We start from the raw sequence: 57,671 nt of genomic DNA on the forward strand, positions 1-57,671 counted from the left end.
GCTTCCTGTAAAGCCAACTCATAGAGCTCCATCTTCTCTTCATTTTCCTTCTCCAACATCTCCATGAGTTCTAAATCTTCTTCGTAACTGGAATGATACAGGTCTTCCAGACGGTCTTCAGTGTGTGTCATAATAGAGAGTTTAAGAAAAAAATAAGGCAACGCCTTATTCTCCGCACAAGAAGTCAATCAGTTCATTGACGAAATCCGTGTCTTGCTCGATCAATAGTCCATTTGTTTCCATAGTAGAGAGTTTGTGAAAAAGATAAAAAAGAAAAGCACCGTAAGGTGCTCAACTTTGTCAGGCTTGCACTCCTGACATACTGTGTCGATCCCTCGGCTCTACGGTGGGAAGTAGTACAGTGGATCACTATACGGTGACAAGTCGGGCAAAGGCCATGTGTCCTATAACCTGACTTAACAGGAAACTCAAGCCCTGAACACTTGCGAGGCTTTGAGTTTAGAATAACAATAACATAGCACTCACTATGCATGTGCATAGTGCAGCAAGCGCTACACAACGCATGCGTCAGCATGTTTGTGTTAGTGCTTGTGCGCTTGCACTTACTGCACATCTCTTGACCTGCCACTCTCTCTCTCTCTGCCTCTCCTCTCTCTTGACCTGCCCTCTGCCCAAACCCTCACATAAAAATAATCTCCACCATTAAGCATGCTTTCCCCTCTCCCTCACTCATGCCCCCCCTGCCCGGTCGCCACTACCACTTGCTCAAAGGGGCTATACGAGCTTTCAAACACAATTTTTAATATTTTTTTTCTGAGTTCAATATTTTTATATATATTTGTACAATAAATTAAACACGACAAAAGTTATGGAAGACTGGAGAGATTTTGTAAGCAACGAGTATATCAATGAGGTCCGTGAGGTCAGTGCCAGGGATCAGGAGGTGTTGATGCCGATGATAGTAGGGATATTGAAGAACCGTGTAGGGGAGAATGCCAGGATAAGCAACAGGGAGATTGTGGCGGTAATACGAGGTAGGGGATACAAGACGGACACGAGCAAGGTAAGGTTACTGATAAGGTTGATCAGAATATCGGGACAGGTGAGGAATCTGTGTGGGAGCACTAATGGTTACTGGGTAGCGGGGAGTTTGGGGGAGATGAAGCGGTACATGGACAGTAATCTGAGGCCACGGTGGAGGAAGGTACTGGTTTTGTACATGGCTATGAAGACGCAGTTGGAGGATATGGGAGGCAAGGGCGATGAGGTGTTGATGTTGAGTGAGTGGGAGGATATGACTTGATTATTTTTCTTTTAAATTAAAATATATGGAAGACATTAAATCATATTGGGCATGGGTAGAGTTACCGGATGGCAATAAGGAACTCTGTTGGGTAACCAAGGAAGAAGTGCAAAAGGCATATAAGGCAAAGGAATATAAAAGGACTGATATCGAGATACCAGAGTTTAGGTTCATTCGATGGGCAACAACATTTGACTTATGACACCAGAAGAATTTTTTAGAAATTATGTTAGGATAAATGATCTTCCGCCAAATGAACAGCAGGTAAAAGAATTCTTATGGTTTTTAAAATTACGTGAGGTACAAAGGAAGACTGGAAAGAATATTTTATTTTTGAAACACCGTGGGAGTATTCCAAATTAAAGTAGACTTGATTATCTTTTTCAAAAATTCAAATATTATGGAATCACAAAAAGACGACACAGGAAATTTTTATTGGATAAAGTGTTGGGATGTCAAAGAAGGAATTTTCCGCAGGAGAAGGTACTATTACACGATTATGCATTCCAACGGCAACAAACTGGGCACCAGCCAGGGTATCGACAACCGGAAGGACAGGGATGAAGTGGTGAGAGGCATTATGCAGAAGGGGATCCATATGGTCCAATGGGTGGATTCTCAAGGATTGGAGATTGCAAGGGATTTTAAGGTTGGTTAGTCCAATCTTATCATAATGGTGGTTTAAAGTTGGCGGGGCATTCACTTATGACGGATGTCCCGTTTTTTTTCTGAACTTTAAAACTAAAATATTATGGAAATTAAATTCACAAAGCCACAAATAAAATTATTGAAACAACGTGCGACAGTAGTTAAGACTAAAACAGGAATATATTATTATCTTCCATATTGGTATAAAGAAACAAATAAGGAGAATGTTCTCGATAAAATTTCATTCGAACATTTACCGGTTGATTTACAATCTGCTATTCGTACCCAAAGAAATCCAATCCGGAAACGATGAAAAAACAGGTAGTTTTGTGTTCCAAATTAGACGCATGGGAATGCAAGTTATGTATCTTTTCGGAAAAGATTACCACTGAGAAGGTCGGTGAACTTATATACATCTGTCACAAGAACCGTATGAAATTTTCCGAAGAGAAGTGCGTCGATTTGGTAACCAATGATCAGTTGATAAAAAGAATTGAAAAAGAAAAAGAAAAAACAAAAATAAAATCATGAAAAAACTATCATTATTATTCGCATTACTTGTTGGGATCATTCTATTGATGGGATTGAAACCGATCAATAAAATCCAATGGATGACTCTGGATGACGGATTGTACTATGCCGAATATGATTCACCGGTAAAGTCTATCACAGGCGATTCTAAAATCAATATTTTGAAGATCAATCCGGCCACATATAAACTTAACCTGTTCACTGAAAAAGAAAATGGATGGGTCAGAAGGACGGCGCCGCAATGGGCCGGTTATAAAAACCAGGTCGCCATCATTAATGCAGGCATGTTTATGGGTGACCGGCGTAGTTGCGGTTACATGAAGAACTTTGGTGAAATAAATAATTCACATGTCAGTGAGAACAATTGTGTATTGGCCTTTAATCCGATGGGAAAAGATATTCCAACCGTTCAGATAATAGATCGTCAATGCCAAGAATGGAATGCCTTACGATACCGGTATCAATGTTTCGACCAGTCAATACGGATGGTTGACTGTAACCAGGTTAATGTTTGGAAAGATGTGGACAAGATGTGGAGTGTGGTAACTATTGCGATGGACAAAGATGGGAATGTATTATTCATTTTCTGCCGGTCACCATACCGGATGCATGACTTTATAGATATCCTATTGAATGCACCGATAGATCTGTACAACATGATGTACCTGGAAGGTGGGCCTCTTGCATCGTTTTACTTGAACTGCAATGGCAAACAGGTGAAAGGTATCGGTAGTTATGAAAGCGATTTTTATGAAAGCAACGGAAACAATCATTTTTGGACAATTCCTAATGTAATAGGGATAGAAAGGATTGTGAAATGAAAGTAATTATAACAGACATTTCTGAAGGAGATGCTTACTATAGTGTCAGAAGTAAAATCATAGGTAAATCCGGAACGATGACTAATATTGATCAATGGGATAATGGATGGACTGGATGTGACTTTACATTTTCAAGATTAACAAAAGAAATAAAAGATTTCTGTACAGACGGAAAAGTATCATTTTTTGAAATCAAATATAAAACAAAAAAGTAACATTTATGGAAGACTATCAGATCATTGACATCGCCAAGGTTTGTCACGAGGCAAACAAGGCATTCTGTGAAACATTGGGAGACCATTCGCAAAAACCGTGGAGTGACGCACCAAACTGGCAAAAAGAAAGTGCCATTATCGATGTGAAAGCAAAACTATCCAATCCAGATATGACGTCGGAACAATCTCATGAAAGTTGGATGAAGACCAAACTGGATGCTGGGTGGAAATGGGGACCGGAAAAGGATGCGATAAAAAAAGAACATCCGTGTCTGGTGCCTTATCATCAGTTGCCACGTACCCAGCAACTCAAGGACCATCTTTTCCAAGCCATCGTAACAGCCCTGTCATAATAATAAAATACGCCCCGGTTATCCGGGGTTATTTTTTTTATAAATTTAAAACTTTAAACTTATGGAAAAACAACTTGCATTCTTTAAAGAAACAAAAACCTATTCACCGGACCGGTTACCTATGCATATGTGGGCACAGGAAGACATACCTGGAAACAAATTCATGACCAAAGGCAAACAGTCCATGTCCAGTTTGGAACTGCTGAGCATTATCATCAACTCCGGATGTAAAGGAGAAAATGCTATTGACATCGCCCGGGCATTGCTGCATAAATTCGACAATTCATTTGACAATATCGCCACGGCAAGTATAAAACAACTCTGCCAGGTCAAAGGCATAGGTCCCAAGAAAGCCCTGCAGATACAAAGCGCTTTGGAGATCGGTAATCGCCGGCGCCAGGATGGTAGTCTACAGAGAGAGAAAGTGGTTTGTTCAAAAGACATCTATGATCTATACCGGCACCTGTTCGTCGACGCAGTCTATGAAACTTTCTGGACTGTAATCGTTAACCGTGCCAATAAAATCATCAAAACCGTCCAAGTTTCCGATGGGGGCATATCGGGAACTACTTGTGATCCGAAAAGGATTTTCAAGATGGCATTGGATTGCAATGGAAGCAGTGTATTTTTAATGCATAACCACCCAAGCCAATCAATCGTTCCATCTGACGCTGATATTCAATTAACTAAAAAAATGGTAAATGCTGGTAAACTTCTTGACCTTCCTATAACGGATCATTTGATATTTGGGGGAAATTCATATTATTCATTTGCGGATGAAAATAGAATCTGAATAAAAAAATATTATTATTGTTTATGTATAATAATAGTATTATCTTTATTCAAAATCAAAATCATATGCAACGAATGTTTTATACCAATGGACAAATTTTAGGAAACAATATAATATTTCTTAATGAAGTTTCAAAAAAACGTAAAAATTACACAAGAGCATTATTTAAATGTCATTGTGGAAAGGTTTTTGAATCCGATATTTCTCCAATAAAATCATTAAATACAAAATCTTGTGGTTGTTTAAATACTTCTGATGTTAGATCAAAAAGAGAGACAACACATGGTTACTATGGACATACCGTTTATCGAAAATGGATATCAATGAAGGAAAGATGTTATAGAGTAAAGGCATTTAATTATCATAAATATGGTGGTAGGGGGATACAAGTATGTGAAGAATGGAAAGATGATTTCCTTTCTTACTACAATTATGTTATAAATCTTGATGGATATAATGAAGATTTATTGAAACAAAACAAACTCTCTATTGACAGGAAAGACAACAATGGTAATTATGAACCGGGAAATTTACGAATAACAGATTGGCATATGCAAAGTGTTAATCAAAGAATACAAAACAATAATACATCGGGAAATGCTGGTGTTTCATTTGATAAACATTTGAGAAAATGGATAAGTAGAATAACAGTCTATAATAAAAGAATTTATTTGGGAGTATTCGAAAAGAAACAAGATGCAATAAATAAACGTCTTAAATATATTAAGGATAATAACTTAAATGAATATCTTTAAAAGTTCAGCGAAAGAAAAAATAAATGAACTTTTTGTTGCAAAGAAAAAATTAATGATTATATTTGTATCGGTAAAAGTTTTCTCAAAGGACACGACAATTCCTACGGGACTTTTCAATTAACTTTTTAACTTTTTAACTTATGCAGTTGCAGATCTCAAAACCAGTGAGAAGGAAAGTCTACCCTCAATCAAATCAGTTAGACGAACAGATGGACATGGCCCGGTATAAATGCCGTATCTTTCATGTGTATTCTATACCATGCCATAGTCTCTACAACGACCTGGCAGATTATCAAAAGATAGTAGCCAAGAAAAGTCCCAGTATCGCATTTGTCAAACCACTGGAATCCGGTAATTTTGAATGTATCGTCTATATATTCCAAGACCAGGTCCATCGCGATCAGTTCCTGGAAGAAAACAAAGATTACAACAAACTTTATAAATTAACAAAAGAAAGGAAAATTCTATGAAACTTGACAGTATTGAACTGATCAATGACGGTTTCGGCGGGGTGAAAATCACCGGCGTCGAAGCGGTTAACAAAGGAGGGGTCACCGTGTTGATACCTTGCACAAAGAAATACCCATTGCCATTGCCTTATGAATTGGTCCAGGCCATGAAAAAGCTCCGCAAGTACCTGCTGGAACTTAACAACTACTGGATTAATTCTTATAATGAACACATTCATAACGGCGAAGTGGTAGACCGTATCCTGTCCGGACTGACCGACAATGAACGTGAGAATTATCTCCGTGCCAAGACACTCTGGGAATCCACTACCTTGCAGAAGATATACAAGCGCAAGAACGGGTATATCCTATCGGGCAAGATGGAATCCATTACCTCGCGGTTTTATAGCGTCACAACGCCCCTGATCGACCCTGACGATGGGTATGAAAACTTCGGCAAGATGCAGACCGGTATTGACTATTGTTTTACCCAAGTCGCCAAGTTTGTCGATGACAAGCAGCTTAAACTCATGGATGCCATCCAGTATGCCGGTCAATTGTTTGGCAGTGATTCCGATGAGACTGAAAGGGTGAAAAATATGTCACCCAAGAGCCGTACTGAATTCATGGTACAGACCCTGGAAAGCAAAGGTTATATCGTAATGGGACAGGACGATATACAGGTCATTGAAAATCAACAGACAATAGAGGAAGAAGAACTGGTAATGGTTGAAGGAACTGGCGTGAAATTCAAAAGAGGAAAAAGGAATGAAACTGCAGAGAACTGATCAGATAGACTTTAACGAAGAACTGCATTGTTATACAATGAAAGACGGGGGTAGAATACTTACTCCCGTCTCTTCAGTGTTGGACACATTGGAAGTACCGTTTGACCGGGAAGGCAAATCGGCAGGGATGGCAAAACGGGAGATCCTGGCAAAGTATGATCTGACTGAAATGCCAGTCAATGACAAAGACCTGTTCTTTACCGTAGAAGGTGAAATCAACATTCGTGCCCAAGCATTGCGTGATGAATGGGATGGGATCGGTAAGGAAAGTATGGATTTTGGCAACTGGATAGACCAGTCTATTTGCGATTCCCTGGCAGGTATCGTTCCGTCGACGGAACTTATTAATGTTGTGAATCAGATCAATAGCGAACATTCCCATTATTTTCAGGAGTTCACCCAATTTATGGTGTTTAGTGATTATTATGGTATCTGTGGAACCATGGATAGGTTAAGTCTGAGAGGATCCAGAACCAACGTGGTGGACATTACCGATTACAAGACAGGACTCAATAAAGGAATGACTTATGACAACCTTAAAGAAAAAGACGGAGAGAGGAAATATTACAACAAATTCTATCTTGAACCGTTATCGCATATCGAGGCATGCAGTTATGCACGATATACATTGCAACTTTCGGCATATGCTTTCCTTTTGCAAAGTATGTATCCTGAAATTAAAATCGGTAGGCTGAAGATTTGCTTTGTTCATCGTGTAGATTTAAGTATGGGAATTGGTGAACCCAAGTATTTCTATTCGTATGAAAACATCCCGGTGATTTATTTGCAGAATGATATCCAGGCATTATTTGAACGGATAAAGGTCTCCAAAGAAATGATGGGTGTACAATAAAATTATTAATCTTTAAAAAACAAATTATTATGCCTGAAGAAATGAATAAAGGAAATGGTGAGTGTATTTTTGGATCAATGGCAAATCATTTTAACCTATTGAATGGTGAATTTAATGATAAACTTGAATTCCTTTCCAAAAAAATGGATAGAATTAGTCCAAACATTCCCGGAGAATTAAAATCTGATTCGAATGAAAAAGTAAAACAACCGGAAACTTTCGTTGAAATTATGAATGTTTCTCTTAAAATTTACGAAATTCTTCTTTCAAAATTAAATGAAATTAATGAAAGAATGGAAAAGTTAACTTAAAGGATTTATTTTAAGTATCTTTACAGCCGTTATCTCTTTAACGGCTTTTTTTTATGCCAGGAATATTCAGACTCAATCGCGAGAACACCATTGTTCTCACCCCGGAAGCAAAGGATCTCTGTCCCATCCTTTCCAAACTTAATAATGAAAACTTCCTTTATGTCGTGTTGGCCTACGATACATTGGACTCACCGTATCGTAACATGCCATTGGAAGACCGTAAGCGTATCGGACGTAACCGTATCTGGGGACAGGATGCTTTGATACCGGAAGACAATTCGCAAATCCAGGATGCCATCATGGAAATGCAAAGTATCTGTTATGATCCTTACCAGGAAAATCGTGATATTCTATTGCAGAAACTATTTTTATTGAATGGAGAATTATTAGGAGCGACAACGGCCAGTATTAAACCTCTTCTGGATGCTGTACGGACAGTGGAGGAAAGGATAGAAGAGATAGATGAAAAAATGGAAAAAGAAATAGACATGATTACCTTACGGGGTGGTAAGACTCTTTCTTTTATTGAAATGTTCATCCGTAACCGGGAGAAGTTCACCGAGAAAATGAAGTCGTATGGTATCGGCAACGGATAGGACTGAATACAGTTATGTTCCGATCATCAAGAATATCGGTTTCAATCCCAAACCTATTGCCGGGAAGATCCCTATTTATGCTGACAGTTTAAGTAATCCCAAGTGTCTGGGCACCCGGGCATGGGAAGAATTCTGGCTGGAACAGATATACTATTGCCTTAATGGGTATGACACTGGTGGCATACACCTTCCGGGAAGATACTATTATTATCTCAATTATGATATCATCAAGGGACTGCATGGAAGTGTATACCCTGATTTTGTCGATGTACATTACCAATTGGCCTTATTAGTAGAGGAAGTAAAAAGAGAAGGGAAGGCCGGTATCATTATTCCAAAGGCACGTCGTAAAGGATTATCTGTATTTGGCGATAACCTTTGTAGTTGGGGCAGCCGGTTTATACCCGATTACCGGATGGGTGTCGCCGGTGGACTGGAACGATATGTTAAAGGATTTCGTCTTAAACTTTTTTCCTCATTCAACAATGTCCCGCCGGAACTTAAATTGAGCATCTTAAAGAAAAACGACGATGAACTTAAGATTGGATGGGAAGAAAAGAACAATTCCGGTGGATTTGATGAGATTGTAATAGCCCTTTCACAGTTTGCCACGTTAAACGAACAGGCCACTAAACTCGAAGGGGAATTTTTTCATGATTGTGTCATGGAAGAGTCCGGACAATTTGAATTACTGGATGAAGCCTATGAAAGTATTAAACCGGCATTGGAACTTGGTGAACGCACATTGGGCACGTTCTATTTTTTTGGCACCGGCGGTAATATGCTCAAAGGTAGTAAAGCCTTCAAAGACATTTGGCATAACAGTGAGTCGTATAACTTGGTGCGTTTTTTTATTCCCGGTAACCGGTTTCACCATCCATATTATGGCGGAGCTCGTGAGATCGACGGTCAACTGGCGGAGAAGATTGACGAGATCAAAGAAATGTCACCAGGATTGCATCCGGAACAATATCTGGGTTGCGAAGCGGTCAGTCAGGCCAAGGAAAGTATTCTGGAAGAACGGCGCCGCAGATCCAAGAACCCGGACAAGAAAGTATTGATCGATTGGAATAAGAAATATCCTCTGACGGTAGAAGAAGTCTTTACCTCGAGTGGAAGCAATAAATTCAATACCGACCTGCTTTATACCCAGATGTACCAGATACAAGAAGTAGAACAGAAATGGAAGGAATATTGCCTGGATATTGTAAAAGACAAGGAAGGTATGTATGTTCTGCCATTACAGGTAGAGGCACGGCCAAGAGGGAAAAAAGACAAAGACTGGGAGTGTGTCGAGATCCTGGAACATCCCAAACCTAATATTAAAGACCTCGACATTGAGGGAGTGGATGGTTACAATGAAGACAAGACAACTACATCACAATCTCTGGGTGGGATCGTCGTACTGCGTCGGTACAACGTCTATCGCAATGCACAATGGGGATCAAAAATATTGCCGATCTGTCATTATTTGAAACGTCCGCCACGTAAAGAACAACATTGGGAAATGGCACTTAAAGTCGCTATTTATTACAACACCATAAAGAACTGCATTATCTCTGCAGAAAGTGATATGGTTATCGATTATTTTAAAAAGAACCACGGGAAGAAATACCTGTCGCCGCGACCCAAAGCCTTTGACGCACCCGAAGGACAACAGCAACACGACTTCGGTGTCAAGATGACCCAGTATTCCAAACCACGTATGTTATCGCTCATGCAGTCATGGGTGGAAGATAATGCTGATGTTATTTTTTTCCTGGACCTGTTACTGAACCTGATCGCCTATGATGAAGAGAATATCGGCACGGACTGGGACGATGCCGATGCGGTAGGATATGCCTTGATGCGGATTGTCGATATGAAACACGATCCCAAGGATCGTGACGTCGATGACACAAAATTATCCGACCTTCCGGAGTACCGTGAAAAGGACGGCATTCTTATGGACATTACAAGCCAGCCAGAGAATACTTGGGAAGGCCCCCATCCTAATTTATGGAAAGGTGAAAAAGACACCCGACCAAGTAAACAAATTATGTCAGATTTGGACTGACATATAAAAATATTTCTTTATTTTTTGTCTATTGTAATAAATTGTTTCTACCTTTAAGGCAAATTTACAGAAACAATGGTTGGGAATTTTCCTGAAGTAGACATTCCTGATTCGCTGAAAACTGATCTTTGGGCAAAGCAATTCATTGATGCAGCAGTTTCTTTCTATGAGACCTCTTCAAAACTTCGCAACCAGACACTCCAGGGACTCTATGATTCCCATAACGGTATTATCAAAGAAGTCGATAAGAAATTTATCGTCGAGAAGTACGGTGCCAAGTCCGTCGTACCATACACCGATTTTAAACTGGGCCGTACCAAGATAAAACTTTTGCTCGGCGAATACCTGCTTACCGACTTTGATCCAATCGTGTCGTCAGTGAATCCGGAAGCCATTTCTCAAAAAGTGGAGAAAGCCAAACCCATCCGGGGCGCCATGTTTGTCAAGGAAGAACTTGCCAGGATAGAACAGATTACCGGACTTAAACCTTTGGGTGGGGTGAAGATACCTAACCCTACTGATCCTGACTTGTTTACAAAATTATATCCCAAGACCAAGAATGAGGTTATCATGCAGACCATACTGGATGGTGAACTGGCCGACGGGAAAATAAAACTTATCGGATACAATTCTTTGGGAGATGTTATTATCACATCGGAATGTCATGCACGAATTGGTAAAGATACTAATGGGAAAGAAGTTATTGAACTCATTAATCCCAAACAACGCATTTTTCAGGAAAGTCCCAATGATCCTTTCAATGAAAAGACTCCATTCAGTGGCCATGTCGATTATCTGTATCCCAAAGATATCCTGCAGAAATTCAACTTAAAAGAGGAAGACAAGGTACGACTTAAATCCGCCATGTCGGATCCGGGACATGAAGATCGCAAAGCATGGCATGAAATTAATGGAATACAAACTGTCCCGGTATATTTCATCCAGTGGAAAACCGTAACACCGGAATACATCAAAGTATCCCCATCTCGCAAAGGAGGTCCCGATTATTTAATTGATATATCTGAAGATGAATATAACAAAGGCAAAGACAAATTCAAGACTATAATCAAGTATCGGGAAAAACTTTGGGGTGGGGTCCGTATCGGACAAACCATTTATACCGACATTAAAAAAGTCGATAACCAGATACAGACCCGTAATTTTTTAGGCAAATACCGCAGTGAATATGATTATGTCTCTTTTCTGTTTGGCACCATCGACGGAGTGCGTATGTCCCTGCAGGAACTCACCAATGGATTGTCCCAGATCTATAATATAGTCATGTATCAGATCGTCCGGGAAATCCGTAAAATGAAAGGCAAGGTCTTCACTTATGACGAGTCCCTGCGTCCCAAACTGAAAACCATGAAAAGTGTCCTGTATGACCTGGAAGAGCATTCAGTCATACGGTTCTCTTCGTCAAGTGAACAAAACTACGGGGCTGTCGACGTGGACAATGCAGTTCAAGTGATACGTGAACTCGATCTTGGTTTGTCGCAGAGTTTCAAGATATTACTGGAAGTAAAGTACAACATTGAAAATACCATTGACAAAATCACCGGCATTAATGAAAACCGCGAAGGGATGGGCAAAGCGTCCCAGACCGCTACCGGAGCTAATCAAAGTATAGAACAGTCCAGGTCCATCACCAAGGACTTGTTTTTTTGTCATAACCTGTTCATGCAGGAATTACTCCGTAAACTGTTGGAAAAACGCAAGACCAACTGGGAATGGATCGACAGTATGTCCGGATCTATATTACTGGGCGAAATGTATTCTCAACATCTTAAGATCACCAGAGATATTACCAATGACGATTATGGAGTTGTCTTATCCGATGGACGCAAAGAACAAGAGATACGCCAGAAAGCGGAACGGTATTTCGATGCCGAGATTAATTCCGGTAATCTTCGTACCAAAGATGTTATTGCTTTCTCCAAGACTCGTAACCTCAATGCAGGACTGCAAGTGTTGGAAGATGCATGGGTGGCCATACAGAAAGTAGCGCAATTGCAACTGCAGTCCAAAGAAAAGATCGCACAGCAAAGTCTTGCCGCACAACGTCAGATGTCCATAGAAGACCGGGAAGACTGGCAAGCACATGAAACGGATCTTGCCAGGATGAAACTTGGTGAAGCACAAATGAAACTTGCAGCTCAGGGTGTTATGAAAGACAACGCCAACGAGACCAACGAGAATATATCTCAACAGAATAATGAATCTCTCTAATTTTTTTTAATCATGGCAAAGACAAAAACAGATCCTCCAGAAGAAAAAGTGCTGACCGGTTATGAAGGTACCGGCAAACCTGACACTTTCCAGGATATCGGGGATGATATCACATTACCTGGATCACCGGCAGAAGAAAAACCTGTCGAAGAAGAGAAACCTATCGAAGAAGAAAAGAAAGAGGAGATAAAACTTCCTCCTGAAGAAGCACCTAACAATGATGAAGAACTTGCTTTCTTAAAAGAAAAGAAAGTTGAGGAACCTGCAGAAAAAGAGAGAGAAAAGGAAGAAGAAAAACCTGTAGAAGAAAAAGACATTTTCGATGTTACCGATTTGGAAAAAGAACTGGAGACAGAGAAAACTCAAAAAGAAGAAGCAGTAAAATATGACTGGAAAACGGCGGCAAAGAAAAACCTCGACATAGAACTGGCGGAAAATGATCCTGACAAGTTTTTCTCCGCAGTAAAAACCAAGATAGAAGAGTCTGCACAGAAAATCATCCCTGACACATCCAAGTATTCCGAAGATGCCCGTATGGTCGTGGACTATCTGGAAGCCGGCGGTAAATTCGATGACTTGCTGAATCCTCTTGGTGAACTGGACAAATATATTGTCGACACCGACCCGGACGATATGGTAAGGGATTACTTTACCGTCTATGAAGGACTGAAGGAAGATGAGGCAGATGCCAAGATCGAAGAACTGCATGACGATGACAAGTTCGACACCAAATTGCAGGAAGTCAAAAAACTCTTATTTACTCACCGGGCACAGAAAGCCAGTGATATCATCCAGGCGTCCAGCAACAAAATAGCCAATCAGCTCAAAGAAGCGGAGACACGTATTACCAATGAACGTGCCGAAATGGTTAAGGTCGTGGACGGTCTGCAGGATTTTATGGGAATGAAATTGCCGGATAAGGCAAAGGACTATATAAAAACAGAAATCTCTAATGGCAAACTCTCCGAACGTAACAACAATGCCAGGACGCAAGTCTATGCACGGTTGTTTGAAATGTTTGGCAGTCAGATCATAGATCAGTACTCCAAAAAGATAAGCGAGGAAGCCAGAAAATCTTTTAACACAGCCAAAGAACAGGAGTTGGGAAAGTTGCACAACATACCTCCCAAAGCCGGGGCTGAATCTGCACAGGAACATAGGGCCAGTGAAGACGTCAATCCGTTGGCAGCATTCATTAACATTGACAAAGATGCGATTGAAATGGAATAAATGAAACAATTCATTAATGTCAAAACTTAAAAACAATGAAAATAAAAATTTTAGAGGGGACCTGGAATGATGAATGTACGACCCAGTTGAACCTCACCAACGCCAACATGCTCAATCCGGATGCGGGATATGATAAAGTCATAACCTATGCCGAACAGCGTCAGTTGATGACTTTCCTGACTGCCGGTGCAACCAACGGAGCATTTACGGTATCACGCACAACGGATGCGTACAAGACCAGAATCCCTATGATCCCTGAAGGGGAACTTATTGACGGCAAAGCATGGAAATATTCCATTATGGGCCGTATCCAGAAAGCATGTGAAATCCTCGGCGATGCCGTCGTAGGCGCTATCTCTGCCGGCGACACTTATACCGGTGGGTATTTCACATTGAAACTACGCGATTCTTACCTGCAACCGGACATGAATGCTTTGTTCTGGAATGGTAAAATGGCCAAGGTATTCGGACAACCCCGCAAGGCCCCCGGATATTACCTTTATACGTTCCAGACTTTCCCCGGTGATACTTTCACATGGGCGTCGTGGATTGCACCACAGGTAGGACAGAAGACCTTATGGGGTGGTTACTCCATGCACGGTGAACGTTCCTTACGTGGTTATGGCAGGGCTCACTATCCTGATACGTTTATCAACCATACTACTATCCAGCGTAAAGGTATTGCCATTACAGGCGATGCCAATGCCAATAAGGTATTGTGGTATATGACCGGAGAAGGCGTCAATTCGTCCAAAGGATGGATCTATTGGCTGGAAGCACAGGCCAGGGCACAGTTCCTTATGGAAGATGAATTCGAAAAATGGTTCGGAAAATCAACCATGAAGGATGCCGACGGTAATCTAATGAGCACACCTTCCATGATCGATGTGGAGACTGGTATGCCGATATGGGCCGGTGACGGTTATATCGAACAGATCAAAGGCGCTAATGACGTAGAAGCCTCCGGCGCCGATGGCGAAGCGGTATGGGATGACTTTGCGGATCTGATCAGCGAGGTGAAGAAAAAGACTGTTGCTGTTGCAGGACAGTTGTTCTATTGTGTGACCGGTGCCGATGGTATGGCCAACGTCCATAAACAAAATGCACTCCATGGTAAGAATTATTATAATATTACCATGAACGTACCTCAGACCGACAAACCCGGTGGAGCCGATCTGCCGATGGGATTCAACTTTAACCGGATGAATGTCCGTGGTGCCCAGATCGTGTTCGTGGAAAACCCGATGTTTGACCGTGATGATATGTTCCCTCGCAGACTTACCAATGGCAAACTGGCCCAGAGTGGTACTTATTATCTTATGGACAACTCCAAAGGCGAAACTGGCAAACCCAACGTAGAGATACGTGCCCGTGGACGTCAGGGTGTCAACCGTAATATGGTGTATTACTATTTCAACGGAATGACCGGTGAAGGTACCCCACAAGGAACCGTCGATGGTAAGGAATTCCAGATGTTGAAAGAAAATATGCTGGTCATTTACAACACAAAATCACACGGGATCATCTCTCCTCCCGCTACTGCATAGTTAATAATCACAAAGGGGCAGGACAATTCCTGTCCCTTTTTAAAATTTAAAACAAAATGGAAACTTTTATCTCTCTTTCAGAACGCATAAACATGCCTTATATAGAGTATGGTGATGCACAGATCAAAATCAAAGTAGTAAACTTAAAAGAAGTTGTTCAAAAAGAATTGGACAAAAGACAAAAAGAAGATATGACCAATATCGTCGAAATACGTCCGATCAAAATTGACAAGTATAAAGAAACCCGGGTATCCCTTTCTTTTTCCCGGGATGAACGTACCGGTATCTATTACGGTATTCCCATCGGAACTCATTTGGACGGAAATATTAAGTGGCGCAAGGTTATCCTTACTGACCGTAATGTATTCAACCTTAACCATCCTCTGGAAGCACAGATGTGGTATGTGGCCCGGTTTAACCCATTTGTCGAGGGCAGTCCTTTCCATGGTATGGAACCTGTCTTCCGGGTTTATGATCCTGAAATGGAAGCCAAAAAAGATATTGTAAAAGCCACTGCACTGGGATTGGCCATCACCAGAGTCAAGACAATGAGGACTGCCGAGCTGATCGGTTTCGCCCGTTATCTGGCATTGCCTATACCGGAAGAAGTATCGGACAAGTTGGTCCGTGCCGAAATCATGCGTTTTGTTATGATGAACCCGGTAGAATTCAACCATAAATTCGACGATGAGAATCGTCAGATTGCAGAAATTTTCTATTCAGCCAATTCGCTCGGATTGGTCATTTTTGACATAGAGCATGGTTATTCCTACAAAGGAACCTTTTTAGGATCCAACGAATTAGATTCTATTAGGTTTTTAATGAAAGATACATTAACTTTGACGTCGATATCTTCTGTCTTAAAACAAACGGACACCGATGCTGAAAAGTTAAAGTCCAAAGAACAGAACGACGAAGACGATCTCTCTGACAAGGTTAAACCTAAAAAGTAACAGTCATGAATATCGTCCAGATCGTAAATAAGACGGATTTTTACCTCGATTCCGAACGCAGTCCCCGGTTTGAACCTAAACAACGTATCAAGGCAGTCAATTCCGCTATCAATGATATTTTGCTTAACCGGTACGATAATATCAAAAAAGGTCCCAAAGAAAAAGAATACGCTTTCCAGACTGCCCAGAGATTACGTGACGAACTGTATACACTGGTGAGGTACCAGGCGAGTATCGCAGCTACCGGGACGGATCTTATTGCCAAGGCGAATTTTCCGACGGATTATATGTTCCTGCTTTTACTGGAAGCAAGTATTTCCGGACAGATCATTAACACCATTCCTTTAACGTATGACGAATTGAATGTGGTGCAGTTAAATCCGTACTATCGACCGTCGATAACCTGGCCACAGAGGATATATCGTATTGAGTCCAATGAAGGTATTAAAGTGGTTTATGGCAGTGTGGGCCGATTGATCAGCGCCAATATGTATTACATCAAGAAACCCGCAACAGTGTCACTTGGAACGGAAGTAAATGATAATACCGTTCATTTTAATACCGGCGATACAATCATTGCTTACGTGGCATCTTCTCTTGCCATAGTAGTTGAAGGAACAGCAAGCATCCTTTTGGATGAAGAAGAATCCTATGTAATAGGAACCAATGGAGAAACCGATTCATGGCTTGATTCAGGAATCGTATATCAAAATCCAGTTGAGACAGATCTGCCAGAAACACTGCATGAGGAGATATGTCGCATTGCAGCCAAGATATTGTCGGGTAACGTGGAGAACTATAATCGTGAAATGAGTCTTGACAAAGATATAAAACAACAATAATAAGGGGGCTCAGCCCTAATGTTCAACATTTATTAATTTAACAAACAACAAACAATGGAAACAACAATGATTCGCAAAGCGGTGCTCAACACGGTAGCCGCCGCAGGTGCAAACGTAAAAGACGATGTCGCCGTCGGGCCATACCCGGGATCGTGCATTATCTGTGCCGACAACACGGCAAACCCACTATTGAATATCCTCCCTCCTATTTTCAAGGGAACCTGTGTAGCAGGATGGAAACAGGCATCGGCTGTAGAAGTACGTCAGATTGTCATCGGTGGTGGACTGGTAGAAACTATCGTAGCTTCAACCCGGTACAAGATTACCATATGGAATGGTGACACTTATGAAGGGCAGAAACAGGAGAATTATAACTATGCTTATACTACTCCGGCTGTATTGAGTGGTGTTGCCGCAACTGACCGGTTAACGGTTTTCACACAACTGGTTAATAAGATCAATGCACACACTACCAATAAGGTGACAGCATACCTGGCCTATAAAGTAGCTTTTACGACCGGTTCGACGGCATTGCCTGTAGTGGGAGAAACGGTAACCCAACAGACATCCAATGTCACGGCAAAGATTGCCCGGGTCGATGTGACCAGTGGTAATTACACTGCTACAAGTGCCGCCGGAACTATCTGGCTTTATGACTTCAGCGCTCTCGCCTCATGGAACTCCGGTTCCAAAACCATTACAGGCGGAACATCGACTTCTGTTATGACTACTAATGCCGTATTAACATCTGGTGCAGGTATTGTTATCCTGGATGACGCAAATTATTACTATGCACGTCCCAATAGCAAACGCGGTCCCAGTTACGTTGAATTGACCGACGGATGGACCGTTGCCACGCTGGAAAGTATCTATGATAAAACGGCAGGTACTATTGCTGCAGGAACAGCAGGACCTTATCTGCTTGTAGGAAGAGCCCCGGTTATTTCGCAAGGTATCGGTTCCAGACTTTCATTGGATTCTCCCGTATTTGCCGCAGATAAGGTAAGTCTTGTAACGGGTGAAGCAGGGATGATTACCAATGAAGCATTCAATGTCGCCAAGACATATACTACTTACATTATGTCGGTAAATAACAATCCCAGCGATACGAACATTACAGGATACACCAAAGGTGCGCCTGTTTATTATGTCTTGTATGCGGATGAGTCAGGGCAGGGAACAGAACTGGCCGATTTTGAAACAGCTTTGGAAGCCGCACTCAGTGTTACCTTTGTGTAGTGATTTTTTTGGTTAATTACCGGGACCTCCGGGTCCCGGGTTTTTCAAATACTTCTTAACTTTTAAAAATTACTACCATGAGTGATAAAATTCAAAAATTCCCAGGTGAGGACTTGAACCTTGAAAAACTTTACAAGATCACAGATGCAGTCGATTTGGAAATAACTTCACTTAACGAAGAGTCTGCATGGTTGGGAGCACAGAATAAAAGTGTTTTGGACCATATACGAAAACTCGTGGCAATCGTTAAGGCGACTCCGACAGGCGCTACCGGTGGTACAGGACTTACCGGTGTTACCGGTGCTACAGGTGCTACTGGTGCTACAGGAGCGACTGGATTAACCGGTGTGACCGGCGGGACTGGTGCGACAGGCGCAACAGGTGTTGTCGGCGGAACTGGAGCAACAGGCGCCACAGGATTAAGTGTGACAGGCGCTACCGGAGAGACTGGTAGTGTCGGTGCAACAGGGGCAACCGGAGCGACAGGTGAAACAGGTATTGGCAATACGGGTGGAACGGGTATCGGAGCAACAGGTGGTATCGGTGCAACAGGAGAAACTGGTGAAACTGGTGCAACCGGACTAACTGGTGGAACCGGGTCGACCGGAAGTACCGGACAAACAGGTGCGACTGGTGGTGTCATTGCCGTAGATGATTCTTATCAATGTGGTGTTACCGGTGTTGCCGGCAGTACACTTACTCTTACCGTTACCGGATCAACCGGTGGTGACCTTTGTGCCTGGTCCGTGCTTTATGCAGGAACTGGTGCTGTTACCGGTGTTTCTTCTGTCCCAGGTATTGACGAAGTCGTGTTCACTTTCAGTGGAGCGCCTACCAATGCCATCATTAGTTATGCGGTTTTCCGTCTATAAATCAGGTGAACTAAAGGAGAAACATAACAGTTTCTCTTTGTTCATTTAAAAAACTATGATAATGGCGACAGAAAAAAAATACGGTCAGGACCTTCATTTGGAAGGTAGGTATAAAATAAAAGATGCAACTGACCTGCAGATTAAAACTCTTGACGAAGAACCTACCTGGCTGGAAGCTACAAAAAGTAGTGTTCTTTCCCATATCCGCAAACTTGTTATTCTTGCCAAGGCAATGAATTTAGGTACATCAGCCGTAGGAACTATTGTCGGACAGACAGGGGCTACCGGGGCAACAGGACTTACAGGTACCACAGGTATAAGTGGTGCCGTTGTAACAGGTCTTATCGGCGCAACCGGTGGTACCAGTACGACAGGGGCTACAGGTATGACAGGTATTACCAGTGATACTGGTGGCACAGGTGTTACTGGTAGTACCAGTACAACCGGTGTTACCGGACCTACAGGACAGACAGGTATCGGCGTAACAGGAGAAACTGGTGGTATCGGAGATACCGGTGCTACTGGATTGACCGGTACCACAGGATATACTCTGGTTACTGGTGTAGTCGGAGCAGTTGGATTGACAGGATCAACAGGAAAAACAGGACTTACCGGTGCGGCAGGGATTGTATTGGCAGAAGATGCCAAGACTACCAGTCTGGAAGAAAACATTGACGGATTGTCGTCTTGCATAACCCTTGCCAATGATCTTAAGGTAAAACTCAATGCACATTATACCGATGCAGGTGTTACAGGTGAAGAACATATTGCTCTTGACGGAATCGTGACTACCAATAATGCTACTAACCTGATAACATTGAAAACGCTTTTGAATGCATTGACAGCTTCCTATCATGATCATGACGGTGATGCTGAACTGGCTTCTGACTGGGTTTATCATCAGGCACAAGAAAGTGGTGATGCTTCACTGACTTCTATTGCTGCCGTAACGACACTGGCCGGGTGTATAACCAGGGCCAATGACATCAAGGCAAAACTTAATACACACATGGCCGATGCGACGTCGCATACCGATGGAGACAGTCCACAGGTCGCAACTGGAAATGCTACAAATGGAGCTTCAATATTGGTAACCACTACCGGAAGTATACCAGGAGATCGTATTTTCTGGTCTATAACCGATACTGGTACTTATGAAATATATGGAATATCCGCAATAGTAGGAACGGATACTACGACTTTTTCTTTCAGTGGTAATCCTGGAGCAGACACAATCATAAGTTATGCGATATTCCGACCATAATGATACTACTATTCAGACCCCCCGGAAGGGAGCTCCGGCTCCCTTTTTTTCTGAATTAAAATTTGATTACGATGAAAACCCAGATATTATTAATTATCTTAAGTGACATTTTAAGTGAAAATGCTCAAATACTTAATATAATGGATTCAACAGTTTTATTAACATTGGTAGGTTTTGCCATTACAATTCTAATATTTATCACATCGCAGATTATTGCGAACTCAAAGTTTAAACGTAAACAAGAAGCTACTACATTGCAATTCACAATTGAAACAAAAATAAAACTTGCCTCTTTCGAACGAGATCTTATTGTAATGCAGGAAAAGATAAATATGAATCGTCAGGAAATCATTGATACATATCAAAAATACCGGGACGAAACGATTAGACATACTACAGAGTTCCGCAATGAAACCCGGAGCGCTTTGGATGAAAACAGGATGGAACATAAATCATTAAAAGTTTTCATGGAAAATATAAAAGAAAACCTTGATTTTATCAGGGGTAAATTATCCAATAAAAAAGAAAGAGAAGAAAACGGAGGTTAATCATTAAGTTTTGAATGTTATGAGGTTTAATATAGAAATAACCGTATCAAGATTTTTAGCATTTCTTATGCTGATATTTGGATTTACATTAAGTTATATTCAAAAAGATTCTACCGCTTTTGTAACTTCTTGTACTGCGGCTGGAGTAATCGTAGCGATTAAAACTGGCTTTTATGCTTATGGTGAATCAAGGAATCAAAGTCCTGGCACGACAACAGAAAGTAGTAAAACGGAAACTACAACAAAAACAGAAACAATAAAAGAAGATTGAAATGAAAAAATTAACACCAAATCAAAAAAGATCAATAGTACTCGTCGGAGTAGTTATTGCCATTCTCTTACTGGTAAAGATCATTGGATGGAACAGGATCACAACCGTATTCAATTCCAAAAAAACTGAACAGATCCGGTTGATGAAAGACAAGATATCTGCAGATTCATTAAAGATTGTTTCACTACAGACTTACCTTACTAAACAAAAAGACAGTGTGGACCGGTATGTAAAACTTTATGACCAGGCAAAAAATAACTATACTGTCATCACAAAATATTACGAAAAACGTCTTGACGAAGTTCAGAGTCTTGATGCCAAGGATGCCGTTGCATACTTTGACCAACAGACCGATTGCGGCATTGTCGGTGATACCAATGTGATAACCAGGTTGTCAAATATTACCTGTGCCAACATAAAGTTTGTCGAACGGGAAATGTTCCTTTCACAACGTGATACCTTACAGGTCATGAATAAAGTCCTGGAAAGCAAGGTAAATCTGTTTCAAGGGATTACTGTAACGCAAGATGAGATCATAAAAGTTCAAAAGGGTTCTCTTGATGATTTTCAGAATATCGTAACGACACAACAGTCATTGGTTAGTGACCTGGAAAAAGCAAAGAAAAAATCAGACAGGAAACTGAAAAGGACAAAGACCATGGCAATTATATGCGGTTCTGCTGCAGTCGTACTTGGTGCTGTTTTAATACTCCAGTAACATGACACTCGAACAGATCATAAATGATATCCGTCTTATTCTTCGTGCCACTACGGATGATTCTCGAATAGTAGATTCACACCTGTTACGAAAGATACTCAACTACCGGTCATTATTCATAATAGATTCCTTTCTGCAGACTGGTACTTTCAATACTCAATGGATACAACGACTTGGCAACAAATCACTAACATCGGTAGGAAGTGCGGACAATTCCAATATTCCCGAAGGGACATTGAAGTTCGGCAAGGTAACTTTACCCAATGTCATACCGGTAGGACCGGAACGTGGTATCTACCGCATTTCAGACACGCAACGGCAAAAACAGATCTACCATACCACCTGGCCTATGCTGACACATATGATTGCGGCTTTGGATACCAGGATAAATCTTTTCCGGTATTATGCCAATATCGGTGATGAATACTATATCTATCCTTATGTCAGTGAAGTCGACGTCATGTTAATCCTTGACAATCCGTTGAACGGATATTCCTTCAGTACTGAACTTATCGTATTGACCGACATTGAAGATGGGGTGGAATACTTCGTCATATCAGGTACAGTAAAAGAAGTCGATGGAGCAGTGATAACTATCCATTCCAAAGGATCGTCGTTTACAGGGTCTTCTACGAGTGTTTACAGTGGTGATGGCAAGATCCGTGAATATAACCAGATCGTAACGGAAGCATATAACAATGAATTTTATATCGATTCCGGAATGGCACAGAGGATAGTACTTGAAATACTAACCAAGGACTTTGCCATCGAACGGCAGAGTATTTCCGATATTGTCAATGATTCCCAGGACCAGACTAAAATACTGACATCATGAAAATGGTAAAGAAAGATACGATGATCTTTGGAAACAAGAACAGCAGGGCGACCCGTCGTGCCACAAAGGTTCTTTTTCTTTATTTTAAATACATGTTTGAAATACTACTTGAAAAGAAATTTTTTATAATACCAGGTTTTGGCAGACTGGATATAACAAAGTCCATGACAAAACGAAACAATCTTATGCCGACGCCAAGGTATTACAAAGGCGACACTTATCTGCAGAATTCCAGGATGATGAATCCTAAAATGATCGGAGAAGTCGTTTCGGTCTCTTTTACAAAACAACGTGTTGTCAAAAATAAGTTCCGCTTCCAGGTCTGTCTGTCTTTCAGGAAGAAACTCACCAGGTTATTGTTTGATACCGATTACGGCAAAACTATACCACTATGTCAGTAAAGAAACTCATATCGATACGGGAAGTCATCACCCAACTGGTCGATGAGACCATGCCGGAATATTTAAGTATGTTACCTGTACTGGTACGATGGGGTAAACAATGTGATCTTCGTATCGGCAGTTATTATTCTTACAAAAAACAATATTACACCCGGACCATTACCAATGGGTTTGTAGAACTTCCTTTAAGTACAATACATGTTCTCGGGGTTGTCATGGGTGATCATTTGGATCATTGCCCTGATATCTTTAATGAAATATCGACATACAATGAATCCAGCGAACTTACCTTAAACGGGATAAATTATATCTTTTCATGGGATGATCTGTCTTATTATCCATTGAGGACACGGTTTAACTGGGAAGTACAGGATAACAGTATTGTCTTCCCAGGCAGTACTTACGATGGGCAGGATGTTACCATTGCCACATTGAACTACCAGGAAGATGCAGACGGATGGCCTATGGTTATAGAAGGACATATTCAGGCCATTACAACATGGCTGAAGATGAAACTGGCAAAGAAAGAACAGTGGAGAAGTTTTGTCACCAAACAGATGAAGATGTTTGACCGGACCTTTATAAAAGACCTGGAAGCAGAATACAGGTTTGAAGTCAGAAGTGCGGTGGCCAATGACGGGGACTGGAATGATAATGAAACACTGGCCATGTCAGAAATGATAGGACATCCTTTTACCGGTAACGGATCGTTAAATCTTTACTAATGCCTGAAGGGATAGAAAATACGTTTGAGAAGGGGGCGCACCAGGACAATGAACTGGTGGCGCAACCCAAAGGTACTTATCGCCGGAGTGTCAACGGTAAGATTACGTCCCGCAAAGATGGTTCTTTTGCATGGGAAAGTATCAAAGGCAATATATTGGAGTTTGAAATTACCGTACAAGACTATTATTTTGATCCCGTAACATCAGAGTGGCATACTCATGAATTACACACCAATTTTGTTCCTGTTGGAAATATTGAAGGAAAAGATAAAATTTTTTTGTTTTTTGTAGAAGATGATGGAAGTTTATTGATTGGATATGTTGGGAAGGAAACTGATGTTGGTTTTAACATCATTTATTATCTAAAAAACAATTTAGGAAACAACGGGATATTTGGACGGGATATATTTACTTTCTCGACGGAAAAGTTTATAACCGGATATTCTATTTTTGAAAATGCAGAGATTGAAAGGATTTATTTCAGTAATAATGATCTTCCGCCATTGACATTAAATATCGCTCCTCTTTTAATAGACAAAACAAACCTGTATTATTCAGAGTATCGTGAATTGTATGACGAGGCAAGTGAATTTTCATGGATTGATTCCGGCAAACTTGCCAGGTATTACATGGTACTTTCCGGGGCGACTTATTGGCCTGACGGACACCTGGTAAGACCAGGGGAGATATTTTCTATTGCAGATGACAATTCATCGTATATAGAATGTTCGCCAAACTTAAAAATTATTGATTTTTATCCTTTGCAGAATGCGGAATTTGATCCGTTACTAAATTTTCCAAGCATTGAATCTACTGGAGTCATAGACGGTTATTTACCTTGTGGCAATTATATCTTTGCCGTAAGTTATTATACTCGTTGTGGTCATTATACCAATTGGAGTCCATTGTCACAATCCTTTGGAGTGGGAAAATATATGATAACTCCGGATCCAACTGTTATATATCGATCCGTATTGGATTGGCAACGATATAGAGGGGGTGATTTTGAAACCTATTCGGCAAAGGGTATTCAGTTGGTGTTGAAAAATACCGAAACAATATTTCATAAAATAAGGATTGCGGCATTCTTGGTTGACCCGGCCAATCCCTTGACTACCGGAAAGATCATCGCCGAGAAAGAAATAGGAAAAGTTTTATACGAAGATATTTTAACTGTTCCAGTTCCAACAGCACAGGTAGACCTTACATTTGATTTTACTAATTACGCAGGAGCAGATGTAACCATTTCAGAAGTTATGGTAAGTACTACCAGATTGGAAAAAATAGAAGACTTAACCACCGCATTAAATTTTGCGATCACGGCAGGAGTACAGGAAGAATCAGAATTAAATATTGGTTCCAAAATAACTGGATCAATCAGGACATTGATACAGGAAATCCCTGGTGATGTTGTTAATCTTTTGAGTCCATACCAAGTAATGTTAAACAATGACGATACATTTCCTAATTATCCATTAACAGGACTTTATTCATTGGATGGAAATGGTTATGTTAAAAAAGTAACTAATGCTCATAATGATAATAGTTTTGGACATTTATTGCCAAATCAATTTTATGAAGTTTGTGAATATCCTGTTGTTTATCCTGACAACAGTTCTAATTACTATCTTCCCGGAGAAAGATTTCAGTGTAATAACAATAGTTTTCACTCTTATAATTATAAGAATTATAATAATGCGACACCTGGTTTTGTCAAACCCGTTTTTCCAGTATTGAAATATATTGATAAAAATGATAATTATATTTATGATTGGGTTTCATTAAACGAACAAACTGGTCTGAAAATGACCGGTAACCAATTGGCAGGATATTGGGGCAATGAAACGTACCGAATTGGGTTGTTGCCAATAAGTAAATCTGGTCGTCCAATGTATGTAAGATGGATTGCAGATTGGGATACATTGGAAAGACAAAAAGGTTATACTGCAACAGATAACTGTTATTATGTTGAACCGTTGGGAAGTATTGTAGAACCTGGTAAATTACATTGGACTGGAGATTTGTCTTTAGTAAAAAAATATAATATGGCTCAACCGGTCCCGTGCGATGTGTATCGTTCATTGCAATATTTATATCCTTTGGTCACTGTCGATCTTACTGATATCATTAATGATATAAGTGGATTTTGTATTGTTCGAGCACCAAGAGATAAAAAAATCATCTCTGAAGGTTTTGTGGAACCTATTATAAAACAATTAATACAAACAAATCCACTTGGCGGAACGGCAGAATATGGAATAAAAGTAATAAGAACACCGGGATTCAATGATGGTCGTGGTGTTTATGATTTTCTTTTAGAACAAGAGGATCTTTCCGATTTATTTGTTCAGGATCAATATATTTATATTACACCTGAACATTTGTTTAAATCAGATTTTGTGTTTGACTTGAATTCTATAGTAAAGCCAGTAAGAATCTTTAGTGTTATCAGTCCTGCCGTTTTTATTGAAGAATTTGGTGGCGATGAAACTTATCATACCGGTGGTCATTACAAAATATTCTACAGGAAATTTTATGATCAACAGATAGTCACGCCGTCTTTTGATGGAGAAGTTTCCGTAGAAAACGCAACTGCAATTACTGAAGGACAAGTCGAACTTAATCTTGATTATAATTTTGTTGATTTCTGGAACATTGCAAAATCCGTATTAACAAATATAAATACTGCTATAGACGAACAGTATTGTGCAAGAGCAAGCCGGGGACTTTTACTTTTGTTAAGTCTGTCAAGAAATTGGAATGAATTACCAAACCCGGCCGGTGCTGCACATGATTATTGGTCTCAAGATAGCAATATTATGATCGTTCAACAACAAAAGACAAGAGTTGGACTATATAATGATACACCTGAAAGTTTTGCCAATACGGATTATATGACTGTTGGACATTATCAAAAAGTGGATCAGGATTTTAAAGATGCAATTCTTAAGGATGGAAGGTATATCGTTAATGATATTCAACTTACCGGAGGGGATTGTTATATATCACTATTTGACTTTACAAGACTTTTAATAAATGGAAATAATCTTTACCAGGAAGACGATGAACCGAACAGATATTTTAATTTTCAACGGGGAGATACAATAATTGTTCCATTACAAACATCAATGAACTTAAATTCCCGCAACAATAGGAATTCATCGTATTACAAACCATCGGCAATTGAGGCAAATCGTGGTATTTGTTATACTCCTCTTACCGAAGAGTCTGAATTTGAAGTTAAGATTTCGTCACAAACCGGGTTTTTAGAGAATTTCAATTATAACAATTCTTTTTCCAATCAGGCAGGACAAAATCTTTATCCAGGTTATCCGTTGAATCTCTCCATGTTGAACAGTTTTTTAATGCGATTGCGATGGGGAAACAAAAAAGTATATGGTGAACTCGACGATGCATTCCGTAAATATCCTGCCCTGCAATTTTTGGATGTAAACGGTTTTTTCGGCAAAATTAACAATATCAAATCCAACCGGCAGTATCTCGTCTATTGGCAAGACAATTGCGTAGGATATATACCCATACAGGAAAAGGTATTGACATCTACCGTTGCCGGTGCCTATGTCCAACTTGGTATTGGTAATGCTTTTGAGATATACGATGAACTGGGCAAGACTTATGGGAACCGGGACCGGCTTTCGCTACTGGAAGCCAACGAAGTGTTCACCTGGTTTGACCGCAGGAATATGTGTGTGATCATGATGGACCGTACCATGAAACTCGGAGACAAGTCCAAAGTGCCTGGTATAGACACCTTGCTGAACAACATGGGCCTGTCGGCCAATACGAACGCATTTCCCGGGATTAACGGAACGGTATACTCCTATTATGATTATTTCAAAAAGATCGCGTACATGACCTTCTGGAACACTGTAGGACGGCAACCGGTGGAGGATAACTTGACTATTGGTATTGATCTGGAAAGAGGGATATTCCATGGTGAATTTCAGTTCTATCCCATACTGGCCTATTCTGCGGATAAACAATTAAAAATCGCTCAAAGTGATAACAAAGTATATACTCATGATGAAATCTCTGTAACTTTGTTTGGAGAGACTTTTGAATCGTTTATTGAAATAGTGGTGACCGGTGGATTTGATGTGTTTCTAAAGTTCGTCAACATGATCTGTATGGGTAATGAGAATTTCTTCACCAAAATCAAGTTCTCGGCAAATTTTCAATATGATACAGGATTGTATTTGAATGAAGTCGAAGAGACAGTAGATACACGGAATTACAAACGGTTCCTGGATGATATGCGGTTTTCTATACCGCAAGGTATATTGGGCAGGATGGAAGGTAAGGCGATGGTAGTAAGATTCACTAACGAAACACCGTTAAATACTGTGAAGTTATTAAGGACGAGTACTAAAATCATAAAACTTACATAAAATGGCATGGATAGCACCATTAGCAATTGGAGCTGCACAACTCGGGATGGGTATCTGGCAGAGTATTAAAACTACCCGGGAACGTAAACGTGTTGATGCGGAGACCAAAGCACAACAGGTTCCCGGTGAACTTTACGAAAGTAAAGGTGTTGCCGATGAGTTACGCCAGGATGCTTTGCAGACCAAAGGTATACAGGAAGGTCAGGCGATGGACCGCGATGTTATGCGTAGGACCGTAGGAGCCGGGGTATCTTCCAGCCCTGCAGGCCGTGTACAAAATGACATTGCTTCTAACATTGAAAAAGGAGTGGATGTCAATGCTATCTATGCAGACTATCGTAAGTCATTGGCAGAGACGGCAAAACTTGAAATGGGTATTAATTCCGAAATATCGAGAGCAAAGTTTGATGTGTTCAGTCAAAATATGCAAGTACAGAGTCGTAACGACGATATTTACAACCGTCGGCAGGAAGCATGGGCGGGATTGATGAATGCCGGTATGAGCAATGTGGCTGGTGCTTTCCAGTCCAGACAGAATAATTTAGACTTAAACCGGTACGGTGACCCAAATTATAAATCTGATCTTTCTAATAAACTAAATGATGGTACTATTCCTATTAATTCAGATGATTATACTAAAGCGATGAAGTATTATCAAAGTGGCAATTATGATGCAGCCTATAGAACTTATCAACGATATAAATAATAATAACCATGGCATATATTGATTATGGACTTGGACTGGGACTTGCCTATAAATTCGATTTCGATTCGGCAAATCGGTTTAAAATGGCTGCTGTGGAAATGGGTCAACGGGAAGCCGAACGGAAATATCAACGGGAACGTGATGCCCGTCAGGATGAAGATCGCCTTAATGCAAGAAAAAATCAGGCAACACAAGAATATTATGATCGTTTAAAAAAAGGAGTAGATGTTGTAAGAAGTAAATGGGCACAAGCAGAAATTGACAAAGCGGCACTGGAAGAAACGACAAAACTTGGGACCATCCCGCTCGATCCCAATTGGCAGCAAAGTATGGATAACCAGGTAAAAGTTGATCAAGCAAATGCACGTCTGCAAAACAACCCGGCCATCAGGACCATAGCACAAGCAAAATCAAAATTTGATCTGGCGATGGATGATTATGAAAAAGGAGTGATAAAGTTGGATAAATTTAAAGAAGAAGAAAGAAAATATAATGATTTTCTGGAAAAGGGACCATCTGCAGGAGTGTATGACTACCAACCTATGAAAGTCCAACTCACGGATAAATTCGACGATTATTACGGTCAATTCACAGAAGAATCTGGGAAGGCCGAAGAACGAAAAGTAATAGACAGTCAATTTTACAAGTTAAATTATGATGATATTCATGCCGCCTTTGAAAGTCTTGAGGATGGTCAAAAAAAGTATTTCGCATCGGAACTTGGATATGTACAACGCATGTCTCAAATGTATACCAATCCTGTAGCAAAATCTTCCGGTAGTGGAGGATATCATGAACCGACGGAATATGAAAAGAAAATGCAGGAAGTCTCTGCAACTTATAAGGAACTTGTGATAAAGACCAGTCCAGAAGGAACCGATGAGGAAAGTTACAATTTTGTCGATAGTAATATATCTGCTTTTATCCCAAGTGAATCTCGTGGTGGATACAATTATTATACAGATCCAAAAATTGTTCTTATCGATGAAAACCAGTCTACACTGGATCCAAATATGCAAGTTAAAAAACCTGGAGGAATAGTCTTTGATTCTATTAAGACACCGGTAGGAACCTTTGTATTTCCCGAGACAACAGATTCATACCGAAAAATTGATAAAAAAATATATATCGAAACAGAATTCCAGGCACCGTTTACCGGATTCAGCAAAGATAAAGACGATGTCGATGCCAATGGATTCAGAAAAACAACCGATCCTACGTTTAATAAACTGAATGCAAAAGGAAGGATCATTTCAGTTGATATGAGTGGAGATGTACCAGTGTATCGGTTCAAAGCATTCTCTCCGTTCAGTTCGTCAAGAAAAGCCGCAATAGAATATAATGACGCCAAATGGGGCAATGCGGACTGGCAGAGTATGGAAGAAGATTTAGATAATACTCCGAGATATTAAAGATATGGCAAAGTGTTCTGCAAAAAAGGTTTATGCGTCAGTTGGGCTTTCCACGTCAAAAAATATCGGCAAGACAAAATGGACTATTGTGAAAGACTTGAAAGACATGCCTACACATGAACAAGGCGGAGTCGATGTCCAGATAGGACTGCAAGGAGTATCTTTTAAACATTCTTCCGGCAAGGAAATCCATGCCGCATACGGATTATATGTTCCTAAAAAGAAAGAATACATTTCGATAGGAGCAACGGCAACACACGAACGATTAACAATGCCAACGACTAAATCTGATATTCAAATACCTAATTCAGTTATATATGATCCGCAACGTTTGGAAAATATTGAAGACCAGACCTGGGAACGTACCCGGCATGCCCAAATTAAAAAGGGATGGGAAGAACAACAGGCCAGATTACTGGAGATACCCGATACCCGTACTATCAATCCTGCAACAAATCAACCAATAAGACCAAATGCCGATCTATTTTCCATTCCGGGTGTGAAGTCGTTTGATCCGGAATTGATCAAAGAAACATTCAGGTTTTCAAAAAAATATGGCGTTGATCCTTATGAAGCATTGGCAGTATTGATACAAGAGTCAAAATTAGGTACAGCCACACATCCGGATTTTAGTGGTAAACCTAAAGATCCGACAAAAGCAAAAGTTCCCGTCGGCAAAGCCAATATTGGTCATGTTCTTGATAAGGAAATCATTGGGCAATCATTAAATCCTATAGAACGTTCCATATTAGGACTTAAAAAAGCAAATGATTCTTACAAAGGAAGATATGCTGAACTTGGTATTACCTATCCTGCTGAAGAAGAAACATACCGAAGATTACAAGTATATAACGGACTGGATAAACTCTATCCCGATACGGAAATTAAATATCATGGCGGGCCTGTTAATGCATTTTATGGTGTCCCTGTGACAAAAGATAATCCAATAGATTTGACTAAAAACCCAATCTACGGAAAAGTAATCGTATCGGTTACTGATGTCTTGCAAAAAAATGCCGATATTCAAAGGTTATACAATGAGATTTACGGTGAAAGTATTGTAAAATAATGAAGCAGAATATTCCTATAGAAGCAGAGAAGTCAGAGTTGATACTCCGTAACGAAAACGGAGACCATGCCATTATTCCGGCACGATACCGTTCAAAAGTCAAGTATCTTTTGCAGCACGGGCACCATAATGCCGTGACCAATCTGGTGAATACATTACCGGTTATGGAAGACTATGCCGAAGATGGGACTGTAGTACCTGCCGGACAATCAGAACAGCCACAACAGGATGGTGAAATTTATTTTGAAATAGAAGGGAAGATTTATTCTTATACCAACCTTAAAAAGAAAGGATGGCCGAATGAAGAACTTTCCAAACATAATACATACAAACGTGCCAGGAGTGGTGCGGGATTTGTGAAAGTCTCCGAAGGAAGACAAGAGAAATCTGTAGAACAACCTTTACCGGAATGGACAAAAGGCCAGACGAAAAAACCTGCCGAGCAACCCGTTTCAGAACAACCCGTAGAACAACAGGAAGAAAAACCAAAAGAACAATCTATTACTGAAGGGAACTTCACTTATATACGTAATCCACAGACCGGAAAAGTTTATGTAAAACATAAGGATGCCAATTCATTCCAGGATCTGGATGAGAAAAGAGTGTCCAGTCCTAATATGATCCCAGTCATAGATGAAGTTGAGAAAAAATTTAACGACCAGTTTGGTATTGTTGATCCATGGCAACAACAAGTAAATTTTGTTTTAAGCCAGAACGAAGATGTGTATAAGACTTATATCGGTGAATTCGACAAACAGATAAAAGAAAAAGAAGATCAGATAAGAAAACTGGAAATATCCGCACCGAAAAGTAATGCGGTACAGATCAGTCCTGAAGGAATACCTATGGTAACCGAACAACCCGGCAATGATGAAGTGTTCAAATTAAGATCACAGGTAAATGATTTAAAACTTTACAAAACAAGACTGGATAAATCTTACAAACAACCGGTAGAACTTTACAACATAGCACGTAAGACCATAAAGGATCATGGTGAAATGGTACAGAAGGATTACACCAAAGATCCCGTTCAGGGGATGAATGATGTGTATCGTTACCGTGCTCCTATACTTAAACAATATCTTCCGCCGGAAGGACAGGATCAGTTTGAATTCGTCCTGAAACTTCAGGATATCGATGAACAGGTGAGAAAAAATAAAGAGGCCATTCAGTATGAAAAGGATCATCCACCTGAAGCTTCAATGACAGGGAAGAAATCGACTTTGCAGACCCTGGAAGAGAAAAGAAAAGAACTATCAGAAAAACGTGGCAAAATCCGCAGTGAAATACAGGCACACAAGTCCGGTTATATCGGAATACTCGATAAGATAATCGATCAGAAAACACAACAAGTTTCATCAGAACCCGATTTGCAGAAAAGAATGGAACTGCAAAATGAAATACTGGGTTATCAACAGTTAAAAACCACTATATATAAATCACAGGAAGAACAAGTCAATGACCTTTCGAAACAATATGAATCGGAACTGATAAAATTTGCAGACCTTATTCCCAATGTCACCCCTCGGGAAGCTCTAAACTTTTATTTCCAGACGTTGGTCACGCAACAACAGCAACTCATGGATGACCTTCGCCTGGGACAGTCGGCTTTCAGGGACAATATGGTTAACCTCGCATCCAATTTTAAGAATAATGCAAAACTTGAACAGTTATATGGTCCCGACGGTGTTGAAGCGAAGATTAGAACTATTGCCCCTGCATTATTGCTGGATGAATTACCAAAAGAATACCTTACCGGCAATAAAGTGGATCCTGACCAGGGATGGTTAAAACGTCAGGCAGATAAAGCATTCAGCCGTGAGTATCCTTTGGGTAACATTGTTTTAAAAATCGAACAGACCTACAGTCCGCACATGCAGGCTGTCAGCCAAACAGTTTCCCAACAGGCACAGGCGTTGAACTCCGCATTGACCGAATCCGGCATTGACAAGTATTTAAACAATACCGCCAATAAGGTGATACAAGATAAAGCAGATGTAAAGCATTGGAGTAGTGAAGATATCGGAAATATGGTCGGCCCTACTCTTGGCATTCTATTGCCTATGGCCATAGGAAACGTTGCTTTTGCCGGTGTAAAAGCATTGGTGCCTTTTGCTAATATGGTTCGCGGAGTGAAACTGGCCAACAGTGTAAGCAAGGCAAATAAAATTGTAAAAGGTGCAAAACTTCTCGGTGCAGAAATGGCAGAGATGGGTGCCGAGTATAAACTTGGCGGGATGATTTTTTCTGGCAATGACCAGATAAGAAGCGAAGCCGATTTTCAGTCCGGAGCATTCGGTGCTGTCGGGTCCTCTGCAGTCCGTGCCATTCCCATGCCTGGAATTGTAAAAGCGGTATTCGGCAAGAATTCCGGTAAGTTCATGAAACTTCTGCAAAAAAAAGTACAGACTACCGGAAAACTTGTTCCGAGAAAAAGCGCCGACCTTATCGGTAGGGGTTTCGGTGAATTTGGAGAGGAATTCAACCAGACTACATGGCAACTGTATCGTGACACGGAAAACAAGAGTGATTTCAAAGAACAGTTCCAACAACAATTTGGTTCTGTTGATGATTCGTTTCATTTTTTCACACAGACTTTTGGCATGGGTCTTATTTTTGGCATGGGAGGTCATTTAGGACAGGTTTATACAGAAAGTATTAAATCCACTCGTGCGAAAGTCAAGAGTGCAACACAGGCCACGGCAGGGGCAAATTTTGCCACTTCTTTTCTTGCCAAGTATCAGGCCAAAGATATTGCCAGTGACCCGGGCAAATATGACATCGAAACACTGGCAACGGCATATAATGTATTGGATAGTTTTGAAAAGGAAGGCAATATTGATACCAGGGAGAAAACGGCAAAGAAAAAAATTGAAACAGAACTTCGTTCCAGAGATGTTGAAGACATTGAAATTAATGCCATCGCAAAAAAAGCCAGGCTGAACTATACTGCAGAAATACTTGACGCAGCAAAAGATAGCAAACTTGCCAAAGAAGTCCGGCAACAGGCCGATGATGTTGAGAAAAATCTGGTGAATTATAGAAGGGATAGGACTAAAAGAGTAAAAGAAAATCTTGCAGATCAAAATATCGAGGAATTACAAAAGACTTCCGGGACGGTTAATGACCTGACAAAACTTATAGATCCGCAACACTTAAATGTAATGTCTTCCATTGAAAAAGGTGTGCCGGTAGAAAAACCGGCGATGAAAACGGCTTTTGACGGACTGACCCAGACATACCGTCAGTTACATGCGTTGCGTAACAATCCCGCAAGACAGAATACCACCAAACAAATCGAGGATGTCCAGTCGGTTATATCCCAAAACCTTAATGCTATTGTGGATAAATATCAACAGGTGTCGACCATGGATGACAAGGTGACCCTGGATGAAATGGCAAATCTTTCCAATAATATTGCTTCACATATAAAATTTACCCAAGATGCCAGAAAAGTTAAGGAAGAAACTAATGCGAAAAGCCAGAAATCTCGGACTAAAAGGAATGGACGAAAAAGCGAAGGTGTACGGACAGATGTTACAGAAGAGCAACTGGGGGGCGAATCGAAAGAAGAAACGTCGGGGAACGTATCAGAAGAAATACCGTCCGTTCCCGAAGAGACCAGTGTAGAAGAAACGCCTACCGATATTGAACAGGCAAAGCAGAAACTTGCCGATGCCAAGAAACTTCGCAATGAACATAATCGTAAGATCAGTGAACTCACCAGTCAAATCGAATATGATGAACATAATCTTGCGGCACAGTCTGGCCAAACGGACGCGGCCAGTATTGCCGGGGCAAAGATTCTCGAAGAACGTATTACCAAGGCCAAAACCGAAAAAGCGGAATTGGAAAAAACCTTGCCGGATATTAGTAAGGAACAAAGGTCTGTCAGACAAAAAACAATAGACTCCGCTGAAGAACAAGGGTATGTCCATTTACCGGTAGGATCAGACCAACTTCGGGGTGCCGGACTTAAACAATCTCGTAATGAAAAGATTCTCAATACAAGAAAGAATGTAAAAGAAGGAGATGTCGTTGAGATTAGTTATAAAGAAAGAAAAGATTTTACCAAAGAAGAACTTGCATACAAGTCTTCCGTTCACCCGGAAGGGTATGATCATTTGTTGACTGCCGTAGTTAATGGACAGAGTATTGGCGGTATACCATACAGGAGTGAAACCGATAATGCTATTGTCAAAGCAATCAAAGAAGGATTGAAACCAAGACTGGTTATAACGGAACGTCATGGGGAAGGAGTAACCTTTGAGGTAGTAACTGAAAAGACTGGAACGCAAAAAATACTGGAAGAGACTGCAAAAGAAGTAGCCAGTCGTGTTGAGGAAGAACCTTCTGCATACAAAAAGAAAATGAAAGGAGAGGTCGATGAGATCAACAAAGCGCTCGATCATCTTGGACAAAGTTTTAAAGGTCTGTTCAAGATCAAAGGCGATCAGGATTTGAATCTTGGTATTATCCCCAATGATATACGGGACAGCATTTTTGCCGACCTATTAAAGATCGGCGCTGAAGTATTGATCAGGATACCGGCTATAACCGGGGCGGAACTGATAAAGACTATTGGAAAGTTGATTGTGGATGCAGGATATCCCAAAAGATTCTTGATGTACGTGGACATGTTTGCCGACACACTTTTAAATGCTTTGGGCGTCATTAATGATTTAGAGAAAGGATATAACCAGTTCCGGAATAAATTTAATAAGTTCTCTGCAGAGGCATGGTACACCTCTTCAGACGAGAAGATCAGGGCTCTTCGCAAAGTGTTTTCCGGAATGTGGTCAGTTATGTTGGACAACGGCATATTGGAACCGGAACGGGAGATCTATAATCTTTGCCAGGATAAAGCATTTTTGGAATCATTCAAAAATGAAAACAGTGTCTATTACCATATTATCAATAATATCAAACCAGTCAATCCTGAACTGGCAAAAGTCTTACTGGATGATAATGTCATTACTTTTGAAGAGATGGTATCGTTGAAGAATTTCTATTCAGGGCTTACCTTGATGCCGACTTTTTACATTCATCAGTCCAGCACTAAATTTGGCGATAAATTCCAGATACTCAATTCCAATCAGAATGACCGGACACATGACTGGTCTAAAATAATCAAGACTACACTGGAGACTTTGATATATGGCGATATTAAGACCGACAATGAAAAGGCATTATCTACACTTGTGACGGATTATGTAGGACGTGGAAATAAAAATTCTAAAGAAGCAATCATACGGAATAAGTACCGTGGTGATGAAAAGCAGATGCGTGCCGAACTGATCAGTCTTTACAGTGAGTTCCTTTCCAAAATCACTGGTATACACGAAAATATCTGGCGGTATTATTTTAATTCTTCCAATGAAAAAGAGTTTATGGCTGGCAAAGATGGTAAGACGGAAGGTGTTGCTTCTATTATCTATTATTTACAGGAAGGTAACATTGCTTATACAAAAGGTGGAAATGGAACTTATATAAAAGGCGCTATTGATTATTTCCTTGTCACACCTAATATTAAAGGAGTAAACAGCAATATTGTCAAACTGGTGAATTCCACTATGGATTCTCAACATGTCGCTTTGTTCTATAACAATATCAAAGGTGACCGCAAAACCAGTTTTGAACAGTTGAGCGACATTGTTATTTCCGCACGTAATGTGAAAGAAAAACTTGCCCATGCATTTTATCAGGACAATCCTATCCTGAAACACCATGAACAGTCCGGTGAAATACAACTGGGCAAGTTTGATGGGGTATCGAATAAATCTACTAACAATAATATCCTTGCCGACGACCTTTCCGATGAAGACTATATTTTATCCCAGTTATTACTGTTTCATACCGGAGATAAGGCATACCGTCATTTCATAGGACAGTTTGGTGATAAAGGACAGATATATGACATTGAAACGCCAAAGTATGCTGAAGCCAGGAGGACTTACCTGGAACTGTTGAAAAAGTATGAAGGAAAATCCGACATACTCAAACTTATGGCAACCGAAGAAGAACTTAAGGCGACAGCAGAAGAACTTATTGCCATTATCAATGGTAATTCAAGTGCTTTTGGTTTTAACGCAACCACGCCTATAAATGTGATTCGTCAATTCGCCAGGAGTTTTGTATTTAACTATGCTATTAACAAACATTACAGTGACCTTATCTTTCATGGAAGGATAGAACAATATAAGGATATGAACCTTATGGTCAAACGTGCCGGAAGCAGTAACTCGCCGGGTTACGTTCCTGACATGTATATCGATGGTGGAATAGGATTAAACCAAAAACATGCAATTCTAAACAACCCGGTAAGTACAAAAATACAAGAGAAGCTTGGATTAAAAAAGCCATTCGAAACAATGGATGGTATCCAATTCATGACCCGTGACTTTGCTGATAAAATGGAGATATCCATGGGAAGTATCTTTGCCCGGGTGGAAGAATTCAGCAAACTTAACAGCGTGAAATCGCTTTATTCTATTGTTAAAAACAATGGAGACCGGGGACTGACCAAAACCAACCTTGTTATTATCGATGAAATTGCCGATGCCACACCAGGAAAAATATTTGAAAAGATTCATAAAATGATGATTGATTCTGGGGCTGAAACATTATCATTTATAGATAGTGGAACTAAATTTGCCGATGGGCCAGTTAATAATGTTTTTAAAGATGATGAATTTATTGGGATAGAAGGAAAGTTACAAGTATTCGACCGGCCAAACAGCAATTTTTTCATTCAGCAGGATCTCCGTCATGATATCATACCGGAATTCAAGAAACAATCCATACAGACTATCGGGAACTTTATCAATCTTACCAATGCAGAGCAGATAACCGAACTTTGGAATAAGATACAGGAACAGGTAGTGACCAAAGTGACTGCAGAAATGGATGGTATGACCGACCAAGGATTGCGTGATATGTTACTGGAGGAAGTCGACCAGGAACAACTGCCGGAACTGTATGACTATGTGAAAAAAGGCGGTAATGTACGCAAACCCAATCCGTATTTTGAGAGTTTATTGAATGGTATCAAAGCCTCATATATAGGAAGGAAAGCATTGGAACGCCGTGTAAATCGTGTTGCCTTGCAGGAGATACCCGTGGGTGATGTACCATTAAGACCGCCACGGAAGACCGCAGATGGCAAACATGTTTTGTTGGCAGAGATCGCCTGTAACATAAAAGGTGTCCGGTACATGTCCGATTCGCCTTCTTTTACAAAACTGGAAGATGCCATAACGTATATCCGGCAGAATAAACTTGTCGACTTGATGAGTGAGAATCAAGACGGGATACAAATTGTCAATGCATGGGAAATAGAACAGGAAAATGGATTATATTATATCCCTGGAGAACCTGTCATGGTTACCCGTGTACCGGCTGACGACCTGCATTCGCATACCCTTGCCCGGGCCAGGATGAAACTTCGTGATGCAGGGAATGTTATCATGACCGACTCGGAATCGCAAAGTATTGCCGGCAGTGACAACGATGGTGACATGCGTTATTGTGAATCGTTTGTAAAGGCCAAGGACGGTCATATCGTTATCAATGACACTTCTGTTACCGGAATGCTAAACCAATCTATGATGCTTGTATTGGACGAATACAGGAATGTAAGAAACTTTGACAGGATACGCGAACAGATCAGCAAAGACAAGTATGATGCTATTATTAAAAAGGCGCAGGACAAGGCCAGTTTGTACAAACACAATAATTTTATCGATAATGTAAATACCCGCAAGCAAAATGTCGTTGGCGGAAAAGTGATCAGCATAACGGCAAAACTCAATACGACTTACGATTTTATAAAACGACTGAATATAACCTTAAAGAAAACATCTGTTTTTGGCAAAGTGAAAATAACTGGTTTCTCAACAGATAAGTTCAGTCTTTTAAAACACCATATCGGTAATCTGTTAAATCTTGCATTGGACAACGCCAAGGACCCGAAGATAGAGTTTTTAGGATTTAACGAGATTACTGCCGGTATGTTTGTAACTGCACTGGTAAGTGATAAAAGCATGGATGAAATGTCCAAGACTCAACAGGAAACGGCGATTATTGAACGGATAAAACAAATCAGTGAATACTTCAACAGTGGGATAGGACAGGAATTTATTAGACTGGAACGTACCAGAAAACGTTCCGACAGTCAGAAAACCATAAAAGACACCTGGAAAGCATTGCAACATCAGTTTGGCAAAGACTCGGTCAATGAGTTAAAAAATCTTTATTATCTTAACAAAGATGTCAATCAACTCACTACTTTCATCGATATCTCACGCGAAATCCCGCCGAGTGCCGAAGAATTTGCCAAAGTAGACGAAGCCTATAACCGGATAAAAGACAATGACCTTAAGAATATCGATGTTGGCAATGCATTCCCAGGCGGTAACATATCCGTATTCTTAAAAGGTGCACAGGTGTCTTATGAACAGGCCGCAAAACTTGTCTATAGTGAAGCGACCCAGTGGAGTCCTTTCTTTAAAAAGGTTATGAATGAGGTGTTTTTGACTGAACAGGTGTCTGAAGAACAGGATGCATTAGATGTCAGTGGAACCCAGAGTCATGGGAAGAACATTCGCCAGGACGAATATGTGTCGGCTTTCTACAAGTTTTTCAATAAACTTTATTCTATCCTTGCCATGGACAATGGCAGGACGGTAAAACAACTTTACAATGACGTTGTAAAAGCCATAGAAGGTGATATTACGAATAACAAATTCCTTGCTTTATTACAGGTCCGTATCGATACCAAAGAGAATACCAGCCGAATAGAAATACTTTCTAACTATAAAAAGTCCGATATTTCAAAGGAAGACCTGGAGAGGATCCATGAAGATTTCAATGCATTGCCTCTAACGGTTAAGCAAAGTGTTGTGCTTTATTCCATGCATGAATATGGTATCACGGTAAGCAGTTGGGGCGGTAACTATTCAAAACTTTTCCCGGTGGAATTCATGATTGAAATGGATAAAATTATGGAACCGTTGAGGGATTTAATTGTGACGGACAGTTCTGCAGACCAGAACCGGTATGGCAATATCTTTAAGTTTGAATTGAAAAAATTGTTCGGCAAGACAAAGTGGGATTGGAATCGATATCCTTTTGATGTGAATTTGAAAAGAAAGATTGCAGAGGATTTACTGGTAAAGATACAGAATGCACAAAAGGAAAAGATGTCGAATACAGACATTATGAAAATTGTCAATGAAACTGTAAATATCCCAGGAAGACCCGAAGTAAGGGAGGCATATAATGAATTGGTAAAGATGGCAGGTGAGAAGGACTTTGTCGAGTTCCTGACCGACATTGTCAATCGTGGCACTCCTGGTGAAACAAAAAATAAACCGGAAGTAATAAGACCTAAAAAAATCATATCAGGTGGGCAGATCGGTGGAGATCGTGGCGGACTTCAAGGAGCGAAAGATTTAGGTATCGAAACGGGTGGTTGGATTCCAAAAGGATTTAAAACTTCCGAAGGAAACAAACCAGAACTTGGTACTGAATATGGGTTAAAAGAAACAGAAGGTACTGATTATCCCGAACGTACCATGAAGAACGTTGATGATTCCGGTGGAACAATAGCAATATTATGGGGACAAAGTGTTGGAACAGGAAAAACTATCGGTTATGCCCAGACTCATAATTGGCAGTATGGAAATAACAAGTCCAGTGATGTTGGATATAAACCAGTATTGGTTATTACAACTCATAATATTGAAGATGCCGCACAACAGTTAAAAGACTTTGTAAAACGCAACAGTATTGAAGTACTGAACATTGCCGGACATAGAGAGACTTCACAACCAGGTATTCAGGAATTCACACGACAAGTCATTATAAAGGCATTTGGTGAACAACCAAAACAGATGATGGAAATATGGCCATCGGTACAATCTGTCCGGGATGAATTTAAACTCGACCGATGGGTCACCATAGATGACAAACCTAAAAAGATAAAACGTGTCTTTCCCAATGACCAACGCCTTTCAAACCTTGTCGATGCCATTAATGTCAAGTATCCTTACATGGATGCATATGCAGTCCAAATGGCTGACGGTTTCAAAATAGAGATCATAGAAGACTTCAATAAACCCCGGCAACATTCTTCCATCAGTCCTCTTGGTGAACTGTATGCCAATGCCGACCCGGAACTGCAGGATTATATCGTTTCACATTTTGCCAAACTATTTCCCGGTGTAAAGATATTTTCCAGTCGTACAGATTTTGACAAGTTTGTTATAGATTCTTTCGGTTCCTTATCGGATGTGAGTTTGAATACCATTGGAATGACTTTCCGTGGTGCCGTGTGGATCGACCCGGAACGGGCAGTACAGTCCACCTTCTTCCATGAACATGCTCATATTTATTGGGCCATGTTACCCAACAGCAATCCTATCAAAAAGAAATTACTGGAGATGTTCGGCACTGAGGAGGATGCAGTCATTGCCATAGGTCAGGCCGGGACAGAATATGCACAGGTCATGAAAGACGGGAGCAACTGGGAGAAATTCCAAGAACTTTTAAAACAGTTCTGGATTGAAGTTAAAAATGCTTTCGGACAGGTGGATCGCGGCGATGTGGCCATGATCATGGCTAAAAATATTTGGCATAACAAAGACGGTGTTATTCCTGTCTCAGAAAGTCTTAATGCCATTCGGTTCATGAAAGATGAAACTACCGGAATAGACTTCGATGAAGAAAAACACCGATATATTGCTTCTGACGGAAAGACTATCTTAGTGTCCGTAACACAACTGGAGGGGTCCTTACATCAGGTTCTTTTTGATCCGGGGATGCAGGTAAACTATTCCGTTCAAAAAGAAATTAAGGAACGGGCGGAAAAAAACCTGCCAGCATGGTCTGCAGAGGATGTAGAAAAGCGTAAGACGGATTTGATGAACAAATGGGCAAGAAGTCCGGAAATCGGAAATGCCATCCACGCTTCATTACAAGCATTAAGAGCGGGGCAACCTGTTCCAAAGGAATATTCCCGTATGTTTGCCAAAGGAGTCCTGGAAGACTTTACCAAGACCACAGAAGAGCAGTTTAAGATACTCAATCCAAACGGTGATCCGGAACTGGCAGAACAACTTATTGCAAGCGAAGAGGATTTCATTGCCGGACATGTCGATAAACAAATTGTATCGGAAGACGGGATTACCGTCATTGATTTCAAGACTTCGGACAAACGGGTCTGGAACGAGGACGGGGAAACCTTGTCGGATGATTATACCCATGCTATCAATGTCCGCCGATATATCAGTCCTTTTGAAAATATTAAGGACAATAAGCAAAACCATCACAAGATACAAGTCAATCTCTATGGACGTATCCTTGCTAAAATGGGAAAGAAAGTCAAACAAGGGATCATACAACCTGTTTATTATGAACTGGACAAAAACGGTAAGATCAGCAAGGTAGAATTTGAAAAACCTATTGATACCAATTATGCAAAGCATACCGATGCGACCGACCGGATCATTATGAAAAACCGGATCATGCAAAATGATATCCAAAATGGTTATGAACATGATGAGGATGTCCGGTATGAAGGATATAGCGATGTTGCTCTTGACAACCAAAGGACAGCCATGGCGGAACTGCAATCCAGTCTTAACGTAATGTCAGGAGAGACCCTGGCGAACATATCGGAAGATTCGGCTTCACGCATATTGGGTAAGGGACACTTTTTGATTAAAGAACATCTTGTCGAACTCGGATTTTCAGAACAGGAAGTGGCCAAAATGGATCTGTTCACCGCTTTGTCTCATTTTGTCAATGAGGAAGGTCGGCCCGGAGACATTGGTCCCGGCTATAAAAAGGCTGCATTGAAGGATGATCCGGCCATGAAAATACTGGAAGAGATCAAAACATTAGAACGATTGGCCAGTTTCGAATATGAAGACATCAAAAAGTATGAATCACAGTCCAGAGATTACAACTCTCCTTTGGGAATCCTGATTCATAACTATATGATAAAGCAACTGTTTAAACATGCCATGTTGACCGAGATACGCAGGGAAAACCGACCCGGTAACCATGGGTACAAATTGGCAACCGTTTTATTGTATGAATTTACCAAAGGGACTGCCGTAACACAGGACTTATATAAGTCCAATCCATTGATGCGGCTGGTTATGACCGACCGGTTTATGCCGGACAATTTCAAACCGGTACAGTTAATGCAGAACATGATCCGTGAAAAAGGCGATGAAGTGGATCGTCTGACTATGAAAATGGTAGACGAGATGATCCATTTGTCCAAAAAGGTAGACATTAAAAAACTCGTTACCTGGGGTTATAAAAATATACCTTACCTGATGTTGCCTGATGTGGCAGAGAAAAAATTCGGTATTGGTTCTCGGGAGGCCAGGTATGTCCATGCCGTCTATGACTTTTATGCCAAGTACCATCCGTTACATAAACAAATTGCCAACGACCCCAATCCGCAAAACCGTGGCAATGTGCCATTGATCACTATGCCCATGGCCAATATGACTAAGACACAGGCATTATGGCATGGCGGTTTTCATAATCTTAAACTGAGGAAACTTTTAAAACCTGAACCATGGGATCGTCAATATATCGATATTAACACAGATGAAGAATCCCCGCCAAAAATGGTGACATTTGTCGATTACAAACGTGACTATGATATCAAGACCGGCAATATAAAAGAATTGGAAACGTATTATAATGCGGCGAAGAATAGTTTTCAGGCACAATCTTCGTCACAACAAGAATTCTCACGTAAGAGAATTATCGTAAAACACGACTCCAAGGATCATTATGTTAAAATGCGTAACCATCACGATAATGCTGTTATGATGTCTCATATGTCTTCCATGATAAAGAAAAGTCTTATGGAAGATGTGATTCCTTTCTATGATTATATCGATTCCGAATTGTATGGTCGTGGTACGGAAGGACGACCTGGCAACCCTGAATTGAAACATATTCGCAAATATATCAAAAAATTTGTGGACATGCGACTTTACGGTAAACCGGACGATATAGGATTTTTCGACCAGGCTGCCAATCAATTAATGACCCTGACGGCATTGAAAAGCTTGTCGTTTAACCTTGTCGCACAGACCATGAACTTCTTTGTAGGACAGACCGGCGCTGCCATCAGGATGGGGTTGCCAAAATATATCAAAGGTGTTGCCTGGATGACCCAACATTACTGGTCAACCCGGCGTATTATGCATGATCTTAAAATTGTCGACGTCACCCAGGAACATGGATTGGAATACTGGAGTTCGTTATGGCGTAAAGTTATAGGGTTTTCCTTTATTTTTACCGATCTGGTAGAGACCTTTAATCATGGTATTATCCTGGCCGGTACATTGGAAAGAAAACAGTTGAATGCCTTACGTCGTACTGACCTGAATGAATATACACCCATGAACCCGCAATTTAAACGGATCGTCGAAGACAAGATACGGGAAATTACGGGAGATTATGGAGAGAAAAATATCGCCATCGGAGCACACAATACCTGGAACCGGTTTTTCTTCCAGTTCCGCCGGTGGATACCCGCTTATGTACTCACCCAATTTGGAAGTGGATATATAGACCGTAATGGTGTCTTTAAACGCGGCTATATCAAATCCGGCATAACTACCATGAATGTCTTTGTCTATAATTATCTTATCAGTAAAGGAAAGAAACAACAGATCGATAAAGATTATGAACATATTACCGGAAAGAAATTTCCGTCCAAATATAATGAGATGTCCGACCGGGACCTGTTGGTAATGGGAAAACTTTACTATCGTTACGCCAAAGAAGGGCATATCAAGTTTAGCGATATGGATCCGACTGAAAGGGCGAATTTCAAAACATTTTATCGCCAGGTAGGACTACTGGCCATGACCGCCGCATTAATGTGGGGACCATTCTTTGGCAAAGGTGATGACGACGACGAGGATAAAGCACCACTGGGAATAAATCCTGTCGTGTGGAAGTTTTTTAGCCAGATGATTCTGCAGAGACTTACCGGTGATGTGTTGTTTTATTTTTCTGCATCCAATTGGAAGTATTGGATGGAAACGCCTGTGGCGGCATTTAAATATGCGTTAGACGTTTGTAATGCCGCATATCTTACTTCTCTATGGATGGCAGGGGAATTCGGCAATGACGATGCTTACATGAAAGCCAGATACCAAAGTAATGAACCTCCATATGGAATGGAAAGTGAAGTAAAGGCATGGAATAAACTATTAAAAGTAACACCTGGTGGAAGTATGTGGTATAATGTAAAAAAGACAATCACTACTATAGAGGAAGTTCAAGGTAAAAAACAAAAGGACTTGCCGGAATGGATGAAGGAGGAAAAGCCTGAATTGCCTGAAAGATATTTGGAATTGGAAAAAGAAAAGAAAAAAAGTAAAAATAGTAGTACCTTAGTACCGGGAAAACCTGTATATAGAACTCCAGGACAAAAATAGGAAATCATGAATATCAAGACAACCGTAAATCAACTTAACAGTGGTGCAACCATCCATATTTATGACAGCACACTGGATTATAACGTCACGACCAACCCGGGCGGGTGGTGCCTGGATGCACTGGGTCCCAACCCGCAACGAACGGATATCGATGAACTGATCATTACCGTCGCCAAAGGAGACCTCACTGTAACATTAAATTATACCGGGGCGGACATTACCAGTTATCTTGATCCTACCCATGGACTACTGTTGTCTGCAGCGACGATGTTCGGTACGGCATATGATGTCTTTGAAGATGGTATCTATGCCATCACGATAACGATGAATGGAAGTTGGACAAACCCGGATACAGGATTGGTAGAAGACGTTGCCGAGTCCGACGAGATCTATGAAGCATTGTTATGGGCCATGAATGACGATATCCGACATCTGGTCATTACCATTGAAGTGCCGATTAAGAATTACCTGGAAGCATACAATACTTCACTTCTGAATACTTTGTTTGACGCAATTATTTATAATTGTGAATATGGCAATATAGAGAAAGCACAGGATATCATTGATTATCTTACCGATGTGCTGGCAAACAATACGACATTAACCGAACTTTTTAAAAACTTTGAAAATTATGGATAAGTACGGCAGTAACAATTACAGGATCAATCAGGGACTGGCTGGTCCAACCGGTAAGACCGGCGCCACCGGTGCGACGGGACAGACCGCCGGAACAGGTCCGACGGGTGCAACGGGCAAGACGGGTGTGACAGGTGCGACAGGACCAACAGGTACACAAGGCAGTATCGGTATTACAGGGGTTACCGGAGCTACCGCTCTGGACATTACTTATGCCACTATAGACCGCAGTACCATATTGATTCCCGTTACCGTTGCAGGAGTGGTAAAGACTTATACGGGTATCTTTGCCGTACTTAAAGTATTTACCGGAGGGGTGGAACAGGATATCAGTGGAGATACTGTAACGGTAGCCACGACAGACTGTACGGTAACGCAAGGAGCCGAGACGACCGGAACGGGTATGGGACGTAAACTTAACGTTACCAACCTCGCCGCCGATACGGGAGCGTTTGTAGTGACCCATACGGTTAATGCCACACTGGTATCACAAAGGGTATATATCGCCAAGATCTATGATGGTTCTACCGGCCAGACGGGTGCGACAGCCAGTACAGGACTTACAGGGCCAACAGGCATTACCGGCATAACAGGTATTACAGGACTGACAGGTATGACAGGACAGACAGGTGTGGCAGGAGCAGCAGGAGCTGCAGGACCGCAAGGGGAAATCGGCGTTACCGGAATTACAGGAATGACCGGGCAGACAGGCATACAAGGTGTCACCGGAGTGACAGGAGCCGGTACGACAGGAGACGCAGGTGCTACAGGACAGACAGGCCGGACAGGAAGTACAGGCAATACCGGAACGGCAGGGATAGGTGCTATGACCAAAGTACGTATTACCGCTTCACAAATGACTTCTAACCTTGCTGCAGGGATAACCCTTATCGCCGCTTCGGTAGGTAAGTACATAACACCATTACTGGCCATCGTTAAAGTGACACAGGGAGGCACGCCTTTTGAGAATGCCGCCAACGATGCCTATATATCGTGGCTCGGCGGTTCCAATATCCTTACTGTTCCCAATGGGCTTATAGAGACTGGGGCGACAAGGGTGGACATTTTGTTCCCGACGGGATCTTTTACCAGTGTCGCTTCCAATACGACACTTATCTTATGGTCAGCCACAGATTGCAGTGCCGGAGTAGGTGGTTATGTCGACGTCACACTTTATTATCTTGAAGGTGAAGAATACTAATGGCAACACTGGACGGTCTTCCATATTTTAAAAAACTCAATCTCAATACAGAGTTTATAAATTCCCTTATTCAGAAAGGAAATATAAACGTCGCCGCCGATTTTCCTTTACTGGTCGACGTGCAGGTACGATACACTTATTTTGTCCTGGCGGCAGTGACCGACAATGTCCCACTGCATACCAATACAGGACTGAGTTTCATCAACGGGGATATTATATCCTGGGACGGGGTGACCTGGACTTTGCTGGGCAATTATATTATTGACATTCCTATGGGCGCAACCGGTGTTCCCGGTGCCGTTTCATTTCAATATTGGTACAATACTGACCTTACTCCGGATACTAATGGTGAGATGTACCTTGACTCGACTTTAATTACTGATATTAGTACAATTGCTTTATATGATATTGACAATAATAGTGTTGATGTTTCCAGTTTTTTTGCTTATATAGAAGGTATAGACAGTAGAGATATTTATCTTCAAATTACAAGTGTTGCCAATAATGGTATATCAGGAGTATATTTTGCTTATAGTATTAGTTATAATTATCCGGTTCATATTCTCATAATGAATGTGATATATTTTGGCGGATCTGGTACTATCAATTTAAATGATCCGATGGTCGTTTCTTTCACTATTGGTGGTCCTATTGGTAAAACTGGTAAAACAGGAAGTACAGGACTTACTGGTACGACGGGACAGACGGGACAGACGGGACAGACGGGATTGACAGGCATACAAGGACCGATAGGCCAGACAGGACCACAGGGAGTGCAGGGCATTCAAGGTGTACAGGGCGAACAAGGCAATACGGGACAGACAGGTGTACAAGGTGTGCAAGGGGAGGCAGGGGTTACTGGTGAGACGGGTGCGACAGGTGGAATAGGAGGGATTGGAACGACGGGTATGACAGGAATGAGTGGGCAGAGTATTACCGGTACGACGGGTGCGACTGGAATGACAGGACAGAGCGGTTATGGTATGACTGGACTGACTGGTGCTACGGGACTGCAAGGAGAACAAGGTCAGACTGGCATGACCGGTCAGACGGGAGTACAGGGAGATCAAGGGATAGTAGGCCCTACCGGACCACAGGGAATACAGGGGGTGCAGGGTATACAAGGTATTCAGGGAAATACAGGACAGACTGGTAAAACGGGTATGACTGGAAAGACTGGGATGACGGGTGTGCAAGGAGAGCAAGGTAATACTGGTGAGACAGGACAGACAGGTATAACCGGTGTTCATTCTGGAAGAAGATGGATATTTGGTACTGATCCTTCTGTAGAAGGTGTGTTTAAACCAGGACAAGAAACATTTTTAATGTTAGATTACTTCTATATAAATTATGTAGATTATGATGGAGTAGATGTAAATGTATGGATATTGTCATGGTTGGCAGGTGATATTATAAAGATAGAACATGAAAGTACTCCTTCCATATTCGGAATTTATACTTTTAATACTATAGAAGATTATGAAACTTATTTTAAAATTAATATAACAGTTATTACTGGTAATGGAAGTTTATTACTTGATGAGAGATATATTTTTACCCAGATAAAAACCGGACTGCAAGGATTAACTGGAATAACTGGAGAAACCGGTAGTCAAGGTAATACAGGTCAGACGGGAAAGACGGGCATGACAGGACAAACCGGTATTCAAGGGATAGTAGGTCCTACCGGTCCGCAAGGAGTTCAAGGTATACAAGGAATTCAGGGAGAACAAGGAAATACCGGTCAGACTGGAATACAAGGCGAGCAAGGTAACACAGGACAGACTGGGATTGGACAAACAGGTGCCACAGGACAGTCAGGAATGTCTATAACAGGTTCTACAGGACAGACAGGTGAAACAGGTTTTGGTAATATCGGCGTTACCGGAATGACAGGAACAGGTTCTACCGGCCCAACAGGACCTGCAGGACAGACAGGTGTCACCGGTGCAGGAGAAACAGGCGCTACAGGTCAGACGGGTACACCGGGAGCCGGTGGACTTACCTGGATTGAAAAAAGCGCCAATTATACTATTGCCGGTTATGAAGGAGTGTTGGCCAACACATTGGGAGGTACATGGGAACTTACCCTGCCTTTAAGTCCGACAATAGGAACTACGGTCGGTATATCCGATGCCAAATCAAATTTTGCCACGGCAAACTTGTCCGTTTTAAGAAATGGGGAACTGATCCATGGTATTGCTGAAGACCTGAGTTGTGATGTAGATGATGTAGCTTTTAACCTGGTCTATACCGGTTCGACTACAGGGTGGAAGATAGAGACATATCTTTCCCAGGGATTTACCGGAGTAGCACAAGGACCGCAAGGCAACACAGGCGCTACCGGTGAGACAGGAGCAGGATATACCGGTGCGACAGGGATGACAGGACTTACCGGCGCTGTTGGAGAAACGGGTGCCGGTGAGACAGGTGCCGTTGGTGGAACGGGTATGACTGGAGCAACAGGGATGACCGGTGTTGGCAGTACCGGCGCCATTGGCGGAACAGGTGCAACAGGACAGTCTGGATTTGGCCAGACAGGTATAACCGGTATGACGGGTGCTACAGGTGCCACAGGCCAAATAGGTATACAAGGCATTGTAGGTCCGACAGGGCCACAAGGCATACAGGGGATTCAAGGTATACAAGGTGAACAGGGGAATACGGGTGAGACAGGTATACAAGGCAATACAGGTATGACCGGTGCAGGCGAAACAGGTGCAGCAGGGGTCACTGGCGAAACAGGGACAACTGGAGAAACAGGTGCGACAGGACAGACAGGTGTTGGCACAACCGGCGAAACAGGTATTGCTGGATCAACGGGACAGACAGGATATGGAAATACAGGTATTACAGGTAATACCGGTACGACAGGTCAGACGGGACAGACAGGAGAACAGGGCAGTCAGGGCATACAAGGGGAAGTAGGTCCTACAGGACCACAAGGTATCCAGGGAGAACAAGGTGTTCAGGGTAGTCAGGGAAATACTGGTAAGACCGGACAGACTGGAATGACCGGAGAGACTGGTGCGGGAGAAACCGGCATGACAGGTATTACAGGTGCAACAGGACAATCAGGTTATGGAATGACAGGGTTCACTGGTGCAACGGGAATGACTGGAGCAACGGGACAATCGGGGTATGGAATGACTGGACTTACTGGCGCAACAGGATTAACGGGTGCGACGGGACAGAGCGGATATGGACAGACAGGATTGACAGGTGAGACAGGTCAGACTGGGTTGACTGGGGCTACAGGAGAGACAGGAGTGCAGGGATTGCAAGGTATAGTAGGTCCAACAGGTCCGCAAGGGATACAAGGTATTCAGGGTATACAGGGAGAGCAAGGCAATACGGGCATGACAGGTAGCCAGGGAAATACCGGTATGACGGGTGCCGGAGCGACAGGTATGACTGGTTATGGCGGAACGGGTGGTACCGGTGCAACGGGAATGAGTGGTTACGGGGCTACAGGTATGACCGGCAAAACAGGTATGACAGGAAAAACTGGTGTGACGGGAATGACAGGATTGACAGGTGCGACAGGACAGACCGGCATACAGGGAACTCCAGGCATACAAGGTGAAACCGGGTTTGGCAATACAGGTATGACAGGACTTACAGGTGCCACAGGACAGTCAGGGGCAAGTATAACAGGAGGGACAGGTATAACCGGTATGACTGGAAATACGGGACCGCAAGGAGAACAAGGCATAACAGGAATGACGGGCATGTCCGGGTACGGTATGACAGGACTGACCGGGGCAACCGGTATGACAGGCATAACAGGAGCGACAGGGATGACAGGTGGAGTAGGTGTACAAGGCAGTCAAGGCAATACAGGCATGACTGGTGCGACGGGAGCGACAGGTGAAACCGGACTGAAAGGAGATCAGGGTGATAATGGACCGCAAGGCAATACCGGCAAGACGGGTAAGACAGGCATGACTGGAATGACTGGAATGACCGGTGCGACGGGTATGACCGGTTATGGCAATACCGGGATGACAGGTATGACCGGACAGGGAGGTACCGGAGTGGCTTATTACGGTGTGATGAGTGCTATTGCCAATTTAACACCTCAATATATACCGGATGCAGGAAGTTGGCATAAAATAGACCAATTTAATACCAATGGTATTTCTGATGGGGTAACCCCGGATCATACAACTGATACGATTACTATTCTAAATTCTGGCATTTATCATGTCTTTATTCAGGGAGAAATTGATATTTATACTGGGATTGATTTATTTTGGATTGCAATATATATAAATGGTGTAGCAAATGAATATTTGACGAGTGAATTCTATAATTCCGGTGTAACAAATTACTCTATATCGACAGGAACTATTATTCAGTTAAATACCAATGATGTTCTTGAAGTTTATTACAAGGTTGCATTATTAGGGGATTATCCGAATGATTATATTTTGTTCAAAAATGTAAATCTATTTGTATTTACCATTGGTGCGGATGGGGTGGCGGGGATAACCGGTATGACAGGAGCAACAGGAGCAACAGGATGGACTGGTGATGAAGGACCGCAAGGTCCCGGAGGGGCTGGTGGAATTGCAGGAGCTATTTCAGGCAGTTGGTATTATTATCCGTCCTTGATAGGGAGTGGTGAATATATGTCCATTACCGGTGGTCCTATGTATGGGGATATTACTGAAATAAGTATTGACACACTGGACTCGCATTGGGTTGATTGGGCGGAATTTTTTAATAAGGTAATAAAGGTAAATGATTTTATACAACTTGTCCCATATGGTGAAGTCAATTATTATGGAGTGTATAAGATTAAGACTGTAACTGACAATACTACTTACTTTACTTTTGGTGTAGAATCTATTGCTTATCGTGCATTAGGTTATCCTTCCAGTGACGGAGATCAATATAACATTCTTTTCAGTGTAAGTGGTGCAATCGGTAGTACTGGCATGACAGGGATGACAGGAAATATTGGCGGAATGGGTGCGACAGGAATGACAGGGACAGATGGTAGGACAGGACAGACAGGAGGAACAGGTAGTACCGGTCTGACAGGTTTAGGAGGATATTCTTTACAGGTCTGTGCAGGAGTGAAGTTTGATCCATTAGATAACACTACTTATTATTTTGGGAGTCAGTTTGGACAAGAGCCACAGATTGTACAATGGTTTTCCTGGATTTATATACCTTGTACTGGGACAGTAACGGCTATTTCTTTCTGTCTTGTTTCCGTAGGACATAGTTCAGCAAATATCCCTATTTATTTTAGTCATTCCGAAGGGGAAACATTGTTAGGAAATGTTAATTTTGGTGCAGATTCACAACTTCTAAATTTTACCGGATTAAGTATTGCAGTAACGGCAGGTGATTATTTTGAAATAAAATTTGTCACGCCAAATTTCTTAACTAATCCGACGAGTTGTTTAATAAGTGGAGTTGTATATATTGAATAGTTATGACATACTTGACAGAATTATTACAGGGTTTTCAAGGGATGACCGGGATGACGGGAGCGACGGGTATGAGTGGATATGGGATGACTGGATTAACAGGCGCTACAGGTATAACTGGCATGACCGGGATGACGGGGGCTACCGGGGCGACTGGTATGACCGGAAATTCCAATTTGGACAACGGTGGAGCAACGGGGCAGATGGCATTTTGGAACGGAACGAAATGGACTAATACGGAAACGAGTGAACTGGTTTGGGATGATACTAATAAAAGGGTTGGAATTGGGACGACGGGGCCACTTTCTAAATTAGACGTCTTAGTTAGTGGTACGGCACTTGCAAACGTAGATGTAGTCGGCACCGCAGGTAACTTTGAAGGTCCTACTCCAACGGGTCAGGGTTCAACCTTGAGTATTACAAGCAATGACGCTGTAGCGGCCGATATTGGTGGTGTCTTAGCGTTTGGTGGTAATTATAATGGCACTGGCTATGCAAACTGGGCATCGATTAAGGGACTAAAAGCAGATGCAACCTCGACCAATTATGGTGGATACATGTCATTCTTTACTCGTTTAACTGGGGCAGGGAGTGTAGAACGAATGAGAATAAATACGAGCGGCAACGTCGGGATTGGAACAAGAGTACCTTTAAGACGATTAGATATAAACGAAGCAACAGGGAACTGCTTAAGACTGATATATAATGATTCTGATGGAAGTGCGGCAAATTATACTGATTTTATACTTAATTCAACTGGTGATCTTCTTATAACGCCATCTGGTGGTGATATAGTTGTAAATGGTTCGTTAAACTATGCTGTCGATACAGAAGCGAGTGATACTTATGTCATCACTCTCACCCCTGCCATTACCGCTTATGTTGCCGGAATGTATATCTGTTTTAAAGCTAATACAGTTAATACAGGTGCTGCAACTATAAATGTTAATGGACTTGGAGCCAAAACTATTGTGAAACAAGTTTCAACTGCACTTGTTGATGGTGATATTCTTGCAGGTATGTTATGTATGATTGTTTATGATGGAACAAATTTTGTTCTTATAAATCCTGTGGTTAATTAATTTTCTTTTCTTTTTTTCTTTTTAATTCAAATATTTTCCATAAATTTGAAGAAAAATTTAAACTCTCTCTCTTATGGAAAAACTATTTGACTTTTCAGTTCAGGGTCTGGCCGAGACATTACTTCCCAGTCGTATTACAGAACCTACCGCATGGGTAGGCCATATTCCTTTCGCTTATTATCTTGTAGAAAAGACACGCCCTGAACTCATCGTAGAACTCGGAGTGCATACCGGTAACAGTTTCCTTGCTTTTTGCGATGCTGTGATGGCATTACAATTGGATTGCAAGTGTTACGGGGTGGATACTTTTAGGGGCGATAAACATGCAGGGTTTTATGATCAAAAGGTTTATGTTGATTTAATGGAACATATTTTTAACAAAGGAATTGATTGTGCAGAGGTCCTTCAGGAAACTTTTGACCAGGCGGTGGATAAATTCGAGGATAATAGTATTGATATTCTGCATATCGATGGATGCCATACTTATGAGGAGACCAGGCATAATTTTGGAACATGGTTTAAAAAAGTTAAGGATAATGGGTTTATCCTTTTTCATGATACTATGATAACCAGGGATGACTTTGGAGTATGGAAATTATGGCAAGAATTGGAAAATCACCCGTTGAAATTATCGACCTTTAATTTTATTCATTCCTGTGGATTGGGTGTATTGCAGATGAATGCAGTTGGAGCTTTGCCAAGATGGGAATTCAATGATCCGGAGGAAACGATGAAATATTTCGAAGATCTGGGCGAAACCATTTATCACGAATACAAGTTCGGCAAACGAGTAGACCGGTCGTCATGGATGGAAAGACAAATCATTTCGAATGCAAAAGAATGGGAGCAAGGGACAGCAGAGCAAATACTTTCCGGAACACCAACTGTAATGAAAAAGGAGAATTATAAGGTTTGTCTGACATTTATCTGCCGGAACAATAAAGATACCATCCAGCGAATGATCCGTAGTTGTGCTTCTATTACCGACTGTGTCGTGGCTTGTGATACCGGCAGTGTAGATAATACCATTATCCTTATCCGGCAAGTCTGTGAAGAACTATCAATAGATTGTGAAATTTTTATTGATCTGTGGGTTAACTTTGGCGTTAACCGTACCATAATGATGCAACATGCCCGTAACCATGCAGAATATATGTTTGTCATGGACACGGATGAAACGTTGGAGATCACCCCGGAATTCAAAAAAGAAGATCTGAAAGACGATGTGATCATGGTTGCTACCAGTGATGGTGTGACCACGTATTATCGTGACAGGTTTTTTAGTAATAATGTAGAATGGACCTGGATTGGTGCAGCACATGAATTTCCTTCCGGTCCCGGAGCCAAAACAAAAGGTCAGGCCACCGGACTTAATCTCCGGCTTTATTCCAAACAGGATAATGGTCATATTCAGCGTAACTATGATCTTCTGTTGAAAGACTATGAAAAGAACCCGCATGATTCTCGCACACTTTTTTATCTTGGTGAAAGCGCTTATGATCTGGGAAAAAACGAAGAGGCGTTAAAGTTCTTTAAAGAAAGATCGGATATTCCTTTTTTCCCGGAAGAGTCTTGGTATGCCATTTATAAAACCGGAAAGACTTATGAAAGGATGAAAGACTTTGAGAAGGCCGAGAATGCCTATTTAAAGGCTTACAGTCGGCGTTCAACCCGGATGGAACCGGTATATGCTCTGGCTTATATGCTGGCCCAGAACAACGATCACGCCAAAGCATGCATATTTTATGATATAGCTATGCGGATACCGTATCCCAATGGTGATGTTTTGTTCGTGGAAGATTATTTGTATCGTTACAACTGTGCCTTTTATTTCTGTATATCTCTTTATTATGCGGGTAGGTTTGTTGAAAGTTTTGAACTGGCAGAGAAGGTTGCCGATGAACTGAAGGATAAGATGCCGGCAGATGTGTACAACAGGCATTTGTTGAATATTATGTACTGTGAACAGCAATTGGTAAAGCAAGGATGGCGGGAAAGATTTATCGTATGCCCTGCGGATTTAAGGTTTGACGGACTGGGGGATAACTTATTGCATTCTCATCTGGCAGGACTGGCGAAAAAAGCAGGGTACAAAAAGGTTTATTTGAGTTCCCTGATGAAGTTCAAGACACCAGGGACCAAAGAAGTTGTGTATCTGAACAATCCTGATGTGGATGGTGAGATTGAACGGTATGGATTGAAGAGTGAAGATGCCTGGGCCAAAAGTATTGTCTGTGGGGAAGTGCCGACACATGATATGGAGTACATGAAATTGATTGCGTTGAGCCATGGATTCTATAAAGAAGGAGAATATTACTATCCCGTTGCAATAGCCAAGGAATATTCCGGTGAAGTTTGGAAAAATTTCGATGGGATAATTTTCGATGGATATGGCAAAACTAATATTGTAAGTGAGGAAAAAGTTAAGAGATACTTCGCTAAATTCGGACTACCGTCTTATCAAATTACACTGGACAATACCGACAGTGATGTAAAACATTCTAATGCCGGTTTAAAACGGATTTGGTTTGATAATGTACCGGAGATTAATGTAAAGAATATTAATGAATATTTTTATTTAATGGCCCGTTCAACTTCTGTTATATGTCTAACATCTGCAACGGCAATCTTGCGTAGTAAGATGGATACTACCGTACTAACCGAAACCAGTTGGTTGAACAATCCGCTTTGCCAATGTCATATGAGACCATACAATAACTATATAAATCTTGATGAGATATGATTGAAACGATAGAATTCAATGGAAAGTTATATCCCAAGTTTCAGGCCAGTGGCAATGCAGCACGATTTGTCATTCCGTTTGCATTGGAAGTTTGTAAAGGTCAGGGATTGGATATTGGTTATGGCAAATTAGAATGGAAATTCCCTGATGCTATTGGTATTGATTTTGGCGGAAAACATCATGCCATGAATCTACCGGAATTTCAGTGGGATTATATATTTTCTTCACATTGTTTGGAACACATTAAAGAACCATACTATAAAGTATTGAATTACTGGGCAAGATATTTAAGGCCGGAAGGAACTTTGTTTTTATATTTGCCTCATCCTGATCAAGAGTATTGGTGGCCTATAAATGATACAAAACATTTACATGTATTATG

The 57,671-nt window shown here is 41.3% G+C and carries 40 protein-coding genes (1 of these 40 running past the window's edge); 39 read left to right on the forward strand and 1 reads right to left on the reverse strand.

The features are described from left to right. Window positions 1-829: 829 nt before the first annotated feature. Window positions 830-1,264 (forward strand): hypothetical protein, encoded by a 435-nt coding sequence (locus WC222_11205; protein MFA6916956.1) that lies wholly within the window; start codon window positions 830-832, stop codon window positions 1,262-1,264. 198 nt (window positions 1,265-1,462) lie between these two features. After that, window positions 1,463-1,627, forward strand: coding sequence for a hypothetical protein (locus WC222_11210; GenBank protein ID MFA6916957.1), 165 nt, complete (start codon window positions 1,463-1,465; stop codon window positions 1,625-1,627). A gap of 43 nt (window positions 1,628-1,670) precedes the next feature. Here the strand turns inward: WC222_11210 and WC222_11215 are convergent, their stop codons facing one another. Continuing rightward, window positions 1,671-1,967 carry a hypothetical protein gene (locus WC222_11215; protein MFA6916958.1) on the reverse strand — a complete coding sequence of 99 codons (297 nt, stop codon included), beginning with the start codon at window positions 1,965-1,967 and terminating at the stop codon, window positions 1,671-1,673. A gap of 169 nt (window positions 1,968-2,136) precedes the next feature. Between WC222_11215 and WC222_11220 the strand changes: the two genes are divergently transcribed. From WC222_11220 to WC222_11400, 37 genes are all read left to right on the forward strand, one after another. After that, window positions 2,137-2,304 (forward strand): hypothetical protein, encoded by a 168-nt coding sequence (locus WC222_11220; protein ID MFA6916959.1) that lies wholly within the window; start codon window positions 2,137-2,139, stop codon window positions 2,302-2,304. Between the two features lie 135 nt (window positions 2,305-2,439). Continuing rightward, window positions 2,440-3,264 carry a phosphodiester glycosidase family protein gene (locus WC222_11225; GenBank protein MFA6916960.1) on the forward strand — a complete coding sequence of 275 codons (825 nt, stop codon included), beginning with the start codon at window positions 2,440-2,442 and terminating at the stop codon, window positions 3,262-3,264. Further along, a complete protein-coding gene (locus tag WC222_11230; protein ID MFA6916961.1) occupies window positions 3,261-3,479 on the forward strand; it encodes a hypothetical protein in 219 nt (72 codons plus the stop codon). The genes WC222_11225 and WC222_11230 overlap by 4 nt, the downstream gene beginning before the upstream one ends. A 5-nt stretch (window positions 3,480-3,484) precedes the next feature. Further along, window positions 3,485-3,832 (forward strand): RyR domain-containing protein, encoded by a 348-nt coding sequence (locus WC222_11235; GenBank protein ID MFA6916962.1) that lies wholly within the window; start codon window positions 3,485-3,487, stop codon window positions 3,830-3,832. 61 nt (window positions 3,833-3,893) lie between these two features. After that, a complete protein-coding gene (radC, locus tag WC222_11240) occupies window positions 3,894-4,625 on the forward strand; it encodes a DNA repair protein RadC (GenBank protein ID MFA6916963.1) in 732 nt (243 codons plus the stop codon). A 65-nt stretch (window positions 4,626-4,690) separates the two neighbouring features. Then, the gene (locus WC222_11245; GenBank protein ID MFA6916964.1) at window positions 4,691-5,380 is read left to right on the forward strand and encodes a hypothetical protein; all 690 of its coding nucleotides are present in this window, start codon (window positions 4,691-4,693) and stop codon (window positions 5,378-5,380) included. Between the two features lie 215 nt (window positions 5,381-5,595). After that, window positions 5,596-5,850, forward strand: a complete 255-nt coding sequence (locus WC222_11250) for a hypothetical protein (protein MFA6916965.1) — start codon at window positions 5,596-5,598, stop codon at window positions 5,848-5,850. An 86-nt stretch (window positions 5,851-5,936) separates the two neighbouring features. Further along, window positions 5,937-6,617, forward strand: coding sequence for a hypothetical protein (locus WC222_11255; protein ID MFA6916966.1), 681 nt, complete (start codon window positions 5,937-5,939; stop codon window positions 6,615-6,617). Then, window positions 6,598-7,470: a hypothetical protein gene (locus WC222_11260; protein ID MFA6916967.1), complete on the forward strand. Its 873-nt coding sequence runs from the start codon at window positions 6,598-6,600 to the stop codon at window positions 7,468-7,470. Before WC222_11255 ends, WC222_11260 begins: the two co-directional genes overlap by 20 nt. A gap of 29 nt (window positions 7,471-7,499) precedes the next feature. Further along, window positions 7,500-7,781, forward strand: coding sequence for a hypothetical protein (locus WC222_11265; protein ID MFA6916968.1), 282 nt, complete (start codon window positions 7,500-7,502; stop codon window positions 7,779-7,781). A gap of 53 nt (window positions 7,782-7,834) precedes the next feature. Beyond that, window positions 7,835-8,377, forward strand: a complete 543-nt coding sequence (locus tag WC222_11270; protein ID MFA6916969.1) for a hypothetical protein — start codon at window positions 7,835-7,837, stop codon at window positions 8,375-8,377. Further along, window positions 8,358-10,433: a hypothetical protein gene (locus WC222_11275; protein ID MFA6916970.1), complete on the forward strand. Its 2,076-nt coding sequence runs from the start codon at window positions 8,358-8,360 to the stop codon at window positions 10,431-10,433. Before WC222_11270 ends, WC222_11275 begins: the two co-directional genes overlap by 20 nt. Window positions 10,434-10,508: 75 nt before the next feature. After that, the gene (locus WC222_11280; GenBank protein ID MFA6916971.1) at window positions 10,509-12,662 is read left to right on the forward strand and encodes a hypothetical protein; all 2,154 of its coding nucleotides are present in this window, start codon (window positions 10,509-10,511) and stop codon (window positions 12,660-12,662) included. Window positions 12,663-12,674: 12 nt separating this feature from the next. Beyond that, entirely contained in the window at window positions 12,675-13,892 is a 1,218-nt protein-coding gene (locus tag WC222_11285) for a hypothetical protein (GenBank protein MFA6916972.1), read from the forward strand. A 35-nt stretch (window positions 13,893-13,927) separates the two neighbouring features. Further along, entirely contained in the window at window positions 13,928-15,439 is a 1,512-nt protein-coding gene (locus WC222_11290; protein MFA6916973.1) for a hypothetical protein, read from the forward strand. Window positions 15,440-15,495: 56 nt separating this feature from the next. Then, entirely contained in the window at window positions 15,496-16,392 is an 897-nt protein-coding gene (locus WC222_11295; protein ID MFA6916974.1) for a hypothetical protein, read from the forward strand. A gap of 5 nt (window positions 16,393-16,397) precedes the next feature. After that, a complete protein-coding gene (locus tag WC222_11300) occupies window positions 16,398-17,234 on the forward strand; it encodes a hypothetical protein (protein ID MFA6916975.1) in 837 nt (278 codons plus the stop codon). A 66-nt stretch (window positions 17,235-17,300) separates the two neighbouring features. Continuing rightward, the gene (locus WC222_11305) at window positions 17,301-18,473 is read left to right on the forward strand and encodes a hypothetical protein (protein MFA6916976.1); all 1,173 of its coding nucleotides are present in this window, start codon (window positions 17,301-17,303) and stop codon (window positions 18,471-18,473) included. Window positions 18,474-18,550: 77 nt separating this feature from the next. Further along, window positions 18,551-19,345, forward strand: coding sequence for a hypothetical protein (locus tag WC222_11310; protein ID MFA6916977.1), 795 nt, complete (start codon window positions 18,551-18,553; stop codon window positions 19,343-19,345). A gap of 55 nt (window positions 19,346-19,400) precedes the next feature. Beyond that, window positions 19,401-20,609, forward strand: a complete 1,209-nt coding sequence (locus tag WC222_11315) for a hypothetical protein (GenBank protein MFA6916978.1) — start codon at window positions 19,401-19,403, stop codon at window positions 20,607-20,609. A gap of 71 nt (window positions 20,610-20,680) precedes the next feature. Then, complete coding sequence (locus WC222_11320; GenBank protein MFA6916979.1) at window positions 20,681-21,157, forward strand: hypothetical protein; 477 nt, start codon at window positions 20,681-20,683, stop codon at window positions 21,155-21,157. 67 nt (window positions 21,158-21,224) lie between these two features. After that, on the forward strand, window positions 21,225-21,428 hold the full coding sequence (locus WC222_11325; protein ID MFA6916980.1) for a hypothetical protein: 204 nt from the start codon (window positions 21,225-21,227) through the stop codon (window positions 21,426-21,428). 142 nt (window positions 21,429-21,570) lie between these two features. Then, window positions 21,571-22,146, forward strand: coding sequence for a hypothetical protein (locus WC222_11330; GenBank protein MFA6916981.1), 576 nt, complete (start codon window positions 21,571-21,573; stop codon window positions 22,144-22,146). 1 nt (window position 22,147) lies between these two features. Beyond that, window positions 22,148-22,981, forward strand: coding sequence for a hypothetical protein (locus WC222_11335; GenBank protein ID MFA6916982.1), 834 nt, complete (start codon window positions 22,148-22,150; stop codon window positions 22,979-22,981). Between the two features lie 185 nt (window positions 22,982-23,166). Further along, a complete protein-coding gene (locus WC222_11340) occupies window positions 23,167-23,382 on the forward strand; it encodes a hypothetical protein (protein MFA6916983.1) in 216 nt (71 codons plus the stop codon). Next, window positions 23,373-24,107, forward strand: coding sequence for a hypothetical protein (locus WC222_11345; protein MFA6916984.1), 735 nt, complete (start codon window positions 23,373-23,375; stop codon window positions 24,105-24,107). The genes WC222_11340 and WC222_11345 overlap by 10 nt, the downstream gene beginning before the upstream one ends. Beyond that, window positions 24,107-28,516 (forward strand): hypothetical protein, encoded by a 4,410-nt coding sequence (locus tag WC222_11350; GenBank protein ID MFA6916985.1) that lies wholly within the window; start codon window positions 24,107-24,109, stop codon window positions 28,514-28,516. The genes WC222_11345 and WC222_11350 overlap by 1 nt, the downstream gene beginning before the upstream one ends. A gap of 1 nt (window position 28,517) precedes the next feature. Then, window positions 28,518-29,222: a hypothetical protein gene (locus WC222_11355; protein ID MFA6916986.1), complete on the forward strand. Its 705-nt coding sequence runs from the start codon at window positions 28,518-28,520 to the stop codon at window positions 29,220-29,222. Window positions 29,223-29,230: 8 nt separating this feature from the next. Next, entirely contained in the window at window positions 29,231-30,634 is a 1,404-nt protein-coding gene (locus WC222_11360) for a hypothetical protein (protein ID MFA6916987.1), read from the forward strand. Window positions 30,635-30,638: 4 nt separating this feature from the next. Further along, window positions 30,639-31,703 carry a hypothetical protein gene (locus WC222_11365; GenBank protein MFA6916988.1) on the forward strand — a complete coding sequence of 355 codons (1,065 nt, stop codon included), beginning with the start codon at window positions 30,639-30,641 and terminating at the stop codon, window positions 31,701-31,703. After that, complete coding sequence (locus WC222_11370; protein ID MFA6916989.1) at window positions 31,703-46,183, forward strand: putative molybdenum carrier protein; 14,481 nt, start codon at window positions 31,703-31,705, stop codon at window positions 46,181-46,183. Before WC222_11365 ends, WC222_11370 begins: the two co-directional genes overlap by 1 nt. Window positions 46,184-46,189: 6 nt before the next feature. After that, window positions 46,190-46,822, forward strand: a complete 633-nt coding sequence (locus tag WC222_11375; GenBank protein ID MFA6916990.1) for a hypothetical protein — start codon at window positions 46,190-46,192, stop codon at window positions 46,820-46,822. Continuing rightward, the gene (locus WC222_11380; protein MFA6916991.1) at window positions 46,815-48,020 is read left to right on the forward strand and encodes a collagen-like protein; all 1,206 of its coding nucleotides are present in this window, start codon (window positions 46,815-46,817) and stop codon (window positions 48,018-48,020) included. Before WC222_11375 ends, WC222_11380 begins: the two co-directional genes overlap by 8 nt. Next, window positions 48,020-53,467, forward strand: coding sequence for a hypothetical protein (locus WC222_11385; protein ID MFA6916992.1), 5,448 nt, complete (start codon window positions 48,020-48,022; stop codon window positions 53,465-53,467). The genes WC222_11380 and WC222_11385 overlap by 1 nt, the downstream gene beginning before the upstream one ends. A 2-nt stretch (window positions 53,468-53,469) precedes the next feature. Further along, on the forward strand, window positions 53,470-54,546 hold the full coding sequence (locus tag WC222_11390; GenBank protein ID MFA6916993.1) for a hypothetical protein: 1,077 nt from the start codon (window positions 53,470-53,472) through the stop codon (window positions 54,544-54,546). 73 nt (window positions 54,547-54,619) lie between these two features. Further along, window positions 54,620-57,289 (forward strand): class I SAM-dependent methyltransferase, encoded by a 2,670-nt coding sequence (locus WC222_11395; GenBank protein MFA6916994.1) that lies wholly within the window; start codon window positions 54,620-54,622, stop codon window positions 57,287-57,289. After that, on the forward strand, window positions 57,286-57,671 hold the 5' portion of the coding sequence (locus WC222_11400; protein ID MFA6916995.1) for a methyltransferase domain-containing protein. 109 nt of this gene lie beyond the right edge of the window; the window shows 386 of its 495 coding nt (coding positions 1-386); the start codon lies at window positions 57,286-57,288; its stop codon lies off the right edge, out of view. The genes WC222_11395 and WC222_11400 overlap by 4 nt, the downstream gene beginning before the upstream one ends.

It is taken from the genome of Parachlamydiales bacterium, from assembly GCA_041671045.1.
In the GTDB taxonomy this organism is placed as follows: Bacteria; Chlamydiota; Chlamydiia; order Chlamydiales; family JABDDJ01; genus JABDDJ01.

What these genes read in the sequence shown, in the direction of transcription:
- WC222_11205 (MFA6916956.1), top strand. Translation starts at nt 830, where the DNA reads ATGGAAGACTGGAGAGATTTTGTAAGCAACGAGTATATCAATGAGGTC.
- WC222_11210 (MFA6916957.1), top strand. Translation starts at nt 1,463, where the DNA reads ATGACACCAGAAGAATTTTTTAGAAATTATGTTAGGATAAATGATCTT.
- WC222_11220 (MFA6916959.1), top strand. Translation starts at nt 2,137, where the DNA reads ATGTTCTCGATAAAATTTCATTCGAACATTTACCGGTTGATTTACAAT.
- WC222_11225 (MFA6916960.1), top strand. Translation starts at nt 2,440, where the DNA reads ATGAAAAAACTATCATTATTATTCGCATTACTTGTTGGGATCATTCTA.
- WC222_11230 (MFA6916961.1), top strand. Translation starts at nt 3,261, where the DNA reads ATGAAAGTAATTATAACAGACATTTCTGAAGGAGATGCTTACTATAGT.
- WC222_11235 (MFA6916962.1), top strand. Translation starts at nt 3,485, where the DNA reads ATGGAAGACTATCAGATCATTGACATCGCCAAGGTTTGTCACGAGGCA.
- radC (MFA6916963.1), top strand. Translation starts at nt 3,894, where the DNA reads ATGGAAAAACAACTTGCATTCTTTAAAGAAACAAAAACCTATTCACCG.
- WC222_11245 (MFA6916964.1), top strand. Translation starts at nt 4,691, where the DNA reads ATGCAACGAATGTTTTATACCAATGGACAAATTTTAGGAAACAATATA.
- WC222_11250 (MFA6916965.1), top strand. Translation starts at nt 5,596, where the DNA reads ATGGCCCGGTATAAATGCCGTATCTTTCATGTGTATTCTATACCATGC.
- WC222_11260 (MFA6916967.1), top strand. Translation starts at nt 6,598, where the DNA reads ATGAAACTGCAGAGAACTGATCAGATAGACTTTAACGAAGAACTGCAT.
- WC222_11265 (MFA6916968.1), top strand. Translation starts at nt 7,500, where the DNA reads ATGCCTGAAGAAATGAATAAAGGAAATGGTGAGTGTATTTTTGGATCA.
- WC222_11270 (MFA6916969.1), top strand. Translation starts at nt 7,835, where the DNA reads ATGCCAGGAATATTCAGACTCAATCGCGAGAACACCATTGTTCTCACC.
- WC222_11275 (MFA6916970.1), top strand. Translation starts at nt 8,358, where the DNA reads ATGGTATCGGCAACGGATAGGACTGAATACAGTTATGTTCCGATCATC.
- WC222_11280 (MFA6916971.1), top strand. Translation starts at nt 10,509, where the DNA reads ATGGTTGGGAATTTTCCTGAAGTAGACATTCCTGATTCGCTGAAAACT.
- WC222_11285 (MFA6916972.1), top strand. Translation starts at nt 12,675, where the DNA reads ATGGCAAAGACAAAAACAGATCCTCCAGAAGAAAAAGTGCTGACCGGT.
- WC222_11290 (MFA6916973.1), top strand. Translation starts at nt 13,928, where the DNA reads ATGAAAATAAAAATTTTAGAGGGGACCTGGAATGATGAATGTACGACC.
- WC222_11295 (MFA6916974.1), top strand. Translation starts at nt 15,496, where the DNA reads ATGGAAACTTTTATCTCTCTTTCAGAACGCATAAACATGCCTTATATA.
- WC222_11300 (MFA6916975.1), top strand. Translation starts at nt 16,398, where the DNA reads ATGAATATCGTCCAGATCGTAAATAAGACGGATTTTTACCTCGATTCC.
- WC222_11305 (MFA6916976.1), top strand. Translation starts at nt 17,301, where the DNA reads ATGATTCGCAAAGCGGTGCTCAACACGGTAGCCGCCGCAGGTGCAAAC.
- WC222_11310 (MFA6916977.1), top strand. Translation starts at nt 18,551, where the DNA reads ATGAGTGATAAAATTCAAAAATTCCCAGGTGAGGACTTGAACCTTGAA.
- WC222_11315 (MFA6916978.1), top strand. Translation starts at nt 19,401, where the DNA reads ATGATAATGGCGACAGAAAAAAAATACGGTCAGGACCTTCATTTGGAA.
- WC222_11320 (MFA6916979.1), top strand. Translation starts at nt 20,681, where the DNA reads ATGAAAACCCAGATATTATTAATTATCTTAAGTGACATTTTAAGTGAA.
- WC222_11325 (MFA6916980.1), top strand. Translation starts at nt 21,225, where the DNA reads ATGCTGATATTTGGATTTACATTAAGTTATATTCAAAAAGATTCTACC.
- WC222_11330 (MFA6916981.1), top strand. Translation starts at nt 21,571, where the DNA reads ATGAAAGACAAGATATCTGCAGATTCATTAAAGATTGTTTCACTACAG.
- WC222_11335 (MFA6916982.1), top strand. Translation starts at nt 22,148, where the DNA reads ATGACACTCGAACAGATCATAAATGATATCCGTCTTATTCTTCGTGCC.
- WC222_11340 (MFA6916983.1), top strand. Translation starts at nt 23,167, where the DNA reads ATGCCGACGCCAAGGTATTACAAAGGCGACACTTATCTGCAGAATTCC.
- WC222_11345 (MFA6916984.1), top strand. Translation starts at nt 23,373, where the DNA reads ATGTCAGTAAAGAAACTCATATCGATACGGGAAGTCATCACCCAACTG.
- WC222_11350 (MFA6916985.1), top strand. Translation starts at nt 24,107, where the DNA reads ATGCCTGAAGGGATAGAAAATACGTTTGAGAAGGGGGCGCACCAGGAC.
- WC222_11355 (MFA6916986.1), top strand. Translation starts at nt 28,518, where the DNA reads ATGGCATGGATAGCACCATTAGCAATTGGAGCTGCACAACTCGGGATG.
- WC222_11360 (MFA6916987.1), top strand. Translation starts at nt 29,231, where the DNA reads ATGGCATATATTGATTATGGACTTGGACTGGGACTTGCCTATAAATTC.
- WC222_11365 (MFA6916988.1), top strand. Translation starts at nt 30,639, where the DNA reads ATGGCAAAGTGTTCTGCAAAAAAGGTTTATGCGTCAGTTGGGCTTTCC.
- WC222_11370 (MFA6916989.1), top strand. Translation starts at nt 31,703, where the DNA reads ATGAAGCAGAATATTCCTATAGAAGCAGAGAAGTCAGAGTTGATACTC.
- WC222_11375 (MFA6916990.1), top strand. Translation starts at nt 46,190, where the DNA reads ATGAATATCAAGACAACCGTAAATCAACTTAACAGTGGTGCAACCATC.
- WC222_11380 (MFA6916991.1), top strand. Translation starts at nt 46,815, where the DNA reads ATGGATAAGTACGGCAGTAACAATTACAGGATCAATCAGGGACTGGCT.
- WC222_11385 (MFA6916992.1), top strand. Translation starts at nt 48,020, where the DNA reads ATGGCAACACTGGACGGTCTTCCATATTTTAAAAAACTCAATCTCAAT.
- WC222_11390 (MFA6916993.1), top strand. Translation starts at nt 53,470, where the DNA reads ATGACATACTTGACAGAATTATTACAGGGTTTTCAAGGGATGACCGGG.
- WC222_11395 (MFA6916994.1), top strand. Translation starts at nt 54,620, where the DNA reads ATGGAAAAACTATTTGACTTTTCAGTTCAGGGTCTGGCCGAGACATTA.